This window comes from Brevibacillus sp. SIMBA_040 (genome assembly GCF_046535075.1).
Taxonomy (GTDB): domain Bacteria; phylum Bacillota; class Bacilli; order Brevibacillales; family Brevibacillaceae; genus Brevibacillus.
Window position 1 is genome coordinate 346029 of sequence record NZ_JAWRXI010000003.1, and the last position, 57671, is coordinate 403699.

General features: G+C 48.7%; 58 protein-coding genes and 1 pseudogene (2 of these 59 cut by a window edge). 50 read left to right on the plus strand and 9 right to left on the minus strand.

All coding sequences use genetic code 11. From position 1 onward, the window contains the following. Positions 1 to 225: 225 nt before the first annotated feature. The 8 genes from SB752_RS07295 to SB752_RS07330 all read left to right on the plus strand — a co-directional run bounded on the left by SB752_RS07295 (position 226) and on the right by SB752_RS07330 (position 9803). The gene (locus tag SB752_RS07295; protein WP_410715021.1) at positions 226 to 1200 is read left to right on the plus strand and encodes a sugar-binding transcriptional regulator; all 975 of its coding nucleotides are present in this window, start codon (positions 226 to 228) and stop codon (positions 1198 to 1200) included. Then, positions 1197 to 2234: a galactitol-1-phosphate 5-dehydrogenase gene (locus SB752_RS07300; protein ID WP_410715022.1), complete on the plus strand. Its 1038-nt coding sequence runs from the start codon at positions 1197 to 1199 to the stop codon at positions 2232 to 2234. Before SB752_RS07295 ends, SB752_RS07300 begins: the two co-directional genes overlap by 4 nt. Positions 2235 to 2251: 17 nt before the next feature. After that, entirely contained in the window at positions 2252 to 3778 is a 1527-nt protein-coding gene (locus SB752_RS07305) for an FGGY-family carbohydrate kinase (RefSeq protein ID WP_410715023.1), read from the plus strand. 20 nt (positions 3779 to 3798) lie between these two features. Next, the gene (locus SB752_RS07310) at positions 3799 to 5301 is read left to right on the plus strand and encodes a sugar ABC transporter ATP-binding protein (RefSeq protein WP_410715024.1); all 1503 of its coding nucleotides are present in this window, start codon (positions 3799 to 3801) and stop codon (positions 5299 to 5301) included. Then, the gene (locus SB752_RS07315; protein ID WP_410715025.1) at positions 5289 to 6278 is read left to right on the plus strand and encodes an ABC transporter permease; all 990 of its coding nucleotides are present in this window, start codon (positions 5289 to 5291) and stop codon (positions 6276 to 6278) included. The genes SB752_RS07310 and SB752_RS07315 overlap by 13 nt, the downstream gene beginning before the upstream one ends. Before the next feature lie 50 nt (positions 6279 to 6328). Next, on the plus strand, positions 6329 to 7330 hold the full coding sequence (locus SB752_RS07320; protein WP_410715026.1) for a substrate-binding domain-containing protein: 1002 nt from the start codon (positions 6329 to 6331) through the stop codon (positions 7328 to 7330). 13 nt (positions 7331 to 7343) lie between these two features. Next, positions 7344 to 7982, plus strand: coding sequence for a deoxyribose-phosphate aldolase (deoC, locus tag SB752_RS07325; RefSeq protein WP_410715027.1), 639 nt, complete (start codon positions 7344 to 7346; stop codon positions 7980 to 7982). Between the two features lie 90 nt (positions 7983 to 8072). Next, complete coding sequence (locus SB752_RS07330) at positions 8073 to 9803, plus strand: methyl-accepting chemotaxis protein (protein ID WP_410715028.1); 1731 nt, start codon at positions 8073 to 8075, stop codon at positions 9801 to 9803. A gap of 383 nt (positions 9804 to 10186) precedes the next feature. Here SB752_RS07330 and SB752_RS07335 read toward each other — a convergent pair. Continuing rightward, positions 10187 to 11059: pseudogene (locus SB752_RS07335) on the minus strand (LysR family transcriptional regulator); the annotation flags it as partial. A gap of 147 nt (positions 11060 to 11206) precedes the next feature. Between SB752_RS07335 and SB752_RS07340 the strand changes: the two are divergent. Beyond that, positions 11207 to 12433 carry an MFS transporter gene (locus tag SB752_RS07340; protein ID WP_410715029.1) on the plus strand — a complete coding sequence of 409 codons (1227 nt, stop codon included), beginning with the start codon at positions 11207 to 11209 and terminating at the stop codon, positions 12431 to 12433. A 58-nt stretch (positions 12434 to 12491) separates the two neighbouring features. Here the strand turns inward: SB752_RS07340 and SB752_RS07345 are convergent, their stop codons facing one another. Continuing rightward, on the minus strand, positions 12492 to 12992 hold the full coding sequence (locus SB752_RS07345) for a DinB family protein (RefSeq protein WP_410715030.1): 501 nt from the start codon (positions 12990 to 12992) through the stop codon (positions 12492 to 12494). Positions 12993 to 13135: 143 nt separating this feature from the next. On the opposite strand from SB752_RS07345, the gene SB752_RS07350 reads away from it, so the two are divergent. The 4 genes from SB752_RS07350 to SB752_RS07365 are packed head-to-tail and all read left to right on the plus strand — an operon-like array spanning position 13136 to position 14997. Further along, the gene (locus tag SB752_RS07350) at positions 13136 to 13606 is read left to right on the plus strand and encodes a hypothetical protein (protein ID WP_410715031.1); all 471 of its coding nucleotides are present in this window, start codon (positions 13136 to 13138) and stop codon (positions 13604 to 13606) included. Beyond that, on the plus strand, positions 13581 to 13877 hold the full coding sequence (locus SB752_RS07355) for a zinc ribbon domain-containing protein (protein ID WP_410715032.1): 297 nt from the start codon (positions 13581 to 13583) through the stop codon (positions 13875 to 13877). Before SB752_RS07350 ends, SB752_RS07355 begins: the two co-directional genes overlap by 26 nt. Before the next feature lie 14 nt (positions 13878 to 13891). Then, entirely contained in the window at positions 13892 to 14110 is a 219-nt protein-coding gene (locus tag SB752_RS07360; protein WP_410715033.1) for a hypothetical protein, read from the plus strand. A 59-nt stretch (positions 14111 to 14169) separates the two neighbouring features. Next, the gene (locus SB752_RS07365; protein ID WP_410715034.1) at positions 14170 to 14997 is read left to right on the plus strand and encodes a prohibitin family protein; all 828 of its coding nucleotides are present in this window, start codon (positions 14170 to 14172) and stop codon (positions 14995 to 14997) included. Positions 14998 to 15113: 116 nt separating this feature from the next. Here SB752_RS07365 and SB752_RS07370 read toward each other — a convergent pair whose 3' ends face one another. Next, complete coding sequence (locus SB752_RS07370) at positions 15114 to 15503, minus strand: VOC family protein (RefSeq protein WP_410715035.1); 390 nt, start codon at positions 15501 to 15503, stop codon at positions 15114 to 15116. Between the two features lie 151 nt (positions 15504 to 15654). Between SB752_RS07370 and SB752_RS07375 the strand changes: the two genes are divergently transcribed. Continuing rightward, positions 15655 to 16365, plus strand: coding sequence for a DUF421 domain-containing protein (locus SB752_RS07375; RefSeq protein WP_410715036.1), 711 nt, complete (start codon positions 15655 to 15657; stop codon positions 16363 to 16365). Between the two features lie 56 nt (positions 16366 to 16421). Here the strand turns inward: SB752_RS07375 and SB752_RS07380 are convergent, their stop codons facing one another. Continuing rightward, positions 16422 to 17237 carry an MBL fold metallo-hydrolase gene (locus SB752_RS07380; protein WP_410715037.1) on the minus strand — a complete coding sequence of 272 codons (816 nt, stop codon included), beginning with the start codon at positions 17235 to 17237 and terminating at the stop codon, positions 16422 to 16424. 141 nt (positions 17238 to 17378) lie between these two features. Between SB752_RS07380 and hrpB the strand changes: the two genes are divergently transcribed. Continuing rightward, the gene (gene hrpB / locus SB752_RS07385; RefSeq protein ID WP_410715038.1) at positions 17379 to 19895 is read left to right on the plus strand and encodes an ATP-dependent helicase HrpB; all 2517 of its coding nucleotides are present in this window, start codon (positions 17379 to 17381) and stop codon (positions 19893 to 19895) included. Between the two features lie 206 nt (positions 19896 to 20101). Here the strand turns inward: hrpB and bluB are convergent, their stop codons facing one another. After that, positions 20102 to 20767 (minus strand): 5,6-dimethylbenzimidazole synthase, encoded by a 666-nt coding sequence (gene bluB, locus SB752_RS07390; protein WP_410715039.1) that lies wholly within the window; start codon positions 20765 to 20767, stop codon positions 20102 to 20104. A gap of 140 nt (positions 20768 to 20907) precedes the next feature. Between bluB and SB752_RS07395 the strand changes: the two genes are divergently transcribed. From SB752_RS07395 to SB752_RS07420, 6 genes are all read left to right on the plus strand, one after another. Continuing rightward, a complete protein-coding gene (locus tag SB752_RS07395) occupies positions 20908 to 21591 on the plus strand; it encodes a response regulator transcription factor (protein ID WP_410715040.1) in 684 nt (227 codons plus the stop codon). After that, entirely contained in the window at positions 21584 to 22990 is a 1407-nt protein-coding gene (locus SB752_RS07400) for a HAMP domain-containing sensor histidine kinase (RefSeq protein WP_410715041.1), read from the plus strand. Before SB752_RS07395 ends, SB752_RS07400 begins: the two co-directional genes overlap by 8 nt. Before the next feature lie 151 nt (positions 22991 to 23141). Further along, positions 23142 to 24770, plus strand: a complete 1629-nt coding sequence (locus tag SB752_RS07405; RefSeq protein WP_410715042.1) for an efflux RND transporter periplasmic adaptor subunit — start codon at positions 23142 to 23144, stop codon at positions 24768 to 24770. A gap of 4 nt (positions 24771 to 24774) precedes the next feature. After that, positions 24775 to 25497, plus strand: coding sequence for an ABC transporter ATP-binding protein (locus tag SB752_RS07410; protein WP_410715043.1), 723 nt, complete (start codon positions 24775 to 24777; stop codon positions 25495 to 25497). Next, entirely contained in the window at positions 25494 to 26711 is a 1218-nt protein-coding gene (locus SB752_RS07415) for an ABC transporter permease (protein WP_410715044.1), read from the plus strand. Before SB752_RS07410 ends, SB752_RS07415 begins: the two co-directional genes overlap by 4 nt. Positions 26712 to 26770: 59 nt before the next feature. After that, a complete protein-coding gene (locus SB752_RS07420; protein WP_103105607.1) occupies positions 26771 to 26986 on the plus strand; it encodes a hypothetical protein in 216 nt (71 codons plus the stop codon). Positions 26987 to 27315: 329 nt separating this feature from the next. Here SB752_RS07420 and SB752_RS07425 read toward each other — a convergent pair whose 3' ends face one another. Together SB752_RS07425 and SB752_RS07430 are read right to left on the minus strand one after the other, a co-directional pair. Beyond that, entirely contained in the window at positions 27316 to 27975 is a 660-nt protein-coding gene (locus tag SB752_RS07425) for a metallophosphoesterase family protein (RefSeq protein WP_410715045.1), read from the minus strand. Between the two features lie 159 nt (positions 27976 to 28134). Next, on the minus strand, positions 28135 to 28467 hold the full coding sequence (locus SB752_RS07430) for a hypothetical protein (RefSeq protein WP_410715046.1): 333 nt from the start codon (positions 28465 to 28467) through the stop codon (positions 28135 to 28137). A 230-nt stretch (positions 28468 to 28697) separates the two neighbouring features. On the opposite strand from SB752_RS07430, the gene SB752_RS07435 reads away from it, so the two are divergent. From SB752_RS07435 to SB752_RS07460, 6 genes are all read left to right on the plus strand, one after another. Then, positions 28698 to 29585, plus strand: a complete 888-nt coding sequence (locus tag SB752_RS07435) for a nucleoside hydrolase (protein WP_410715047.1) — start codon at positions 28698 to 28700, stop codon at positions 29583 to 29585. Beyond that, a complete protein-coding gene (locus SB752_RS07440) occupies positions 29582 to 30511 on the plus strand; it encodes a nucleoside hydrolase (RefSeq protein ID WP_410715048.1) in 930 nt (309 codons plus the stop codon). The genes SB752_RS07435 and SB752_RS07440 overlap by 4 nt, the downstream gene beginning before the upstream one ends. Positions 30512 to 30526: 15 nt before the next feature. Continuing rightward, positions 30527 to 30991 (plus strand): large conductance mechanosensitive channel protein MscL, encoded by a 465-nt coding sequence (gene mscL, locus SB752_RS07445; RefSeq protein WP_410715049.1) that lies wholly within the window; start codon positions 30527 to 30529, stop codon positions 30989 to 30991. A gap of 203 nt (positions 30992 to 31194) precedes the next feature. Further along, positions 31195 to 31659 carry a MarR family winged helix-turn-helix transcriptional regulator gene (locus SB752_RS07450; RefSeq protein WP_410715050.1) on the plus strand — a complete coding sequence of 155 codons (465 nt, stop codon included), beginning with the start codon at positions 31195 to 31197 and terminating at the stop codon, positions 31657 to 31659. Positions 31660 to 31675: 16 nt separating this feature from the next. Next, positions 31676 to 32422: a CPBP family intramembrane glutamic endopeptidase gene (locus SB752_RS07455; protein WP_410715051.1), complete on the plus strand. Its 747-nt coding sequence runs from the start codon at positions 31676 to 31678 to the stop codon at positions 32420 to 32422. A 3-nt stretch (positions 32423 to 32425) separates the two neighbouring features. Continuing rightward, on the plus strand, positions 32426 to 32704 hold the full coding sequence (locus SB752_RS07460; RefSeq protein ID WP_410715052.1) for a DUF2277 domain-containing protein: 279 nt from the start codon (positions 32426 to 32428) through the stop codon (positions 32702 to 32704). 68 nt (positions 32705 to 32772) lie between these two features. Here SB752_RS07460 and SB752_RS07465 read toward each other — a convergent pair whose 3' ends face one another. Next, positions 32773 to 33543, minus strand: coding sequence for a YheC/YheD family protein (locus SB752_RS07465; RefSeq protein ID WP_410715053.1), 771 nt, complete (start codon positions 33541 to 33543; stop codon positions 32773 to 32775). Positions 33544 to 33674: 131 nt separating this feature from the next. Between SB752_RS07465 and SB752_RS07470 the strand changes: the two genes are divergently transcribed. From SB752_RS07470 to SB752_RS07480, 3 genes are all read left to right on the plus strand, one after another. Next, complete coding sequence (locus SB752_RS07470; RefSeq protein WP_410715054.1) at positions 33675 to 34481, plus strand: DUF6597 domain-containing transcriptional factor; 807 nt, start codon at positions 33675 to 33677, stop codon at positions 34479 to 34481. Positions 34482 to 34576: 95 nt separating this feature from the next. Next, positions 34577 to 34933 carry an MmcQ/YjbR family DNA-binding protein gene (locus tag SB752_RS07475; protein WP_410715055.1) on the plus strand — a complete coding sequence of 119 codons (357 nt, stop codon included), beginning with the start codon at positions 34577 to 34579 and terminating at the stop codon, positions 34931 to 34933. Positions 34934 to 34978: 45 nt separating this feature from the next. Further along, a complete protein-coding gene (locus SB752_RS07480) occupies positions 34979 to 35356 on the plus strand; it encodes a VOC family protein (protein WP_410715056.1) in 378 nt (125 codons plus the stop codon). Positions 35357 to 35451: 95 nt separating this feature from the next. Here the strand turns inward: SB752_RS07480 and SB752_RS07485 are convergent, their stop codons facing one another. Next, entirely contained in the window at positions 35452 to 35823 is a 372-nt protein-coding gene (locus SB752_RS07485; RefSeq protein WP_410715057.1) for a winged helix-turn-helix transcriptional regulator, read from the minus strand. Positions 35824 to 35987: 164 nt separating this feature from the next. Here SB752_RS07485 and SB752_RS07490 point away from each other — a divergent pair, with 164 nt between their 5' ends. After that, entirely contained in the window at positions 35988 to 37175 is a 1188-nt protein-coding gene (locus SB752_RS07490) for an MFS transporter (protein ID WP_410715058.1), read from the plus strand. A 26-nt stretch (positions 37176 to 37201) separates the two neighbouring features. Continuing rightward, positions 37202 to 38044, plus strand: coding sequence for an aldo/keto reductase (locus SB752_RS07495; protein WP_410715059.1), 843 nt, complete (start codon positions 37202 to 37204; stop codon positions 38042 to 38044). 727 nt (positions 38045 to 38771) lie between these two features. Further along, entirely contained in the window at positions 38772 to 39194 is a 423-nt protein-coding gene (locus SB752_RS07500; RefSeq protein ID WP_410715060.1) for a hypothetical protein, read from the plus strand. A gap of 474 nt (positions 39195 to 39668) precedes the next feature. Then, on the plus strand, positions 39669 to 40889 hold the full coding sequence (locus tag SB752_RS07505) for an anhydro-N-acetylmuramic acid kinase (protein WP_410715061.1): 1221 nt from the start codon (positions 39669 to 39671) through the stop codon (positions 40887 to 40889). A 25-nt stretch (positions 40890 to 40914) separates the two neighbouring features. Then, entirely contained in the window at positions 40915 to 42459 is a 1545-nt protein-coding gene (locus SB752_RS07510) for an ABC transporter substrate-binding protein (protein WP_410715062.1), read from the plus strand. Between the two features lie 70 nt (positions 42460 to 42529). Continuing rightward, positions 42530 to 43471: an ABC transporter permease gene (locus SB752_RS07515; protein ID WP_410715063.1), complete on the plus strand. Its 942-nt coding sequence runs from the start codon at positions 42530 to 42532 to the stop codon at positions 43469 to 43471. Between the two features lie 15 nt (positions 43472 to 43486). Beyond that, positions 43487 to 44320 (plus strand): ABC transporter permease, encoded by an 834-nt coding sequence (locus tag SB752_RS07520; RefSeq protein ID WP_410715064.1) that lies wholly within the window; start codon positions 43487 to 43489, stop codon positions 44318 to 44320. Between the two features lie 38 nt (positions 44321 to 44358). After that, complete coding sequence (locus SB752_RS07525; RefSeq protein WP_410715065.1) at positions 44359 to 45579, plus strand: serine hydrolase domain-containing protein; 1221 nt, start codon at positions 44359 to 44361, stop codon at positions 45577 to 45579. Positions 45580 to 45597: 18 nt separating this feature from the next. Next, on the plus strand, positions 45598 to 46572 hold the full coding sequence (locus SB752_RS07530) for an ABC transporter ATP-binding protein (protein ID WP_410715066.1): 975 nt from the start codon (positions 45598 to 45600) through the stop codon (positions 46570 to 46572). Beyond that, positions 46569 to 47537: an ABC transporter ATP-binding protein gene (locus SB752_RS07535; RefSeq protein WP_410715067.1), complete on the plus strand. Its 969-nt coding sequence runs from the start codon at positions 46569 to 46571 to the stop codon at positions 47535 to 47537. Before SB752_RS07530 ends, SB752_RS07535 begins: the two co-directional genes overlap by 4 nt. Before the next feature lie 41 nt (positions 47538 to 47578). Continuing rightward, positions 47579 to 48487 carry an N-acetylmuramic acid 6-phosphate etherase gene (gene murQ / locus SB752_RS07540; protein WP_410715068.1) on the plus strand — a complete coding sequence of 303 codons (909 nt, stop codon included), beginning with the start codon at positions 47579 to 47581 and terminating at the stop codon, positions 48485 to 48487. 48 nt (positions 48488 to 48535) lie between these two features. Then, the gene (locus tag SB752_RS07545) at positions 48536 to 49951 is read left to right on the plus strand and encodes an FAD-binding oxidoreductase (RefSeq protein ID WP_410715069.1); all 1416 of its coding nucleotides are present in this window, start codon (positions 48536 to 48538) and stop codon (positions 49949 to 49951) included. Beyond that, positions 49944 to 51263 (plus strand): (Fe-S)-binding protein, encoded by a 1320-nt coding sequence (locus SB752_RS07550; RefSeq protein WP_410715070.1) that lies wholly within the window; start codon positions 49944 to 49946, stop codon positions 51261 to 51263. Before SB752_RS07545 ends, SB752_RS07550 begins: the two co-directional genes overlap by 8 nt. A gap of 142 nt (positions 51264 to 51405) precedes the next feature. Next, complete coding sequence (locus tag SB752_RS07555) at positions 51406 to 52344, plus strand: hypothetical protein (protein WP_410715071.1); 939 nt, start codon at positions 51406 to 51408, stop codon at positions 52342 to 52344. Between the two features lie 194 nt (positions 52345 to 52538). Further along, a complete protein-coding gene (locus SB752_RS07560) occupies positions 52539 to 53855 on the plus strand; it encodes a helix-turn-helix domain-containing protein (protein WP_410715072.1) in 1317 nt (438 codons plus the stop codon). 28 nt (positions 53856 to 53883) lie between these two features. Then, a complete protein-coding gene (locus SB752_RS07565) occupies positions 53884 to 54834 on the plus strand; it encodes an ABC transporter permease (protein ID WP_410715073.1) in 951 nt (316 codons plus the stop codon). A gap of 14 nt (positions 54835 to 54848) precedes the next feature. Beyond that, a complete protein-coding gene (locus tag SB752_RS07570; protein ID WP_410715074.1) occupies positions 54849 to 55745 on the plus strand; it encodes an ABC transporter permease in 897 nt (298 codons plus the stop codon). A gap of 21 nt (positions 55746 to 55766) precedes the next feature. Next, positions 55767 to 56786, plus strand: a complete 1020-nt coding sequence (locus SB752_RS07575) for an ABC transporter ATP-binding protein (RefSeq protein WP_410715075.1) — start codon at positions 55767 to 55769, stop codon at positions 56784 to 56786. Beyond that, positions 56734 to 57671 carry the 5' portion of an ABC transporter ATP-binding protein gene (locus SB752_RS07580; protein WP_410715076.1) on the plus strand. 82 nt of this gene lie beyond the right edge of the window, so 938 of the gene's 1020 nt are visible here — the first part of the coding sequence; it begins with the start codon at positions 56734 to 56736; its stop codon lies off the right edge, out of view. Before SB752_RS07575 ends, SB752_RS07580 begins: the two co-directional genes overlap by 53 nt. Then, positions 57663 to 57671: the 5' end (the start) of an N-acyl-D-amino-acid deacylase family protein gene (locus SB752_RS07585; RefSeq protein ID WP_410715077.1), read on the plus strand. It continues 1719 nt past the right edge of the window; the window shows 9 of its 1728 coding nt (coding positions 1–9); its start codon is at positions 57663 to 57665; its stop codon lies beyond the right edge, outside the window. Before SB752_RS07580 ends, SB752_RS07585 begins: the two co-directional genes overlap by 91 nt.

Genomic DNA, 57671 nt, shown 5'->3' on the forward strand with positions numbered 1-57671 from the left:
GTGACCCTTGTTTGCTAAAGGGTCTTTTTCGCATGTAAACCAATCTCTACAAAATGTCCAAAGCGAGTAAAATCAAAAAGTTGCTCATAGGCAAAATTGAAATTTTGTGCAATATTTTAACGATTAGTAAAATTCTGTAGCGCGACGTATACCTACTGGCTATAATCAAGGTGTGAAATGAAACAAAGTGCAAGGTCGTGAACAAAATTTCACGAAAGGAGGGGCATGATGTACTCCCAAAGAGAAATGATTCGGGTAGCCAAGCTCTACTACGAAAAAGGGATGACCCAACAAGAAATTGCGGTGCTGGAAAATATATCGCGTCCAACCGTCAGCCGTATTTTGGATGCGGCGATTCAGGAAGGGATTATCACCTTTACGATCCAATATCCGCTGGAGTCAGTTGATGATCTGGAAGACGAATTGAAAAAACGATTCGGGCTCATGAAGGTTTGTGTCGCTCCAGTCATTATTCCCGAGCCCTCCTTTATCCTGACAGATGTGGGCAAGCTACTCAGCGATTACTTAAACGAGCTCGTATCGGACGGTGATACGATCGGCATTTCCTGGGGGAACAGTCTCACGTATGCAGCTAAACAGCTGCTATCCGTGAAGCGCAAGAATGTTCGTGTGGTGCAGTTGAACGGTGGAGTCAGCACGACTGCTTTCTCGACAGGTGCGACAAACATTCTTGATCAGTTTGCAAAAGCATTTGAAGCGCAGCCGCATGCCTTGTCTGTACCGACCATTTTGGATTCACGTGAAATTGCGTCTGCTCTTTTGAGTGACTCAAGCATCCGTGACATCATGGCGGTCGGGCGTGAAGCGAATATTGCGGTATTTGGAATCGGTCGTACCTCTTATGAGTCTGTGCTGAATCTGGCGGGATACTTTAAACAGGACGAATACGACAAGCTGCTGCAAAAAGGGGCAGTCGGAGATATTTGCTCCCGTTTTTATTCCATAGACGGAACGATAAGTGACGAGCAGCTCAACGATCGGACTATCGGCTTACAGCTGGAGGATCTGCGCCGTAAAAAGCATACGATTGCCATCGCTTGCGGAGAGGAAAAGGTTCCGGCTGTGCTTGGCGCAGTGCGAGGCAAATACTTCAATACATTGTTTACCGATGAAACTACGGCTAGAGAATTAATCAAACAGCATGATCTTGTGCAAACAGCGGAGGTGCAGCAAAAATGAAAGCGGTTAAACTGTATGAGCCTGGAAATTTGCAAGTAGAAGAGATTGACGTCCCGGAAATCGGAGCACGTGAAGTACTGGTAGAGGTAAAAGCGGTTGGCGTATGCGGATCAGACATTCCACGCGCGTTGTATAAAGGTGCTTATTACCAAGGCTTGACGCTTGGACATGAGTTTGCAGGACAGATCACCAAGTGTGGTTCAGAGGTAACAGGATGGCAAGTAGGAGATCGTGTCTCCGTAGCTCCCTTGATCCCTTGCAATGAGTGCAAATATTGCAGACAAGGCGACTATTCACTATGCGAGGACTACAATTACTACGGCTCGCGAACAGATGGCGCCATGGCTCATTACATCAAGGTAACGCAAGAAAATCTGGTGCGCCTCGGCGATTCGGTTTCCTACGAATCCGGAGCCATGATCGATCCGGCAGCCAATGCGATTCACGGCTTGTGGCGCGGAAACTGCAAAGAAGGCGATACAGTAGCGGTCTTTGGTCTTGGAGCGATCGGGCTGTTCGCAATTCAGTTTGCCAAAGTGCTTGGGGCAAAGCAGGTAATTGCAGTGGACATTCACGATGAAAAGCTGGAGCTGGCAAAGGAACTCGGTGCAGACATTGTGGTGAATTCCTTGAAAGTCGATCCGGCTAGCGAAATCGCAGCTCAAACAGGCGGGGCAGACTTCATTCTGGATACATCGGGATCGCCTATTGCGCAAAATCAAGCCGTAAGTTCAGCAGCCAAGCAAGGACGCATCGTATTCCTGGGCATTTCCAATAGTGAGCTGACCTTGAGTAAAGAAGCGATGAACAACGTTCTGCGTTACGAGCTGGCTTTGTTCGGTTCCTGGAACTCGTTTTCCAATCCGTTCCCAGGTCGCGAGTGGTCGTATACAGCTGAGTTGATGGCGGAAGGAAAGCTGAAGGCAGAGCCGTTGATCTCGCATCGCTACCAGCTCGATCAAGCTCCTGAGGTGTTTCAAAAGATTAAGAATAAAGAGCTGATCTTCAATAAAATAATGTTTCTGCCCAATTAAGCAAAGGGGGAGAAAACATGACTGATAATCATAGCATCGTAGCTGGCTTTGACTTTGGTACACAAGCACTGAAGGTCAGCATGTATACACGAGAAGGAAAACTCGTCTGGCGAGGGGAGAGCTCTTATCCGACCGCTTTTCCTCTCACAGGAAGAGCTGAGCAGCAGCCCGAGCATTGGTGGCAAGCTTTGGAACGGGTGCTGGCAGAAGCGGCGAAATCTGTTTCACTATCCCGCATCGAGGGGATCGGAGTATGCGCGACATCGTCTACAGTGCTAGTAACGGATGAGGCGGGTGTACCGCAAACACCAGCTCTCATGTGGATGGATAAACGAGCTGTTTCCCAAACAATCGCCATCAATGAAAACCCGGCCCCGATCGTAAAAGAGGTTCTGCGGTATTCAGGTGGCAAGGTATCAGAAGAATGGATGGTCGCCAAAGCGCTGTATCTAAAGGAAAACGGCTTTTTGACCCCTGGGACAAAAGTGGTGGAGCAGCTGGACTGGATGAATTTCAGACTGACGAGTCGGTGGGTAGCGTCTCAGTGCAATGCCGTTTGCAAATGGAACTACCTGGGAGGCGAAGGCTTTTCTCCAGCCTTTTATGAAGCGATCGGTCTTCCTGACTATCATGAGCTATGGCCAGACGAAGTCATTCCGGTCGGCAGTCAGGTAGGCGAAATAACCGAGCAAGCAGCAGCCGAGCTTGGCCTCACAGCAGGAATTCCCGTTTTTCAGGGCGGGATTGATGCCCATATTGGCATGCTGGGTGCCGGTGCAGTCGAACCCGGGATCATGAGCCTGGTAATGGGAACGAGCTTTGTCCATTTGGTTCATACAGAAGAACCAGTCTTTCACGAAGGGCTATGGGGGCCATATGAAAATGCCATCCTTCCTGATAAATGGTTGATCGAGGGCGGACAGCTCTCCTGCGGTTCCTTGACGACCTGGTTTTTGCAGCAGTTTTACCCGCATGTTCCGGCTGAAGAGCTGGGAGCTGTATATGAAGAAGTCGTTGCGGAAGCAGAGAAAATTGCTCCTGGTAGCGATGGGCTGGTCATGATGGATAGCTGGCAAGGAAATCGTACCCCTTACCGAAATCCGCATGCGACTGGCTCTATGGTTGGCTTCACCTTGGCGCACACACGCTTTCATATTTTCCGTGCGATTCTGGAAGCGACAGCCTACGGTACACGGAATATCATCTCAACGTTTGCAGATTCCAATGTGCCGATCACACGAATCATTGCGTGTGGAGGCGGTACGAAAAATGCGCTGTGGATGCAAATTTTAAGCGATGTGACCGGACTCGTCATTGAGACGCTGGAGGAGACCGAAGCAGGCAGCAAAGGGGCGGCGATTCTGGCAGCGTATGGATTGGGGCATTACCCGAGCCTTGCTGATGCTGCGAGGACCAATGCGGAAAAAGCGCATATCTATACGCCGCAGCAGGATGCCCACGAGCAGTACAATCGATATTTTGCCGCCTATTTGGATTTGCATAAAGCACTCTTTCCCATCATGAAGGAGCTTGGCGCCACCTGAGAAAGGGGACTTAAGATGTGATGAGCGAGATACTCAAGATGCAGAATATTTCCAAGTCATTTCCCGGTGTAAAAGCGCTGCAAAACGTGAATTTCTCTGTAAATAAGGGGGAAGTTCACTGCTTGATCGGCGCCAACGGGGCAGGAAAATCCACACTGATGAAAATTCTTGCCGGCGTCTATCCAAAGGACGAGGGAGAGATTTATCTGCAAGGGGAGAAGATTCAAATCTCTAGCCCGGCAGATAGTAAACAGCTCGGTGTGATTACCATTCACCAGGAGCTGTCATTGGTCGAGCATTTGACCGTGGCAGAAAACATCTATTTGGGTTCGTACGCACAGCCGCGATTTGGCTTTGTTTCATGGAAGCGCTTGCGCAAACAGGCGCAGGAGCTGATTAATCGTCTGGGAATTGCCATTGATGTCGATACGCCAGTGTCAGAGCTTAGTATGGGTCATAAGCAGATTGTAGAGCTGGCCAAGGCGCTGGAGAGCAATGCCAAAGTCATCATTATGGATGAGCCATCCACAACATTGTCAGAAAACGAGATCCGCACGCTCTTTACCATTATCGAAGAGCTGATCAAGCAAGGGATCACGATCATCTATATTTCGCACAAGCTGGAGGAATTGTTCGCGATCGGGGACAGAGTGACGGTATTGCGCGATGGCAAATGGGTCGCGACCCGAGAGCTTGGCGAGCTGGATCAGACGAGCCTGACGGAGCTGATCATTGGCTACAAAATGGAAAAGCAGGAGCGCAGCAGAGAGCAGCTTCACTTCCCGGAGCTGCTGAGAGCCGAGTCACTGCAAACCCGGCAAATTTCGAATGCTTCCTTTTCGCTTGGAAAGGGAGAGATCCTCGGCTTGTACGGGCTGGTTGGTGCGGGGCGGACAGAGCTGCTGAAGGCTTTGTACGGAGTCGATCCCTTGTCCTCCGGAGTTATCTATCTCGAAGGCAATCAGGTGAAGATCGATAGTCCGAGCAAAGCGATTCGCTTGGGTATGGGACTAGTGCCGGAAAATCGCAAGACAGAAGGGGCAATTCTCGGTCTTTCTGTTGAGGAAAATGCTGTTTTACCAGCCTACGACCGTTTTGCCAGCGGTGGGATCATTAGTCCAGGACGTATTCGCAGCGAGATTGCGGACAAAATTCGCGAGTTAAACGTGAAAACCCCGGATGCGGCGACCCTGATGGGCAATTTGAGTGGAGGAAATCAGCAAAAGGTCATCATCTCCAAATGGCTGATCCGCCAGTCCCAAATCATCTTGTTTGATGAACCGACCCAAGGCGTAGATATCGGAGCCAAGCAAGAAATTTACAAGATTATTCAGCGGCTTGTGGCGGATGGAGCAAGTGTCATCGTCGCATCGTCAGAGATCAATGAGCTGCAGGAAATATGCAATCGCATTCTCGTCATGTTCCGTGGCAGCATCGTCGGGGAGTTCCTTGATCCGCTAAGTCAGAAGGAAGAGATTCTAAAATCTGCAGTGACAGGGGGGACAACGTTATGGAACACGTAAAGGAAGTCAGCAACGTGAAAAAGAAAGCGCCCTCATTTGAGTTTGGAAAGTTTTTGCGCAAGTACAATCTTTTTTTCTTGCTGGTTGTTTTCATCGCGATCGGCTCTGCGCTGTCGCCTAAATTTTTTACCGTTCAAAACTTCTTGAACTTGCTGCAGCAATCCGCTGTGGTCGGAATCATCAGTATTGGAATGACGTTTGTCATCATCGTTGCCGGTATTGACTTGTCAGTCGGTTCGGTTCTCGCTTTGGCGGGTATGGTTATGGCACTCTCTATCCCGTATGTGGGGGTTTTTGGAGCCATTGTGCTTGGAATTATCGCTGGTGCTGCTATGGGATTAATCAATGGCATGGTGACAACCAAACTCAAGGTACCAGCTTTTATCGCCACGATGGCCATGATGGTAGCGGCACGCGGTCTGGCTCTGCTCTTTACAGACGGAAAGCCTGTTTACAACCTGCCTGAATCGATTCGCTTTTTCGGGGCAAATCTGTTTGACCGCATTCCGGTCTCGGGAATTATCTGGATTGTTCTCACGATTCTGGCGGTGCTGGTTCTGCGCTACACGACATTTGGACGAAAGCTCTATGCCATTGGCGGCAACCCGCAGTCCGCGCATTTGTCAGGTATCAATGTGAACAGATATATCACCTATACGTACATCATCTGCGGTGCCCTTTCTGCCTTGGCGGGAATTGTTCTTGCCTCCTGGCTCACTGTAGGGCAGCCAACCGCAGGTAAGAGCATCGAGCTTGATGCGATTGCAGCCGTTGTTCTTGGAGGGACGAGCCTGTTTGGAGGCGTGGGCAGCGTAGGAGGAACCTTCGTTGGAGTTTTGTTGATGAGCATCATCACGAATATTTTCAACCTGCTGGGGCTGTCCTCTTACTATCAATCCATTTTCATGGGCGTCATTATCGTTCTGGCGCTGGTGCTCAACCGCTTTGTTATCTCCAAGCAAAGCAAGAATGGGTAACACCTGAACTAGGTTTCAAATTCTCTAAAAAATAGTAAGGGGGATTTTATATGAAGAAGGGAAACAAACTGTTCGTTGTTTCAGCACTGTTAACTAGCCTTGTATTTGCTGGCTGCTCCTCTCAACAGCCTACAACTGAGGGTGGAGGCGCAAATGCTGGTGGGGGAGACAAAAAAATCGTTATTGGCTTCTCTCAGGTAACATCTGAATCACCGTTTTACACAGCATTAGTTGATGGCGCGAAGGCAGAGGCTCAGAAGCAAGGCGCAGAATTGGTTGTCATGGATGCACAAAACGACATCGAGAAGCAAAACGCTGATGTGCAGGATCTCATCACCAAAGGAATTGACGTGCTGATCCTGAACCCAACCAACCCGACAGCCGTAGTACCAGCGCTGAACGCAGCGAAGCAGGCAAACATCCAGGTAGTTACTGTCGACCGTCCAACCGAGGAAAAAGTAGCAGCATTCGTAGGACGTGACAACAAGGAAATGGGCCGTATCGCAGGTAAACAAGCCGTTGCTATCCTCGGTGGAGAAGGTAAAGCAACAGGGAAAGTCATCGAGCTGCAAGGTGACGCGGGCGGTAAAGTAATGATGGATCGACATGATGGCTTTCATGAGATCGTAGGCAAGGAATCTGGTGTGAAAATCGTGGAAGGTCCATACGCAGACTACGTTCGCGCCAAAGCTGTAAAAGCATTCCAGGACCTTTTGCAAGCAAACCCGGATGTAAACCTGGTCTATGCGCACAACGATGACATGGCACTTGGCGCCCTTCAGGTTCTGGAGCAAGCCAAAATGCTCGACAAAGTAAAAATCGTAGGTATCGACGGCCTGTCTGAAGCGGTAAAAGCGATCGTGGATGGAAAATACAGCGCAACGGTGTTCAATGATCCTACCAAGCTTGGCTCCATCGTAGTAGATACAGCACTCAAAGTAGCAAAAGGCGAACAGGTTCCAGAATACGTGGATGGCGGCACTGGCTTGATCGATGCTTCCAATGCAAAAGATGTGTACAACGAAAAAGACGTATTTGCCCAAATGAAATAAGGAGGCTACAACGATGATTGCAAGCTACATTGACCATACCCTTTTGAAACCAGAGGCAACAAAAGAACAAGTTATGAAGCTGTGCGTAGAAGCGCGCGAGTACAGTTTTGCATCGGTTTGCATCAACCCTGCATTTGTTGAGCTGGCTAGCTCTATGCTCAAGGATACAGAAGTAAAAGTGTGCACGGTCGTGGGCTTCCCGCTGGGCGCAAACACCACAGCACTAAAAGTGGAGGAAACCAAGCAGGCTATCCGTGGGGGTGCACAGGAGATCGATATGGTCATCAACATCGGCGCTCTAAAAGCAGGAGACGCCAAGCTTGTGGAGGATGAAATCCGTGCGGTGGTGGAAGCGGCAGAGGGGCAGCTGGTAAAGGTGATCATCGAGGCGTGCCTTTTGACTCGAGAAGAGAAGATTCTCGCATGCCAATTGTCTGAGAAGGCAGGGGCACACTACGTCAAAACCTCTACTGGCTTTTCTACCGGAGGAGCTACTGCTGAGGATGTCGCTCTGATGAGAGAAGTAGTGGGAGATCGCTTGGGCGTGAAAGCCTCGGGTGGTGTTCGTGATTTGATAACGGCGCAAAACATGATCGAAGCGGGCGCTTCTCGCATCGGTTCGAGTAACAGTACAGTCATCGTGAACAGCTAAAGACTTCTTGTGCTAACAGCGGATGGGGGAGATTGCTCCCCATCCGTTTTTTTCGCTCACTTTTTTAGTCATACATCAGGAGGAAAAATTGTGAAGAGGCTCTATCAATTGCGGATTTTTCCACGAATCATGATCATGCTGGCCATCTTGCTGATCACGATGACGGGAATTTGGTTCTCCGGCTTTTACTATTTGGACAAGGCAAATGACAGTATGCATCACGTGCATGAAGACAATCTGGTGCCGATTCTGGAAATTGGCAAGGTACGAACCAATCTGCGCACGCTGGAAACCCATTTCTATCAATTGACACTGGAAACGGACACTGCCAAGCATAATTCCATTATCGGACAGATGATGGCGCTGATCAGTGAAAATAACCAGCTGATTGCTTCGTTCGCCGAGAAGGTGAAGGAGCCCGCTGAAAAGCAAAAGCTGGATGAGCTAATGGTCATGCTGAAGGAATACCAGGCAAAGCGCTCCGAGCTGATTCAGCTGGTGCTTCATCAGGAGGGAAGTGCTGCAGCGAGTCAGTATCAAGCGCTATCGCCCTTGCTGCAGAAAATCAACAACGGCTTCCAGGAGCTGATGACAGTTAAGGAAACTGAGGCATTCGAGAACTATCGCCAAACAGCAGAGAACGGCGGGGATGCGAACAAGATCATGATTGCGATTCTCATAGGAGCGGGGTTGCTGTCCGTACTCTTTGGAATCGGGATTACCCGCACCGTTTCACAGCCTGTGCTAAAGGTAACCAAGTGGATTACCGCATTCGCCGAGAAAACAGCGACTGGTGAGTCGGACTTGTCCGAGCGTATTCAGGTGAAGGCATCCGGAGAGATCGGTACGCTCATCACTTCTTTTAATCTGTTTATCGAAAAGGTACAGGAGATCGTCCATACAACACAGGAGAGTGTCGACGAGCTGCTTCAATCAGCTGAGCACTTGCAGCAAAGTGCTACGCAGTCCCATGCAGCATCGACAGGAGCCAGGACCTCGATGCATGAAGTCTCGGCCTTGACGGCAGAGCAGCTTTGCAGCACAGAGGAGGTGGCGGCTGTTGTCGTGCAGGTGAGTACGGGCGTGCAGGTAATTGCGGACAGGACGACAGCAATCGCAGATGCGTCCTCCGTGATGACAGGAAAAGCCCAGCAAGGGGATGGCTTGCTGCGAGCTGTTGTGGAGCAAATCCGGTTTATGGATGAAAGGGTAAAAGAAACAGCTGTCACGATACGAGACCTGGGAGAGAAATCACAGCAGATCGTCCATGCCCTGAACGTCATTTCGGGAATATCCAAGCAAACCTCGTTGCTTGCGCTCAATGCAGCGATTGAGGCAGCACGTGCAAACGAGCATGGACGCGGATTTGCCGTGGTCGCTGACGAAGTAAGAAAGCTGTCCGAGGAATCGCAGCATTCCGCTGCCCAGATCGAACAATTGATAGCGGAGATCAAGAGCGGCTCGCAAAATGCCGTCAGTGCGATGGAGGGTATGGTGCTTGGGGTAGAATCTGGACTAGACTCAGCCAATCAAACGGGACAAGCCTTTGAACGAATCATGATCTTGATCGAAGAGGTGACCGCACAGCTGCAGGAAATATCGGCCACCTCCTTGCAGGTAAGCGCCGGTGCACAGGAAACCTCTGCTTCCGTGCAGCAGCTCACCTCCGCTGCACAAACCGTATCGACCCATAGCCAGGAGGTTGTCACGCATGCAACAGAGCAGCTCACCGCCTCCCAGCAGGTCAGCCAGATGGCACAGACGATTCGTGCCCGAGCAGAGCACTTGAAATCGATTGTTGCCGGGTTTCATACGAAGTAGCCTTCCGCCGCACTCTCAGATCTGTAGATCAACCAGGTGGGGTAAAAAAGTGAAGCATATAATGTTGAACAAAGGGGAGCCACGAAGAGTGGTTCCCCTATTTGTTTGAATGACTTTCGGATAAATCACAACGCTAGTGAGAGGAAAACGGAGAAAAAGCGAAGGTCTTTGGGGCACAGCTCAGGTGGAATGAAAAAAATCGAAACAAGCTTTTAGCGTCCACCCCTGTGAAGCATCCTGAGCCCACCACTTTGGACGCGGGTTTCGCTTTTTTCCATGTAGCCGGACAGTCAATCCTCCAGGCGAGTGACCCAAGAACCTGGAGCATTTTCTCCGTTTTTCTCTCCTCCACCACAGCTCGAATTACCGTACCGCGAATCCGAAAAATGGTTCAATACAAACTCCTTGAACCGTCTAGCCGCCGGAGAAAGATACCCTCCCTGCACGAGAGCCATCCCAATCACCCGCTGACATTTGGGCTCACGAATGCGGATTTGTGCAATTTTGCTCATATTAATCCCGTGCAGGTCAGGCAAAAGCGATACCCCAAGACCTGCTGCGACAAGCCCCGAAACCGTAGCCGCCTCCTCACCTTCAAACGTAATTTGCGGAGTGACCCCGATTTGCTGGAACAACTGATCGGTTGTACGCCGCAGAGCATAGCCCTTTTTCAAAAAGATAAAAGACTCGCTTGCGATTTCCTGAAGCAAAATACTTTCCCGAACAGCCAATGGATGACCGAGCGGGACTACCGCAAAAAGCTCCTCGGTCCACAGCGGTGTCCAGTGGATCGGCAGTTTGGTTTCAGTAGGCTCTGCAAGCAGGCAGAGGTCGAGCTCACCGGCACTCAAATGCTCTAGCAGCGAATAGCTGTGATTTTGTATAAGCGTGAAGCTGATGGAAGGGGAGAGCAGGCGAAAGGCCCCGATCAAATCAGGAATCAGATTGGTTCCTAAAGTGTGCAGAAAGCCCAAGGCAACCTCGCCATGCTCAGGATGCACCAAATCATGCAGCTCTTGCTTCCCGTCGTTAAACTCCTTGAGAATGCGATTAACCCGCTTCAAAAAAAGCTGACCATAGCGATTCAGTATGATGTTTCTGCCTTGCCGCTCAAACAATTGAACACCCAGCTCCTCTTCTAGCCGAGCGATAGATCGACTGAGTGCTGGCTGAGACAGCGACATATGTTCGGCGGCACGAGTGACGTGTTGAATCCGTGCCAAGGTTTGAAAGTATTCAAGCTGCTGCCATTCCATCAAGCAACCCTCCAGACTGTATCAAAAAAGCTGTATATAAATCATTACCTGTATGCATGAAAATCATGATTACAATAAATTATACATTATGAATTGGGGGTGATAGTATAACGGTGAGACGGAAAGGATTCAGGGAGGTTCATCATCATGGGCTACATCGAGCAAGGAACTATTGCTTTTCGGAAGTCCAATCTAGCCTTTTTTGCAGCAGGGTTTAATACGTTTGCGATTTTGTACAGCACGCAGCCGCTCATGCCCGAATTCACCAAAGAATTTCACATCTCCCCTACGATGGCAAGCCTGTCACTGTCCATGACGACGATCTCACTTGCGATCAGCATGCTGCTATTTGGGACCATGTCAGAGGTGTGGGGACGAAAACCTGTCATGATAAGCTCCATGCTCGTGGCATCCGTTTTATCGATTTTGACTGCTTTTAGCTCGACTTTTGAATCATTATTACTATTTCGCATCATTCAGGGAATTGCTTTAGGGGGCCTGCCGTCTATTGCCATGGCATATTTGGGAGAGGAAATGGAGCCCAGAAGCCTTGGTGTCGCGATGGGGCTCTACATAAGCGGAAATTCACTTGGGGCGGTCTGCGGACGCATCATATCGGGAACGCTGACTGATCTGTTCAACTGGCATGTGGCGATGGGCTCAATCAGCTTTATCAGCTTGGTGGCAAGTCTCATTTTCTGGATTTGCTTGCCAAAATCACAAAATTTTCATGCGCGTACACCTGAATTTAAAAAGCTGATGGCATCGATGGGCAGTCATTTGAAGGACCCTGGGCTCCTATGCCTGTTCGGAATCGGCTTTCTTATTTTAGGGAGCAATGTCGCAATGTATAACTACATGGGCTATGTGCTGACGAGGGAGCCTTATTCGCTTTCCCAGACACTAGTCGGCTGGATTTTCATCGTGTTTTTGGTAGGGATGTTCAGCTCTGTTTGGATGGCAAAAATGGCGGATAAATACGGGCGGCAAAAAGTGCTGATGATTTCTCTTTTGTTGACGCTCATCGGGGCTTGTCTGACATTGGATGAATGGCTGTGGATCAAAATACTCGGACTGCCGATCCTCACATTTGGCTTTTTCGGTAGCCATTCCATCGCGAGCGGCTGGGTAGGGCGTCGCGCGCTGCACGACAAAGCACAGGCATCCTCACTCTATTTGTTCTTTTACTATGCAGGCTCAAGTATTGGAGGAACGATGGGGGGCGTCTTCTGGTCCTCCTTTGGCTGGAGCGGAGTCGTAGGGATGATTGTCGTCTTTATGCTGATCGGATTTGTCCTCGTTCAGCGGTTAGCCAAAGTCGTTCCTGTAAGCAGTACGGCTTCGATAGATAACAATGTACCTGTAAAAAGCTGACGTTAATCCAGAATTTATCATGAAAACCGCGGAGGCCATATCCCGCGGTTTTTTTACGTTATAAGCTCAGTTTCTGTTCTAATTCCTGCTTCTGGTTCAGATGATGGCGAAAATGCATATCGACAAGATCGTACCACTCCCGCGCATTCATCCATCCAAAGCCTTCATGTAATGCTTTATGGTTTGGATTTACGAGGTCTACTTTTTCTTCCCATTCCCGCATTCTCTTCTGGACGAGATCGAGACCTGCAAATAGGTCTTCTTTTTCTTCCGAATTGCTGGGGGTATTTTCGGGCAAGTCCGGCAGCTTGATTTTAATGGGCAAAAATCCGCCCCTCGCGTATAAATTTTCACCAGCGGTCGTTTTTCCTAGCGGTTGCTCCGATACGGCTTCTGCACAAGCTTCCACATTGTCCAGGTACTCCAGCGCCACGAGAATCAAGTGGCTGTACATTTGACCAAGAGACCAGGTTCCTCGCTCAGGGATATGTCTTAGCTGCTCTAATGAGTATGCTTGCAAGTTGCTTTTGTACGCATCAATCAACTTCAGATCGCTCATTTGAAAAGCCCCTTTTCCCGTTTAGGTCGCATATTTTCACTGCTTTTTTCAAGCTACAAGGGGAAGTTTTCTTTCCCCACTGCCAAATAAAGGTTATCATTATGGGGGGAGTTTGGTAAATAGGATGAGAGGTGGAAAGGTTTATGATTCGCAAAATTGTGGTCGCGCTACTTTCAGCGATCATCTTTTGTATGGGACTCGCCTGGTTAAATTACACGCCGCTAGATGAGCAACAAGCAAATACATATCATTGGTCATACGCTTCCTTGGTAATGGTGTATCTGATTTACGCAGCCCCTGTTTATTTGGTAGGAGGAGTACCATTGTCCCTCCTGATCGAATTTATCACAGAAAAAATTGGCTGGGTTAACCCTGTTGTCAATTATGTATTTCGCTTGCTTGCGTATAGCTTGGCTGGATTGGTTGCGATGATGCTGTTTATGCTCGTTATGTCAGGAGGCAAATCTCTTACCTCTTCCTCACTTGCAAATGGGGACTTCCTCTTTGAGGTCGTGGCGTCGCTGCTTTATCTGCATCTGTGGCTGTTCAGCTTTCTTATTGTAAACCCAAAAAAGGGAGGATATAGCCATGCCGGATATATGCGGCATTTGTAAAGAGCCGCTCGACTATCGCTTCCAATGCAGCTGTACGAGAAAAACAATGCGCGCCGTAGATGAGGCAAATGCCAGAAAAGGCTGCCTAAAATGCGGCTGCACTTCCGCCACGATAACGGAAATGTCGGCAACGGGCGGTGTTTTGTCGAGGATGTTCAACCTACAGTATCAGCGGTTTGATGTCGTTAGTTGTGTCGCGTGTGGATACAGTGAGATGTATAAACGAGACCCGTCTGCCACACGTGATATTCTTGATTTGTTTTTTGGATAAAGGATGGTGCTATAATGTCTATCGGAGGATTTCAAAGCGGATTTCATGCACGTAAAGTACCTCGCGCCCAAGTAAAATGGGAGCAGTTTCTCATTTGCAGCCATGGGTGCGAGGAAGTCATCCAGCTTATTTCGCATGTATCAGGCGAGGTCGAGTTTGAGCTGTGCAGGCTCGAGGCAGAGCGGATGGGAAGGGTGTTATTAGAAGCTGCTGCGAATACAGAAAGTTTTTGAAACTAATTGTTTTCTGAAGCGTATGCATAAATGATGATATATAAAGGGGGAGGCGGAACATGAGCGACAACAATGTAGTAAAGATGAGTCCCTTTCAAACAGGGGGCAAGCTGATTGCGACAATCCTGGTTCTTGCGGTATTGGTACTAATCGGAAGTCAATCCTTTACGATTATATCGGCTGGACACAGCGGAATTGTGTTGCAACTCGGAGCAGTACAGCCAAAGGTAATGCAAGAAGGCATGCACTTCAAAATTCCGTTTATTCAAACCGTAATACCAATGGAGGTGCGAGTACAGAAGTCGGAGATGAGTCAAACCTCTGCTTCTCGTGACCTGCAAACCGTATCGACTACGATCGCAGTTAACCACCATCTGAACGCTGAAAATGTAAACAAACTGTATCAGCAGGTTGGCCTGGAATATAACAGCCGAATTGTTGATCCCGCCATCGCAGAAGCGTTGAAAGCGGTTACTGCTCAATATACAGCAGAAGAACTTATTTCCAAGCGTTCTGAAGTAAGCGCCAAGGTAAAAGAAGTGTTACGCGAAAAGCTGTCCACTTATAACATTATTTTGGATGAAATCAATATTCGCGAGTTTACGTTTAGCGATGAATTCAACCGTGCCATCGAATCCAAGCAGGTAGCCGAGCAGCAGGCGCTCAAATCCAAGCTGGACCTGGAGCGGATTAAGATAGAAAAGGAACAGGAAATTACGAGAGCACAAGCACAGGCAGAAGCATTGCGTTTACAAAAACAGGAAGTAACGCCGGAGCTGATCCAGCTCAGACAAATCGAAGCACAGCTGGAAGCGATCCGCAAATGGGATGGAAAATTGCCAAACGTGACAGGTGGAGCGACTCCGTTTATCAGCGTGGATAAATAAAATAGCAAGCGGTCACATCCATTTTTAAGAAAAACGTCGAGACAAACGTTTTACACAGAACAAGACCATCCTAGGGCTTGAGTGCCTGGATGGTCTTTGTCATGATAAAAGTCAATTTAGCGTGTGCTCTCGAACAACTCCAGCCATTCTCCATCCGGACCCTTGAAGAATATGTAGCGTGAGCCGTTTGGTAAAGTCGTAATTTCAGCGTCAATGAAAGCTACATCCATCTGCTTGAGACGCTCGATTTCGTCTTCCAGATTGTCTGCGGCAAAAGCGAGATGATGGACCTTGCCTTCTTCGGGTAGTGAATCGTTGTAGCCCTGGACTAATTCGAGCTCGGTTTCCTTGCTGCCAGCGAAGCCGAGAAAAGCAAGGGTAATGGCAGAATTGGTATGCACCAGCTTGCCCAAGCACTCCATTCCGATCACTTTGGTATAAAAGTCGATGGAAGTATCCAGGTCTTTTACCATCAACCCGACGTGCTCTACTTTTTTGATCGCCATTGATTTCACTCCTCGCCACGTATGAGATTACTATTTATTGTAGAAGATTTTTCTGCAAAAGTCTGTATTCAGCTGAGACCATTGATTTGGAGTGTGAAATACTGGATATAACTATAGCGAGACTAACATATCGACTATATGGCGGTGCATGATGGACACGATTATCGAAACGATCGGAAGAGCAATTCTCGCTTTTACCATTATGATGATCATTACACGGCTACTGGGCAAGCAGACAATCGCCCAAATGACGTATCATGATTTTGTTGCAGCGATTACATTGGGAGCGCTTACGGCGAACCTCGCTTTTAACCTCCAAATCAAAATGGGGCAGCTAATTGCGGCATTACTTACGTTTAGTGCGATTGCCTATTTGTTAATGATTTTGTCACTTAAAAACCGTTCTTTACGTAAATGGTTCTCCGGCCAGCCAACAATTATTATTCAGAACGGAAAAATATTGGAAGATAACATGCGAAAGCTAAAGTTTTCGCTCGATACGCTGAATCAGGAGCTACGGGAGAGAAACATTTACAACATCGAGGAAGTTCAGTTCGCAGTGCTGGAGCTGAACGGTGAATTGTCTGTTTTACGCAAGTCGGAGTACCTTCCTGTCACACGTAAGGATCTCAAGCTAAAATATAATAAACGCCAATGGTTTCCCATCGAGTTGATCATGGATGGAAAGATCATCCATCACAATTTAAAGCAGAATCAGCTCCAGCTCGATTGGCTGATGGGGCTTTTGAACAAAAAAGGGTTACGTCCTGATCAGGTGAACTATGCGGTGAAAAACTCTAATGGGAAAGTGATTTTCGATATGTACGATGACCAGATGTCCAATCCGATAGATAAAGAATAGAGACCGACAAATCAGTCGGTCTCTTCGTATTGTATGCAGTTTCTAATGACATACCCCTAGCAGCTTTTTTCTTCATTTCGCTTGTCTGCAAGCACGGATCGAACGATATGAAGTGAATCAAACTCCCCTTCGGATATTTCGACGATCAGCGGATTTGCTGTAAACAGGCGTGCTTGGATTTCGTTTTCCGCAAGCCCCAGGGAGTGGAGATGACAAATCTCTCCCGACAAATTTTCCAGATAGTCCAGCTTTTGTTGCAATACAGCGGGTCCATCTGCGATGTATCCAGCATGGGCGCAATACATGGCACCGAAGTCTTGGGAAAGAACTAGACGGATGGATTCAATCTGAAGCGGGATGGATTCTTCCCGCAAAATCACTTTTGTCTTGATTCCTAAAAACAAATCGCCCGAGAACAAACGTCCTGTTCCCTCGTGAATGAGGGCGATGTGGTCGTGAGCATGGCCCGGTGTATAAAGCACCTTCCAGTCAAGGGTACGGGAATGAAAGGTAGCTCGTATCGGAAAAGCTGTGAATGGCTCGCGAATACCCCACGTGAGTTGGCGGTATTTGGGATAGCTTGCTTTTGCAGCGCAAGTGTCTACACCGTTTTCGTGAATGTAAATCGGTACCTGTGTGTGCTGTTCAATCCAAGCTGCGGTTCCTACATGGTCTTCGTGACTGTGAGTGAGCACGACAGAATCAAATGACGCATCCTGAAGAAAAGGAATCAGGTCGTCCGCGATAATCTGGGGACCCGTGTCGATCATCATTCCATCGGTAATAAATACATAAATCGAAGAATCACGGCCTGCTTTTTGCACGATTCCTTCTGCGCAGGTGACAGCCTCATGCTGGTGGATGCGGAGCACATCGCACACCTCCTTCTAGTTACGGGCAACAAATTGATTATACTATTGAATGATTATTCAGTCATTTTTGGAGTGCTTTTTGAATGAGGTCAATTGTGTGTATGATGAACAAATCAGGTTACGCAAGCGAGAGGTGAAAAAATGAATCAGCTACCAATCGATGAGGTTCTACCGCAAGTAAAGGCAGTACTACAGGAACAAACAAGCGCCGTCCTCGTCGCCGCACCTGGCGCAGGAAAAACGACCAGAGTTCCACTGGCGCTCATCGACGAGCCGTGGCTTTCAGGACGGCGAATATTGATGCTGACACCGCGTCGTTTGGCCGCACGCGCATCCGCCAGCTACATGGCAGCTTTGCTGGGTGAAAAGGTAGGAGAAACAGTAGGTTACCGCGTCAAAATGGATGCCAAGGTAGGGCCGCAAACTCGCATCGAGGTCATTACAGAAGGAGTGCTTACTCGTATGCTCCAGGCTGACCCGGCACTAGAGGATGTGGGGCTCATCATTTTCGATGAATTTCATGAGCGGAATCTTCACGCAGATTTGGGACTTGCCCTCAGCTTGCAGGCACGCAGCCTGTTTTGTGAAGACGTTCGGATTCTTGTCATGTCAGCGACGCTGGATGCAGAGCCGGTAGCGGCGCTTCTCGGCGATGCTCCCGTAATTAAGAGTGAAGGACGTCAATATCCGGTAGAGACGCGGTTTTTGGCTCGGCCACTGGACGGGCGCATGGAGCCGGAAATAGCGAGGGTGATTCAACAGGTCCTGGTGGCTGAAGCTGGAGACATGCTCGTATTTTTACCAGGTGCTGGTGAGATTCGCCGGGTAGAAGCCTTGCTCCGGGAGGCGGGTATGAGTCCCGGTGTACAAATTGCCCCATTGTATGGAGCACTTCCGCAAGAAGCACAAGATAAAGCGCTCAGTCGGGGAAAGTCAGGGGAGAGAAAGATTGTGCTGTCGACCTCTATCGCTGAAACAAGCTTAACAGTAGAGGGTGTGCGCATCGTAATTGATAGCGGCTTTATGCGCGTGCCGAGGTTCTCCCCGCGGACAGGCATGACGCGACTGGAGACGATCCAAGTATCCAAAGCCTCAGCTGATCAGCGACGAGGCCGAGCGGGACGACTTGCGCCCGGCATCTGCTACCGGATGTGGACAGAGTCGGAGGACAGAATGCTCGTAGCGCATCAGCCACCAGAAATCAAAGAAGCTGATTTAGCGCCGCTTGCACTGGAACTTTCTGCGTGGGGAGTCGCGGATGCAGATGAGCTGTCGTGGCTGGATTCGCCTCCAAAAGCAGCGATGGCACAGGCCAGCGACTTACTGATTCAGCTCGGTGCGATGGACGAGAGCAACCGGATTACCCAGCATGGCAGACAACTGGCACAAATGGGACTTCATCCAAGACTGGGACACATGATCTGGAAAGCGGAGGAGCTGGGGCTTCGCTCGCTTGCCTGTGAGCTTGCCGTGCTCATAAACGAGCGTGATATCATCCGAGGCAGGGGGGCGAGCCAGGATGCAGACTTGCAGCTGCGCGTCGAATTGCTCAGAATGATCGGTCGCCACAAGAAGTTAGAGCGAGCGCATCTTGGCGAGCTACAGGTTGATGAAGGCACGATCCGGCGCATTTGGGAAGAAGCGGCTCAATTAAAGCGGCAGTGGAGTGTGCTTGAAAATGCTGAGGCAACAGACATAGCAGCAACGGGAAGGCTGCTTGCTTACGCCTATCCTGATCGCATCGCCCAGCGCAGAGGAGATGGGCGATATTTGCTCCGCAATGGACGTGGCGCCACATTTATGATTAATCAGCGACTCGCCTATGAAAAGTATGTCGTAGCTGCCATGCTCGACGACCAAGGCGTGGATAGTCGTATCACACTGGCAGCACGACTCGATGAAAGCGATCTGGAGAGGGACTTTACAGATGAGATACAGGAAGAAGTGAAGGTATGGTGGGAGCGGTCATCCCAATCTGTCCGTGCGAGGGCTCGCAAGCGTTTGGGGGCGTTGACGATTCGCGAAGCGCCAGATGCAGCTCCTGATCCGGTGGCAGTGCTCACCGCCTTGCTCGGTGGAATTGCCGAAGAGGGACTGAACATACTGCCTTGGAATCGGCATGCACGATCGCTCCAGGAACGGCTGCTTTTCATGCACAGGCTAGATGCAAATTGGCCGGATGTATCGGAAGAAGCAATGGCTGGCTCGCTTGCAGAGTGGCTCGGGCCGCATCTGTATGGTTGTAAAAAGCTGGCGGAGCTGCAGCACTTATCCTTGTCGTCGATCCTCGAAGCTATGCTTAGCTGGGAGCAGCGACGGGAGCTGGACGTGAGCGCACCTACACATATCGTCGTACCGAGCGGCTCGCGTATTCCTGTCGATTACAGCAATCCCGATGCGCCTGTTCTTTCCGTCCGATTACAGGAGTTGTTCGGCTGGCAGGATACGCCAAGAGTTGGACGAGGGCGGGTGCCACTGACCCTTCATTTATTGTCGCCAGCCCATCGCCCTGTGCAGGTGACGCAAGATTTATCCAGTTTTTGGAAAAGTGCATACTTTGATATAAAGAAAGACTTGAAGGGACGATATCCGAAGCATTATTGGCCGGATGATCCCCTGCAGGCCATGCCTACGAACAGGACTCGCCCCCGCACATAGACCCAAATCGAGTCCTCGTTGGCTTGTACCATCTACCCTCAGCCTGGGTGAACGTTCCCATTTTGCTAGTTCAATGTTCGTGAGTAGGCTGTTTTTTGAAACCTATAAGGAAACAATCACGTCTGGAGGGTACTGTTTTATTCACGTACTACCCCTCCATTACATCTAGGTTGCTCAAACAAGTGGGCAACCCTTTTTTTGTGCAGCTACTTTTTGTCGGGTGGATTGATCCCCCAACGATCCCGGTAAATCAACTCCTGTAAATCTTCTCGCTCTCTCCATTTATGCAGCTCCAGTAGCGGTCGATCAGGGTAGTGGTCGGTATAGCCAATAGACAACAGTGCGACTGGATCGATATGTGGCGGAATATCCAAAATACGGCGAACATCCGACTTTTTGTAAAAGCTGACCCACCCCATCGCCAAGTCCTCTGCATATGCGGCCAGCCACATGTTTTGTATCGCGCAGCTGACTGACATAATATCGGTTTCGGGGATGGAGTTGCGCCCCAGTACGTGATCACCGCCGCGAGTGGGATCACAGGTGACACAGATCGTGACGGGAGCTTCTTTGATGCCCTGAATTTTCAAATCGAGAAAGGTCGATTCTCTTCCTGTTCCTTCATAATGAATAGCCAGTGCACGTCGTTCTTTATCCGCACAAACCGCTAGCTCCTGCTTCAGCGCATCGTCTTGGACGAGAATAAAATTCCATGGCTGCATAAACCCGACGGAGGGTGCGTGATGGGCGGCAGCGAGAATCATCGCTAATTTTTCGGACGGAACCGGATCTTTGCGAAACGTGCGTATATCTCTGCGATTGCTTATGGCCTTGTACAGCCCGTTTTTTTCTTCCTCAGTCAAGCGATTCATCTTTGAAACCTCCTGAACTTCTTCGTATACTCTTTCTCATTCTAATAGGAAAGATAGGGCTATTCCAGACTTCCGCTTGACATATTCCTGATTTACTCTTAGGTAAGAGTCTGTCCTAGCGAAAGAGGAGGGAATCGGGAATGAAAAACATCCTGATTGTGGAAGACGAGTTACCCATCTCCCGTGTATTGAAGGCGTATTTGGAGAAGCATCAGTTTCAAGTGGAACAAGCATTTACCGGAGATGAGGCAGAGCGTAAATTTGACGCGGTCAACCCGGCTCTCGTCCTCTTAGACGTTATGCTGCCTGGTCGGAGTGGATGGAGTATTTTAGAATACATACGAGGGAAAAGCTCTTGCCCCGTTATTATGCTGACTGCACTTGGTCAGATTGAAAATAAGCTGGCAGGTCTCGGCCAGGGAGCAGATGATTACATAACCAAGCCTTTTATAGCTGACGAGGTGGTGGCACGTGTTCAGGCCGTGCTGCGCCGTTCTACACAAATTATCGAGGGTGATCGGGTAAAGCAGTTTGGCAGCCTCAAGATCGATTTCAAAGCGTATTCGGTCACCCTGCACGGAGTCGAGCTCACGTTTACTCCAAAAGACCTCTCGCTGTTTCTGTTTCTTGCTCAGTATAAGAATCAGACCTTTACCCGCGATCAGCTTATTGAGCAAGTATGGGGCCTGGATTATGAAGGGAGTGATCGAGCCGTGGACCTGTCAATCAAGCGCATCAGAAGATCGTTGGAAAACTGGCCCGTTACCGAAGGAGAAATAAAAACCTTTAGAGGTTTGGGATACAAGTTGTGTGTGTATGAGTAAACAAAAAAGGATATCGCTCTTTCGTTATTGGACAACACGTTACGTCATTACGCTTTGCATCGGGCTCCTCGTCATCGGGGTTCTTTCCAGTTTGTGGATTACTTACAGTGAAACCCAGAAGCGACTGGATATTATGCGCTTGATGGCAGCAGAGATTTCGGATCGAATGGTCGATGCAGATGGGAAGCTGAAGACAGACCCGTTCTTGTTTCGGATTTTAGACAGGCGGCAAGAATCGCTTCGTCTCAATATCAAACCGTTTTTTCTCATTCTGAATGAAGAGAAGCGCCCGCTTTTCAATGCACCAGGTCCTTTTTCCGCGGAGCTTACCAGTTTGGCTGAGCAACTGGTAAATGTAAATGATAATTCGACACAGGTCAAGCTGGCTCGAGGTGATGAGCTGCTTTTCGTAAAAAGAAGCATACAGGTCAATCAGAAGCACGTCGGCTGGGTCGTTCTGTTTACGCATAAAAAGGACATAACGAGAAGCAGCACCGAATTCGAGCTGCTGTTTATTATGCTGGGTGGCCTCGGACTGCTTGGCTGGCTCGTTATTTATTTGCTGACGAGAAAGCTGGCACAGCCGATCAAGAATGTAGCTGACGCAGCCAAGCAGATTGTCATGGGCAATTATGAGATTCATTTGGACAAGGACAGTCGGGAAAATGAAATGTATGACCTGATTCACTCGTTTAAGGAAATGGCTGATCGGTTAAAGCAACTGGAATTGATGCGAACGGAGCTGCTGGCAGGCGTGACGCATGAGCTGAAAACACCGGTCACCTCGATCAGTGGTCTCGTCCAAGCCGTCAAGGACGACATCGTTACAGGTGAGGAAGCCAAAGAGTTTTTGGATATATGCACGAAAGAAACGACCCGCCTGCAAAAGATGGTGGAGGATTTGCTCGATTTCAATACGTTTGCCGTTGGAGATATTCGCATCCGCCGAGAGAGTCAAAATCTGGGTGATCTGGTGCAAGAAATTACGCATCAGTGGCAGATCGGACGAGAAGAGGACGGGCTGGAGCTGCAAATCAACAAGCCGTCAAATGAGATTACGATTACGACAGACCCACTGCGGATACAGCAGATCATCTACAATCTGTTAAATAATGCGGCGCAAGCCATACAAGGGGAAGGTCGGATCGAGGTTACTTTATCGGAGACGCCGCAGGAGATTATGATCGAAGTTAAAGATAACGGGAAGGGAATTCCTGTGGAGGAGCAGTCCTTCATTTTCGACCGGTTTTACCGTGGTGAGGAGAAAAAACAACTCGTGCGGGGGCTTGGGCTAGGCTTGTCTTTTAGCCGTATGATTGCACAGGCGATGGGCGGTAATCTCGTGCTCACAACGAGCTCGCCGCAGGGCAGTGCATTTACTTTGATCTTGCGGAAATAATGATTGTGGATTGGCATGCGACTTTGCGATTGGGCAAGGTCGTTTTTTCTTTTTATACGGGACAATCTGACTTTTCCCTGACGTATTCGTTCCGTATATTGATCCCATCAGTTGCGGGCACGTACAACCGCAGGGGTAGGAGGGTCTTTTTGTGGCGGAAACAGAAAAGAAGCAATCATTTCTTTCAAAATCAAAAAGCAAAAAAAAGAAAATCATTTTGGCATGCCTGGCTGTTGTACTGATTGGCGGGGGTGGCGTGTTTGGATATAAGACCTTGATGACCCCGCAAAGCGCACAGGCTGCTTTTTTGACGGAAACGGTAAAACGGGGAGACATCTCGGAAACAGTGCTAGCGTCGGGTACTGTTCAAGCGTCCAAGCGAACCTCCCTTTCCTTTTCTGACGCAGAAGACGCCAAGGATGCGATCTCAACTATTGAAGTCAAAATAGGCGATCATGTAAAAGCAGGTCAGGTACTAGCGATGATGGATGACTCGGTAGCCAAAATCCAGGTAACAAATGCAGAGGCGAGCCTGCTCTCTGCACAGGCCAAGCTGGAGGATGCGCAAAAGCGTAAATCGGCTGCGGAAATCAGCACCCTGCAAGCAAACGTCAATCAGGCTAAAGCCGAGCTGGACTTGGCAAAACAGAGCATTGATACCCAAAAGGCAGCCAATGACGAAGCAAAGACGAAAGCGAATTTGGAAACTGCGCAAAAAAACTTCGCCTCACAAAAGGCGTTGTTTGAGGCAGGAGCGATTTCCAAAACAGAATATGACAGTGCACAAAACTCACTCGATCAAGCACAGAGGGACTACAATACAGCGGTGCTCTCGGCTGGTCAAACAAAAGGCCAGTCGTCAGCAAAGGTGGAGCAAGCCCAGGCAGCGTACCAAACTGCGCTGGAGGCATTAAGCGATGCGAATGAAGGGCCAGAAGCTGCAACGGTTCTCGCTGCCAAAGCTGCCGTGGAACAGGCAAAAGCACAACTGCAGCAAGCCCAAAAGGCGTTGAAGGCAGTGACGCTAAAAGCACCGATGGATGGTGTGATTGTACAGCTGAATGGAAACGTAGGGGAAATTCCGGCGAATGACTTCATCATCATGGACAACTCGAATTCCGGTGACCTGGAAGTATTGGCGGAAATCAGCCAGAGCGACATCGGAAAAGTAATGGAAGGCTTGGATGTTTCGTTCACGACAAGCTCCTATACGGATCAGAAATTCAGCGGGAAGGTTAAGCTCGTCTATCCTGAAGCGAAAACAACTTCCGGTGTTACGACGTATGACGTGCTGCTTTCGGTAGCGAACAAGGATAGTATGCTGAAAATCGGGATGACGATGAACGTGACGATTGAGATTGGCACACACCAAAATGTACTGCTTGTTCCTGCTCAAGCTCTGCAAACGCGTAACGGCCAAGATGGGGTTTATTTGCTGGCGGGCAATGCTGATGGTGCAGCACAGGCAACAGAGCCGGCTGCGAACGAAACACAGCAGCAGCGCGGGAAAAATCGGGAAGGTGCAAGAACAGGAGCGAGTGAAGGCAGAGCAAACATGCCGTATCGTTTCCAACCGGTAAAGATTGGTTACTTCGCTTCTGACAGAGTAGAAATCACCGAAGGTTTACAAGAAGGGGATCGTATTGCCATCCTCATGAATACAGCGACGTCTAGCTCAAACCAAAACTCTGGCCGCACGGGTGGTATGCCAGGGATGGGCGGTTTTGGAGGCGGTGGAGGCTTCGGTGGCGGAGGCGTCGTCCAAATGAGAGGACGATGATGAGATGAAACCCGTTATTCAAATCGAATCGTTGAAAAAACAGTATCAGATCGGTGATCAGGAAATCCAGGCGCTGCGCGGAGTAAGCCTCACGATCGAGGAAGGGGACTTCGTTGCGATCATGGGTCCCTCGGGCTCAGGCAAATCGTCGATGATGAATGTGATTGGCTGTTTGGATAAGCCTACCTCTGGTGAGTTTTACTTAGATGGCTTTCCTGTCTCAGAAGCACATGATGATGAGCTGGCGGAGATCCGCAATCAAAAAATCGGATTCGTGTTTCAAAACTTCAATTTGCTCCCGCGGACGACAGCTGTTGAAAATGTAGAGCTTCCCTTGCTTTATGGAGGCATCTCGGCAAAGGAGCGTAGACAGCGGGCAGTTCAGGCACTCATCAGTGTTGGTCTGGCGGAGCGATTGAACAATAAACCGAACGAGCTGTCGGGGGGTCAGCAGCAGCGTGTTTCCATTGCACGCGCTCTGGTGAATGATCCGGTCATTCTACTTGCGGATGAGCCAACAGGAGCCTTGGACACCAAAACGAGCGAAGAGATCATGGGGATTTTCCAGCAGCTAAACGATGCAGGGAAAACCGTCATTCTGGTTACGCATGAGCCGGATATCGCGGAGTACGCCAAACGGATCGTCCGTTTTCGTGATGGTCAGATCATTGCGAATGAACTGGTGGCAGAGCGTAGAAGAGTGTTGTCAGAGGAAGTGAAACGATGAGCTTTCTGGAATGTGTACGCATTTCGTTTCGAAGTATAAAAGCAAATGGTCTGCGCTCCATACTCACGATGCTGGGAATCATTATCGGGGTCGCAGCGGTTATCGCCATGGTTGCGATTGGGGAAGGGACATCATCTAGCGTTGCTTCCCAGATCAACGGGCTGGGCAGTAACCTCTTGATTGTAGCGCCGGGACAGGCGACGCAAGGACGAGTGAGCTTGGGAGCTGGCTCCTTGAACACCTTGACGCTGGCTGATGCAGAAGCCATTGCACAAAAGGAGTCGGTCGCTGGTGTCGCCCCTAGCGTGAATGGACGTGGTCAGATCGTTTGGGGCAGCAATAACTATTCAAGCTCGCTGGAAGGCACGACGGCTGCCTTTCCTGATGTGCGCAATGTCGAGGTAGCGCAGGGACGCTTTTTTACAAACTTTGAGGTAAAGCAGCAATTTAATGTGGCAGTAGTTGGTACCGAAGTAGTGAACAATCTGTTTGCGAACTCAAGCACAAGCCCGATCGGACAAACGGTTCAGATCAACCGAATTCCATTTACCATTATCGGGGTACTCAAAAGTCAGGGTAGCTCCGGCATGACAAACAATGACGACCGGATTCTCATCCCGATTACAACTGCGATGAGCCGCTTGACCGGTGGGAAAAATGTCGGAACGATTTATGTTTCTGCCGCTTCATCGGATCAGATGGACCAAGCCAAGCTGGACATCACGTCTACGATCCGCGCGCAGCATAATCTCAGACCAACAGCAGCAGATGATTTTCGGATCACCTCTCAATCAGACATTTTGAGTACAGCCCAGCAGGTATCCAGCTCGATGACTGCACTTCTTTCGGGTATTGCTGCGATTTCACTGATCGTAGGGGGAATCGGCGTAATGAACATCATGCTCGTATCTGTTACGGAACGCACACGAGAGATTGGGATTCGCAAGGCGATTGGGGCAAAGCGCAGTGATATTCTTCGTCAGTTTTTGATTGAGGCGGTAACGCTCAGTCTGATTGGCGGTGTTGTCGGAATATTGTTTGGGATAGGCGCTGCGCTCGTGATCAGTAAGCTCGGTGGGATGGCTACCTCGATCAGCTTGTCGCCGATCCTGTATGCATTTTTGACGTCATCGCTGGTAGGTGTGGTCTTTGGCGTATATCCAGCGCGAAAAGCCGCACAGCTAAAGCCAATTGATGCGCTCCGCTATGAATAACGAGGGATGTGTTACTTTTTTCCAATCCGGGCATACTAGCCGGGTGAGGTGTTTGTACAATGGAAAAAAACGTTCAGTTTTCCGTACCGTGGCGAGAAGCAACACGTATTATCAAAAAGATCAAATCAAGTAAATTGAGGTATTTTGTCAAACAGATGGAGGGGAAAACGAACATTGCTTTCGTTTTTCCACGAGTTAGCGTCAGTCAATACGTCTATTTGTACATCATCTTTGGGCCTAGAGCGGCTGATGTGGTAGGCAATGATAGCAAGTAATAAGCGCCCTGATTCACCGAGGTGGGTCAGGGATTTTCGATTTTTTTCCGAAATCTACATATAAATTCCCATAATTTCGCTATAAAACAAAACCTGACACTTTTCGATAAGAGAGTTTCATAGTACAATTTCTGTATGAACGAACTTGGGGAAGTTCGGGATGGCGGCACCCAAACTGTGCAGGAGGGCCGCCTCTTTTTTTTACACGGATCGAATTTGTTGACGTTCTATCCAGCATAAGTACAATTGCGACTTCGCCAAAAGGCAGAGTGACCTGCATATATAGAACAAAGAAAACCCAGAAGTGTGACTCTGGGTTTTCTTTGTATTTACTTGGGAATGTCTTTTGCATCAACCATTTGTTGCACGATCTCGAGTACGTGGCCGGTTGGGGTCAGTCGAAGCGCACTTAAAGCGATGCTCTGATAGGCACCCGTATCAATATTCCAGGAATGCGAGACTTCATCGTACTCGGGTTGCCCTGATTTACACGGGGTATGACCGATTACCTGTAGCTTTTGGATGTTGGCAAGCGGGGAGCGGTTCCAAAGCACTCCCAGAGGGTTCTCTTCACGTAGAGGGGTATCTGTCTGCGCTGAAATACCGGCATGACTAATCAGGATATGCTCATTCTCCCAGACAAGAGGAAGCGACTTTATCCAGGTTGCCACCTCTAGTACGTTCATTTTGGCGTCTCGTAGCTGTTCGAGCGTTTCGTAGCCACATTGGGGAAGCCAATACTGGTTGGGACCATTTTCGAGATGCTGCGTAAACTCATATTCATGATTGCCTTTGAGAAAAACGACATGTGGACCATACCGCTGCCTAAGCTCCGCAGCAAACCGGAGAGTGCCGGGGGTATCACTACCTCTATCGATCAAATCTCCGAGCTGAATCAGGACTTCTGTTTCGGGATTCCAATACCGATCCAATAGTTCTTGAAAGGTGTTCAGACAAGCGTGTACATCACCAACGACGAAAAGGTTCATAGCGCCACATCCTCTTGTTTCCTTGCTTTTTCTCGGGGATGTATATTTGGGAGGGAAAGTAGTAGCCATATTATACCAGCTATTGGCTGAGATGGTTGGGTGAGAGAAAAGAAAAAAGCCGCTTCCAGATGCGATCTTGCACATAGGGCGGCCACTTGGTTATTTGCGTACAAGCGATGGAGCAAAGCTTCCTTTCATCAAAGCATCAATCAGCTGTTCGTCGGAAAGCGAGATTGTGATAGAGTGATCGGGCAGGTCAGCGAGAAACTGATTCTCCTGATAACGATACCAGAGAGTGCCCGACGGCTCGATGTGATAGACTGCTATATTTTCCTGACGTCGTCGTCCGAGCTTGGCGATTTCACGCAGAGCGTGGAAGAGCTCCCCCCAGATCGGCAAATAAGGTTTCTTTTTATAGAGAGTCAGCACGTAAATAAGCTGATTGGTTGCAAGAGAGATTGATTCAGTAGCTTGCTGAGTCTGAGAAAGCATGTTCCATGCTCCTTTGCTCTTTTATGTAGAGGCTTCTGCATCAGTCAGAGTGTTAGTGGAATCTGACGGATTTTGTCGAATTCACGATTAAGTGTAAAATAGTTGCTGGCAGGAAGCAAGAGAGAATCGCAGTATACGTATAGGTGAATAGTCATTTGACGGCTACTGCTGATTTGGATAGCATAAAGAACAGCGATTTTTTACTAGAAGCCTAACTGAAAGAGGGAGAGGTGAGAGATTTGGCTCAAAAACAGCAGTTGCTCATTGACTTTTGTGGGGGAATCGATCATGCTATCGCCTTGGCGTATGCACTACAAGCTCCAGATACCAAGATCGTTGGGGTCATTTGCAGTGACAGCGATGCAAGGCGAGGGATCAGCCTGGCGCAGAAAGTAATCGATTGGGCAAAGCCTGGATACGAGATTGATATAGTAGCAGGAGAGCAGCGCCCTTTGTTCGCCTCACCGTCTGGCAATACGGCTAGAGTGGACGAGTCCTCAGCGGGTGTACGTCTCTTGCTGGAAAAAGCGCAGGAAGCAGAGGGGGAGCTGACGCTTGTTACCCTCGGAAGTTTGACGACGTTGGCAAAAGCAGCAGCAGCTGAACCGATGCTCGCAAAACAGTTGAAGCACGTCGTCATACAGGGAGGGGCGATTCGTGTACCTGGTGATGTAACCGCAATTGCTGAGGCAAATATGCATGCGGACCCGGAGGCAGCTTCTTTTGTACTGGCAGCTGGCTTGCCGATCCTCTTGGTGCCATTGGATGCTACCCATGCTGTGACTTTGACAAATGAGCAAGCGCAGGGAGTTGTTACGATTGCCAGAAATACCGGTCTGATCCGTGCAGAGTATGCAGACTGGCAGCCAGATGCGGCTGATTTGCGCTTGTCTGCGTGGGGAGCGATGGTTGCAGCTCTCGATCCGTCCGTCATAACTACTCAGCAAATGAAGCTGACGATCGATTGCACCAGTACGCTGTCCCGAGGAGCGGTTTTGGCTGACCTGCGAGCGAAACCGAGTGTAGGGCGCGATACTGATGTTTGTGTACGCATCGAGGCAGAAAAGCAGTATCAATGGCTGCAATCTGCTTTGGAACAGGAGGGGAACAGACGATGAAAAAGGTCATCATAGACGTGGATACTGGTATTGATGATGCGATGGCGATTTCGTATGCTGTTCATTCACCTGATCTTCTCGTTGTCGGTGTCACTACGACATTTGGCAATATTACCGTGGAGGAAGCGACGCGCAATACGCTGCAAGTGCTTGAGCTGATCGGGGCTGCGGATATTCCGGTTTATCCGGGTGCCGCCAAGCCGCTTGTACGTGAAGTCACAGCAAAAGCGAGACTGTTTCATGGTGAGAATGGATTGGGTAATGTAGTATTGCCTGCACCTGCTGCATCAGCCCAGTCTCAGAGTGCCGTACAGTTTCTGATTTCTACGATCAAGGAAAATCCGCACGAAATCACTCTCGTTACCGTTGGCAGCATGACAAATCTGGCCTTGGCCATCATGGCTGCGCCAGAAATCGTTTCCTTGGTGGAGAGAGTCGTTGTGATGGGCGGAGCCGTTACGGTGCCGGGCAATCGCACACCAGTAGCAGAGGCGAATATTTGTGCCGACCCGGAAGCAGCTTCGTTTATTTTTCAATCAGGCATACCACTCACCCTCGTCGGATTGGATGTAACGATGCAAACACTGCTTACGCGTGAGCATTTGGCACAGTGGAGAGCCCGTGATACAAAGCGCAGCCATTTTTTTGCCGACATGTGCGATGTGTATATGGATGCGTACGTTACAGTCGGAAATGTTCGCGGATGCGGGCTGCATGATCCGCTGGCAGTCGGTGTCGTGATCGATCCTACATTTGTGCGTACCGTCCCGATGCATGTGGAGGTAGATACATCAGGTGGACCAAGCGATGCCCGCACGATTGGAGACAGACGTGCCCAGCCTGAGAAGGCACCGAATGTAGAGGTGTGTTTGGAAGTAGATGCGGAGAGGTTTGTCAGTCACTTTTTGCAACATGTTATGGATTAACAGGAGGGATTCGCTGTGTTAAAAGAATTTAAAGAGTTTGCGTTAAAAGGGAATGTAATGGACCTCGCAGTCGGGGTTGTCATCGGGGCTGCTTTTGGTAAGATCGTGACGTCCTTGGTCAACGACATTATTACGCCTCTCATTGGGCTATTATTAGGAAAAGTGGATTTTACTAATCTGTTTATTAGTCTTACTGGCAAACATTTTAATACGCTAAAAGAAGCAAAAGAAGCAGGGGCAGCTACCTTGAATTACGGGCTGTTCATCAATACAGTAATCGATTTTATCATCATCGCCTTCTCGATTTTTATCGTCATCAAGCAATTGAATCGTTTCAAACGCAAGCAAGAAGTGGTCAAGGCTCCTGAGACAACCAAGGAGTGCCCTCACTGCATTACCTCGATTCCAATCAAGGCGACTCGTTGCCCGAATTGCACGTCGATGCTCGAGGCAAAAGGGACAGAGGCTGCGCACGGCTAGGAGTAGCTTTTTTGATGCTACCTATATGTGAGTGATTACCTGGAGAGTGGATACTACGGTGAGCAAACGTAGTCATCCACTTTTTTATTTGTGAAGACATACGTTTGACCAAATAGGAAACCTTGACATTTCCTTTCGTTTAATATTAAATGTATATAAATAGTTTAAGTTATTTAAGTGTTGTGTTGATGAGGTGATCTCCGATGAAGTTAGATACGATAAAAGAAACGCTTAAAGTGATGGATAAGATCAATGCTCTGTTAGCCGAAGATTTCCAAGCCCTCTACCATTTTGAAATTACTCCCAAGCAATCCATTCTCCTGCAGCAATTAGTTGAACATGAACAGATGACCATCGGTGAGCTGGCAAAGAACTTGAATATGTCCCTGAGCTCTACAAGTCAACTGGTAGCCAAGCTTGAGCAGGAAAGCTATGTAAAGCGAGAAGTAAATGCATCAAACCGACGTGAGACCTTCGTCAAACTTGCAGAAAAAGCGAGAGGGATGTTTGCAGAAATTGAAGCGGTCGACGGTGAAATCATCGAAAAATATTTTTCCAAGCTGGAAGAAGAAGAAATCCTGCAATTTCAGAGCTTTACGAACAGACTACATGACCTGATCGTTGCCGAAAAAGCGAAATCTAAATCAAAAGAGCTTGACCAGCGGTAAGACAGGGGGATGAGCCATGGATTGGTTGTTGGCGGTGCTTTTACTCGCTCTATCGTTACCCGGAATCCTAACGATGGTAAAAGTAGAACCGAGGCTTATAAAAAAAGTCGGCGGTGAAGAGATTCCGTTTTTAGCACGGCTGGTAAGTCACTTGTTACTCGTTGTGCCAAGTGTCCTGATAGGGACGTGGTTATACAAGGATGCTGGATTTTTGGCGCCATCTCTATCTGACCTGGGTGGAATAACCTTCTTCATTTCAATCGTATGCGCTGTTTTGCATCTGGTTTATTACTATGGCTATCTGGTAAAAATCACGGAAGAGCATGTGATTGAAAAAATTGACAGCGTGAGACGATCTGTAGGACTTGCTACAAGGGTATTATATGGCGGGATTGTTGAAGAGCTCATTTTTCGCTGGGGGCTCATGAGCTTTCTTGTTTGGGGTGTGAATACGTGGTTCAGAGTAAATGATTCTGATCTTGTATACTGGTTTGCGATCCTCGTATCTTCCCTGTTGTTTGCGCTGATTCATCTGCCTGGTGCCAAACAAACAATAAACAAGCTGACGCCAGCGCTTCTTATCTACGTGATTGGTGCCAATGTCTTTATTGGGATTTGCTGCGGGTGGTTGTTCTGGAAAAGTGGCTTACTATCCGCTATCATTTGTCACATGCTATTCCACATCATCTGGTTTGGCTTTGAAAAAACAAAATGGGCTCGCACGCAGAAGGAAGCAAACGTGACGGGTAGCCGAAAGGAGTAAGCCATGTGCCGAAATATCAAGACATTATTTAATTTTGATCCGCCCGCAACAGAAGATGAGGTTCAGGCCGCAGCGCTTCAATTTGTGAGAAAGCTATCTGGCTTCCAAAAGCCATCGAAAGCAAACGAGGAGGCGTTTCAAATCGCTGTGGATGAGGTGACGGCTGCTGCGCAAAAGCTGCTCGAATCCCTCGTTTCCAATGCAGAGCCCAAAAATCGTGAAGTCGAGATGGAGCGTGCTCGTGCCAGAAATGCAAAAAGATTTGGGACACAAACCCCATAAAGAAGCCACCCAAAAAGGATAGAGGCACAGATGACAACTGGCGCCCTATCCTTTTTTTGTATAAGCAATCACACTTTCTTCTTTTTTGCCTTCACCCGGTTGCGATATTGGAAGTGCAGGCGCTTGATCGTACGGAAATACGTTTTGTCTTTGAGCTTGGCAAACAAGGCATGGGAGGGAAAATCGTAATTGACCTCGATGATTGAAGTATTCCCTTGCTTATCGATAGCAAAATCAACCCCGATCTGGGAGGTGTGCCGATACTTTCTGAAATGGGTGCAGACACGATGACTGATTTGAACTAACTGGGAGACGACACTTTTGATAGCAGAGGCATCCACTGCTTGTGATTTCAAAAGGGCATGAGGAACAGTGACCGCATAGCCACCTCCGCGCGCTACGTTTGTAATGACACTGTCTGAACCAGCCACCTTGGCAAGCATCCCGGTATATTGCCATCTGCCCTGACCGTTGCGCATCATCATGACCCGGATGTCAAAGGGGCGCCCATCAATTTGTGCCAAATCCAGTCCTTTCTGGATGATGTAGTTTTTTTCGCCGCACTGCTTTGCGATTTTTTTCTGCAAGTCCTCCAGGGAGCTAGCGTGTTCAGGCTCGCCTCGCTCCTTTACAAATTGATAGCCACCCTCCGTTTTCCAGACCCGCAGGATTCCTTTTCCCATATGAGTCCGGGTCGGCTTGATATAGACAGTGGAGTATTTCGCGAGATAGGTTCCCAAAAGGGCAGGCTGATATAGGGAGGTAGGGGGTAAAAATGGACGGATGTACGCGTTCTTGGAAAAGAACTGATGCAGGCTCCATTTGGAAGAAGAGATCAACTCATGCACCTCGCTTCAAAAAATCCATTCCTACCCATGATATACGCAAAAATGGCAAAGAGTGAGCAGGAGTCAGACGGTTTATGGAAAATAGAAAGGAGTAAGAATAAGTGAAAAGGATGCGACATCAGATGCGATCTTTTCGTCCTGTACAACCGCCTGTTTTGCAACATAGTCAGATGTCGGCCTACTATCGTGAATACGCTCCTGACAAAAGGCTGGAACATTATGTGGCCTGCTATTGGACCTCGGTTACGGGGGAAGTCGATGGGGACCAATGGAATCGGGTCATACCAGATGGCTGTGTGGACATCATTTTTGACTTGAAGACCACCTCTGCTTCAAAGGGGGCGTTTGTTTCAGGCTTGATGAGAACCTTTGAGCTTATGCCGATCATGGGGCATCAATCGTTATTGGGGATTCGCTTCTATTCAGAAACGGCACATCTTTTTTTGCGCAATCCAATATCCATGATCAATGGCAACCGGGTGTATCTGGAGGATTTATGGGGGCTTGACGCCCGCAGGATTGTGGAGGGCTTGTGCGAAGCGACTGAAATTGCTGATAGAATCGCACTGATTGAAGAGAGCCTGCTACAGCTTTTCTCGATGAGACCCATTCGTGCAGGCGGTCTGCTTGAGACAAGCATGCAATACATATACGAATGCCGAGGCAGCATGACGGTTGGCTCTTTGGCAGAAAAGGTGAACTATAGTGAAAGAAATCTGCGCAGAATCTTTCAAAACGAGCTGGGAGTCAGTCCTAAGGAGCTGATCCGAATTATTCAATTTCAAAGCTTGCTACAGGAGCTGTTCAGAGGTACCGAGGCGACTTTTACGGATGTGGCCCTCAAATACGGTTATTATGATCAATCACATGTCATCAAAAATTTTAAGGCGTATTACGGCGTGTCACCTCGGCACATTTTTTCAGATTAACTAGGGAGTGACTGCTTGGCAATAAGAACATGTCCGTTTTTTACAATTCTGGAATGAGGAACGCTGGTACCCTAAAGATCGGAAGGAGAATGACTGTGGACAAACAAACAGTAGATGCATTATGCCGAAAACAAAAGGAAGCGACTCATGATTATCAGGTGGATTGGGAAGCGGACCGTTACCATATTGGCGGCAAGATGTTTGCGATGCTCGGAGCAGATAGCAATGGCGTACCGATCCTCACATTAAAATGCGACCCGGCTCGTGCAGATGAGCTGCGAGAAATCTACGAGGGGATTGTTCCCGGGTACCATATGAACAAAACACATTGGAATTCTCTCTATTTCGATACGGATATCCCCGAGGAGCTGTGGGAGAAGTTGATAGAGCATTCTTATACGCTGGTTTTGCAAAAGCTCCCCAAGCGTGTGCAGCAGGAAATTGTTTCGTAAGTGATCAATCAGCCTTGTAAAAATAGGGAACAGGAGTGAGAAGCTATGGGTTTAAAGCTGGATATGGTCGGTATCGTTGTGGCAGACATGAAAAAAGCATTGGATTTTTATCGACTGCTTGGTCTGGAAATCCCAGAGAGTGCAAATGAGGAGCACCACGTAGAAGTTGCCGGAGACGGTGTTCGTTTGGCGTTTGATACGATTGAAATTGCGAAAAGCGTGTATGGAGGCTGGGAGAAAGCAACCGGTCACCGGATCGAGCTTGCTTTTGCCTGTGATGACACCAACTCATTGAACGAATTGTATGCAAAGCTCACTTCATATGGCTATGAAGGCCACCGAGAGCCATGGGATGCAGTTTGGGGGCAGCGCTACGCAATTGTTAAAGACCCGGACGGTAATCTCATCAGTCTTTTTGTGTAAGCGTATTTTCTCCATTCATGAGATGGTGTAAGAAAAGCCGACGCCCGTTCATTATAGGGAATCGGCTTTTTTTCATGTTTAAAAGGGAAAGCTCGTTATGTGGTCTTCTGATTTAAGATGCTGTCCTCGAGCATATCTGTTATGTCGCCGTGCACGCGAATAATATGCTTTTCTCCCCAGGCACACAGTGTGTCTAATATGCCCTTGAGGCTCCAGCCATACTCACTTAGCTCGTACACCACTTTTGGCGGCACCTGATGGTGAACGATCCGATTAATGATTCCGTCATCCTCTAACTCCCGAAGCTGCTGTGTCAGCATTTTTTGCGTGATTCCAGGCATGAGCCGCTTTAATTCGCTCGTGCGTTTTTCTCCGTAGGTCAGATGACACAATATCACGCATTTCCACTTCCCGCCGATGACCTCGAGTGTGGCTTCCACGGAAATATTGTATTTCTTTTTTTGCATGATCGCTCCTTCTTTCCATAGGCACTAAAAAGTGCCTACCATACTTTTTGGTATCTATAGCACTTGAAAGTGTGTACTTTTCAATATCCACCCTATCATCCATAATAGCATTTGCCAGCTGGTAAACACCATACACAATTTGATGAAGGGGGAGGAGATACCTCGTGAAGGAAACAAATCGAAGCACATTGGCGCTGCTCGCTTTGGCAGTAAGTGCTTTCGCTATCGGAACAACAGAATTTATCAGCGTGGGTCTGCTGCCACTGATCGCCAATGATTTGCAGATTCCGGTCACTACAGCAGCATTGACCGTTACTTTATATGCATTGGGAGTTACATTTGGAGCACCGGTTCTTACCGCAGTAACGTCCAGAGTATCACGCAAGCATTTGCTGTTCTGGATCATGATTGTTTTCATTATCGGAAACAGTATCGCTGCAGCTTCGACAAGTATCGGCGTGCTGCTTGTGGGTAGGATCGTGTCGGCGCTGTCCCATGGGATTTTCATGTCGATCGGCTCCACGATTGCAGCGGATTTGGTGCCCGAGAATCGACGAGCCAGTGCCATTTCCATGATGTTTACAGGACTGACAGTTGCCACAGTAACAGGTGTGCCGCTGGGAACGTATTTGGGTCAGCAGGTTGGCTGGCGGTTCGCTTTTGTCGCCATTGCCGTTGTTGGTTTGATTGCCCTTTTTGCCAATAGCATACTCATTCCTAGCCGTTTGCAAAAAGGTGTACGAACTACACTCCGCGATCAGCTGAAGCTGGTGACAAATGGCCGTCTTGTCCTCATGTTTTTGATCACTGCGCTGGGATATGGTGGGACGTTTGTCGTCTTTACTTATTTGTCCCCAATGCTTGAGAGTATCACCGGCTTTTCTGGTGGAGCAATCGCAGTCATTCTGCTTGTGTACGGGATCGCAATTGCAATCGGTAATGTGATTGGAGGGAAGGTCGCCAATAAAAATCCATTGTCTGCCTTGTTTCTTATGTTTATCGTGCACGCTCTCGTCCTGTTCATCCTATATTTTACAGCGCCATTCCCGATTGCCGGCTTGATCACAATTATGTTCATGGGGCTTATGGCTTTTATGAACGTGCCTGGTTTGCAGGTTTACGTTGTAATCTTGGCTGAACGCTACGTACCAAGCGCGAAGGATGTGGCTTCAGCCATAAACATCGCCGCTTTCAACGCTGGTATTGCAATCGGTGCTTATCTGGGTGGAATCATCACAGATTCGATTGGTCTGATCCATACAACATGGATTGGAGGATTAATGGTGACGGGAGCGGTTATCCTTACAGGGTGGAGTAAAATGCTGGAGCGAAAAGGCTTAAAGCAAGCTTAAAACAATAAACAGGAGGTACAACTATCATGACAACACATTTGCGAGCAACAACTACATTGAATAACGGTGTAAAAATGCCGTGGTTTGGACTTGGCGTATTTAAAGTAGAAGAAGGACCAGAGCTGGTTAATGCTGTACAGGCAGCGATCAGAAATGGTTACAGAAGCATTGATACAGCGGCTATTTACGGAAACGAAGAGGGAGTGGGCCAAGGAATTGCCCAAGGTCTGAAGGAAACGGGAATCAGCAGAGAAGAGCTGTTTGTAACTTCAAAAGTGTGGAATGCCGACCTCGGCTATGAGTCCACACTGGCTGCTTTTGATCTCAGTCTGAAAAAGCTTGGCCTCGACTACTTGGACCTGTACCTGATTCACTGGCCAGTAGCTGGCAAATACAAGGATGCTTGGCGTGCTCTGGAGCAGCTATATAAAGAAGGCAAAGTAAAAGCAATCGGCGTTAGCAACTTCCAGATCCATCACCTGCAAGACTTGATGCAGGATGCCGAAATCAAGCCGATGATCAATCAGGTCGAACTTCACCCACGCCTGACGCAAAAAGAGATTCGCGATTTTTGTAAGCAAGAAGGTATTCAAGTTGAGGCATGGTCTCCACTAATGCAAGGGCAGCTTTTGGACAACCCGGTGCTCCAAGAAATCGCAGAGCGTCATGGAAAATCGATCGCCCAGGTCATCCTGCGCTGGGACCTGCAGCACGGTATCGTAACCATTCCAAAGTCAACCAAGGAACACCGAATCCAGGAAAACGCCGATGTATTTAACTTCGAGCTAACAGCTGAAGATATGGAGAAAATCGATGCCTTGAACGAAAATCACGGCGTAGGTCCGGACCCGGATAATTTTGACTTCTAAAGGTTCTTTTTTGTCCATCAATACACTGAAGGGTCATGGAATAGTTCCTAGTGAGTGGGCTTCTGAACAATCCACCATCTGAACTAAGACTCGTATTATTAAAGCTGTCTCAAAGGTCGAAATGACTATTGAGTCAGTTTTTTAAGTTAACACGCTACTGTCTCTGTATGATCTATTTGAATGCAATTGCTTTACAGCAGGAACAGAGGTTTTAACCGACGAAGGGGAGATGAATATCGAAGACGTTGAGGGCAGAGATCGTGTTCTGTAACAGAATTGATACAAATTTTTGTAATAATACGAATGGTGCCCGCAATATCACCCGCTGTTGTTGAAGTATTTGACTTAATAGTCGGTGAAACAGTATTTGTTTATCAGGATGAAGACGAATGGAAAGGCATAGTTAGATTTGATCCCTTTACAGGGGATAGATAAACAGTGGTTTATTGAAATAGTAAACGATTCGCATCAAGAAATATCATCTGAGAGACAAAAGGGACAAAGGGAAGGTTTTATGAATGGAAGATGGACTGGAGATAATGCGAAAACGCGATATATAAGGATCTGTGTTGCAATAGAGCTAACAATAGGCACGAATAAACTCGATTTGCGCAAAGGCTTCATCCGCTCAATTTGGATGAAGCCTTATTGCAGATGCTTCGCTAGGACATAATAAAGATGGTGAATCAGTCGAAATCTTTTTACATAGGACTTAGGAGAGGATGACATGATCGACGTTAACACCCTGAAAATGCTATTCCTAAATAGAAGAGAAGATCTAGTTATCAAATTAGATGAGATTGGTGATGAACTTGAATATGGAGAACTTAATCGGATTGACGTAATTAAATTTTCAGAATATGTTTTAGACCTTGCAATTGAAGAAGGAAACATGGCTGTAAAAGAAAGTTTGTTTCGAATACTTCTGAATGCAGTGGTATATCAAAATATAGCAAAGAATATGGAATGGGATAAATTGGCAAATGTTCTACCGATACTTCATGACAGTATTCTAGATTTTGCGTTAACTATACTTGGTTTTTCAAAAAACAGAAAATTTATTAATATCATTGAGACATACTTAGATTCTCCGACTGATTATATTAAGCAGACTGCTGCTGAAGCATTGATGGAAATCAATCATAGCTAGAAGGATAATGAAGTTGGGAACGGATTTCTACAAGCTCATCTTTCTTGCATAAATGAGGTCTGATGTATTATCACATTAACAGTTGACTTTAAAGGACTTGTATCGCAATATAGCTAACAAAACGAACGAATAACCGGATTGCCCAAAGGCTTCATCCAATCAATTTGGATGAAGCCTTATTTTATTTCTGTGAAAACAAAGTTTTCTTAGTTCATAAACCTGCGAGCAAAAGACTACATGCTAGGTTCTAAGGCGTTTTTTCATTTGAGAGATGTGAGTAGTATTCTGTTGCTTGCATGTGTGATGCGCCTTGTTTCCTCTATTCCCTCTCGTTTATGAGACAATAATTCTTGCCAAAAAAGAAATAAAGTTTACTATTATTAAGTTGACTGACGTAATTTTATTACATATAATGAAAACGGAAACACAATGAATATTTCTACTATTCTCGAATCCCAAATGGGGGGCGATGACTTGAATCAACCAGCAAATTTACTGGATTATCGCACAAAGAGTGAACATCTGCTCATTGGCCTTATGTCTGGCACATCCTTGGATGGAGTTGACGCAGCATTGGTTGCGATTCGCACAGATGAGCAAGGAGAGATTGCTGACGTTACACTCCGCGATTTTTTCTATATGCCATACTCCGAGGATCTGCGTGAATGGGTGATGAATCTGTGCAGCGTCGAGACTGCCAAACTGGATCAACTCACCGCGGTTCATTACGGATTATCCGAGTGGTATGCATATGCCGTAGAGCAATTGGTAAAAAAAGCGAATGTAACAGCTGAAGACGTCGATGCGGTCTGCATGCACGGTCAAACGATTTGGCATATTGCCGGACGTACTCCGTTTCCGGGACCTACAGGCATGACAGAGGTCAGGGCATCCCTGCAAATCGGTGAGCTGTCGACGCTGGCAGAACGCACAGGTATTCCTGTTGTAGGAAACTTCCGTGCGCGAGATCTGGCGGCGGATGGCGAAGGCGCACCGCTTGTACCGTATGCAGATTACATCTTGTTCCGTGATCCTCAAAAAGGACGACTTTTGCAAAATATCGGCGGGATTGCCAATGTCACGGTACTTCCTGCTGGAGCGAGTATTGAAAAAGTGGTTGCATTTGACACGGGTCCTGGCAACATGATTATGGATCAGATCGTTCAGGTCATGACAGATGGACGATTGCGCTACGATGCGGGTGGAGAAGTCGCAGCGAGTGGCACTGTATCCCAAGAGCTTTTGGATCGTCTGCTAGAAGACCCGTATTACCATATACAACCACCAAAAAGTACAGGTCGGGAAGTATACGGCAAAGCTTTTGCACAGGAGCTGCTGACACAAGCGACGCAGCTGGGCATCAGTCAAGCTGATTTGCTAGCTACCGTTACCGCCCTGACTGCTACTTCTATCGCTAATGCTTACAAGCAATTCGTTTTACCAACCACCAAAGTGGAGGAAGTGATCGTCTCTGGTGGAGGCGCTCATAACCAAACTCTTCTTCGCATGCTGCAAGATCAATTGCCAGCAGACATAACCGTCACGACGACACAGCAATTCGGCATGCCGGATGACGCGAAGGAAGCAGTTGCGTTTGCCATTTTGGGCCATGAGACACTAATGGGACGACCTTCCAATGTTCCTTCAGTAACGGGAGCAAATAGGGCCGTACCGTTAGGAAATATATGCTTCTAACTAGAAAAACGTAGGGGGTACCATCGTGAAAAAACGAGTGTTGGCAGGCTTTTTCCTATCTTTATCCCTCATGCTTTCCGCCTGTTCCGGTGGAGGAACTGCTCCGGCTGACCAAGCCAAGCCAAAAGACGGTCAAGCTGCTGCGGCGAAAACGGAGCTGATCGTTGCAGCTGAGCAAGAGCCAGTGGGCTATGACCCGCACAAGGTTCCAGCGGCATCCAGCGTGCGTGTGTATGCACTGATTTATGACAGCTTGACCAAGCTGGATGAAAACATGGACATCGTTCCGAACCTTGCAGAAAAATGGGAGATTGCACCAGATGGCAAAACCATCACCATGTTCCTGCATGCTGGTGTGAAATTCCACAACGGCAAAGACATGACAGCTGAAGACGTAAAATACAGCTTCGAGCGCATTCTGAACCCGGATACGGGAGCGATTGCGAAATCGTACTTTTCTTCCGTAGAGTCGATTGAAGCAAAAGATGCGACGACAGTCGTATTCAAGCTGAAAAATGCAGACGCAGCGTTCATTGCAAATACGGCAAGTGCGTATGCTTCTATCGTTCCAGCAGGTTCTACTGACCTGACCAAGGAAGCAATCGGTACAGGGCCATTCAAATTGGAAAAGGCTGAGTCTGGCCAGTATGTTCTCCTGAAGAAAAATGCGGACTACTTCAATAAAGACTTGCCTAAAGTAGAAACTATCAAATTCCAAATCATGAAGGATGAAGCAGAGCGTCTGGCAGCTATGCGCTCCGGCAAAATCGACATCAGTGTGATTTCTGCTGACTCCGCGAAGCTTTTGGAAGGCAAGCCTGGCGTACAAGTGAAAAACTATCAATCGCTTGAGTACAGCTACCTGGGTATCAACGTGAACAAAAAGCCGTTTGACAACCCGAAAGTACGTGAAGCGATCAGCTATGCGGTTGACCGTAACCAAATCGTTCAAACTGTATGGAAAGGCGAAGCGGCTCTGACTGGTCCAATCGCTCCTGCGCTCACAAACTGGGCTGTAGATACAGCTTCTTACCCTAGCTACAAGACGGATGTAGAAAAAGCAAAAGCATTGCTGGCTGAAGCAGGCTTCCCGAATGGCTTCGAAACCCAGATTGAAACAGCAGCTACTTACCCAGACATGGTAGAAACTGCGCAAGTGATCCAGCAACAACTAAAAGCGATCGGTATCAATGCGAAAATCAACCAGCTCGAGTGGGGTAACTACATTGATACTTGGAAATCGAAAGATATGAACTTGATGGTTGGACGCAACACTTCCGGTGTAGATGCTGACCGTTCCATGCGCTTCTTCTTCGCTTCTACTGGCTCTGCTAACGTTTGGAACTACGCCAACCCGGCATACGATGCGCTGGTAGAGAAAGCACTGTCCACAGTAGACCAAGCAGAACGCAAAAAGCTGTACGAAGAAGCACAAATGATGCTGGTTCAAGACGCACCGAACCTGTTCCTCGCTTCTCCGAAAAACTACTATGCTGTTCGTGACAATATCGACTTCACACCTACAGCAGCAGGTGAAGTATACTCGCTGATCAAAACATCTATCAAGTAATAGCACGTGTCATTTACGGCTCCGCCAGTTGCTAGGCGGAGCCAAGTTTCTAAATATGGAGGGAAAAAAAGTGGGGTCTTATCTACTTAAACGCGTCGCCAGCTTGATTCCCATCCTGTTTGGCATTTCCGTATTGGTCTTCACGATCCTGCACTTGGTGCCAGGTGATCCAGCCTCCATCATGCTGGGGACCAATGCCACACCGGAAGCGATTGCGGCTCTTAATAAAAGCATGGGTCTGGACCAACCATTGCTGAGTCAATACATGAGTTGGATTTCAGGAATGCTGCAAGGGAATTTTGGGGTATCTGTTCATACGGGCGAGGATATCCTGCCACAAATTCTCAAGCGTTTTGCGATCACGCTGCAATTGACGGTACTTGGGGTGCTGATCGGTTGGCTACTTGCAATCCCGTTTGGCATTTTGTCAGCAATTCGCGCCCATTCCAAAACAGATATCGTTGTGCGTGTTGCGACACTATTAGGGATTTCTGTACCGAATTTTGCGATTGGAACACTGCTCTTGCTTGGCTTTTCCCTCTACTTCGGCTGGTTCCCACCGATTGATGTCGTCAGCTTCTGGGAAGATCCAGTCGAGGCGTTCAAGGTATTTATTTTGCCAGCGACAACGATGGGAATTGTAGTGGCGGCAGGTGTTATGCGGATGACGCGTTCTGCCTTTTTGGAAACGATGGACAAAGATTTTATTCGTACGGCGCGGGCTAAAGGAAACAGCCAATGGACCATCGTCCTGGGCCATGCGTTCCGCAACTCGTCGATTCCGATTGTCACGATTGCGGGTATGCAGATTGGATACCTGCTTGGCGGTTCAGTCATCGTGGAGCAGCTGTTTTCGATTCCTGGCCTTGGCCAGTACATTCTGGAGGGTATTTATCAGCGTGATTATCCGGTAGTTCAGGGAGGCGTGCTTTTCGTCGCTCTGGTGTTTGTCCTGGTCAATCTGCTCATCGACCTGATTTATACCTGGATTGATCCGCGTATCAAGTATTGACAAGGGGAATGCGACATGAGCACTTTTCGTAAGCGTTTTTTGACGAATAAAACAGCCGTCTTCTGCTCCATATTGCTGGCGCTTTTATGCTTGACAGCAGTGCTGGCACCGGTCTTGGCTCCGCATGACCCTACTGAAATGTTTCAGGACCACCGGATGGAAGGAAGCTCTGCTGATTATTTACTAGGAACTGACCAGTTTGGGCGCGATCTTTTGAGTCGCATCATTTATGGAGCGCGGGTATCGCTGGTAGTCGGAATTTCTGCCGTGCTAGTTAGCGTGGCATTTGGTACATTGTTTGGCCTTATTGCAGGGTACTTCGGTCGCTGGATCGACGGCTTTATCATGCGTGTCATGGACGTTCTTTTTGCCTTCCCGGAAATTTTGCTGGCCTTGGCAATTGTGGCTGCATTGGGACCAGGGACGTTCAACACGATAATGGCGATCGGCATTGTGAATATCCCGATCTTTACGCGTACAGTGAGGGGCGCGGTCTTATCGATTAAAAACCTCGAATACGTGGAAAGCGCCAGAGCCATTGGCGCGAGCACAAAGCGAATTTTGTTTTTGGAAATTTTCCCGAACGTAACAGCACCGCTGCTGGTTCAATCTTCGCTGGCAATCTCAGGTGCCATTCTGACCGAATCGGCGCTCAGCTTTTTGGGACTGGGTATCCAGCCGCCTGACCCTTCGTGGGGTGGCATGATTTCCGAAGCACGCCGTTACATGGAGCTGGCTCCAGGTATGATTATTTGGCCATGTATCGCCATGACGGTGACTATTCTTGCATGTAATATGTTCGGGGATGCGATTCGCGACATCCTGGACCCACGTCATCGGAGTAAGTAAGGTAGCCAAGACAGGATTTATAGCGTGGAGGAGAAGCAATGAATACAGAGCAAATCAGGGAACGTATAGAACGTAGCTTGGATAGCGGCATTCACCAGGAAATATTTCCAGGGGGCGCAGTCAGTGTTCTGCGAGGGGGCAAGTCAGCCCTGACCGTTTGCAAGGGCATGACAGGAAACGGTCCCGATGCTCAGCCTGTAGATATTCATACGGTGTACGACATGGCTTCTTTGACAAAAGTGATGGTTACGCTGCCGCTGATCCTCATCAGTGTCCAGGAAGGCAAGCTCTCACTGACGGATCCGGTTACAAAATACTTGCCTGAACTATCAGAAGGCGAGGACAAAGAAAGCAAAGAGAAGATCAAGGTGATCCATCTCTTGACCCATACATCTGGATTGCCTGCATGGCGGCCGCTCTTTTTGCTCGGAGCTGGCAAGAGTGAGTATCTGCGTCTCATCGCTCGTGAACAGATGGCAGACGCTGTAGGACGCGAAGTGATCTACAGTGATTTAGGCTTTATGCTGCTCGGTTTTTTATTGGAAAGGATTTGGGATGAGGAGCTGGATGCACTTGCCAAACGGCTGATTTTTCAGCCGAGCGGGATGATTCATACGAGTTATTTGCCGCTCAATCAGGCAGGAAGATCAGCTTGGACCATCGCCCCAACAGAAAACGGCAATTCCTTTGAAAGAAACATGGCAGCGAGCTATATGGCTGAACTGTCAGTAGGACAGCCACTTTTTGCAAAAGAATGGAAGCAGATGCTGGCCACCTACACATGGCGCAAAGGCATCATCTGTGGAACCGTTCACGATTGCAATGCTTACTATGGTCTCGGAGGAGTCAGTGGGCATGCCGGATTGTTCTCCACACTGGCTGATGCAGAGCGCTACATGCAGATATGGACAACAAAGGATGCTCCGGTGAGCATTGATCCTACGTTATTTTCACTGTCCACTCGCTCGCTAACAGATCAGTCTGTACACCGCAGAGGGCTTGGCTGGATCGTTTCCTCTACCGGTGGGTCGCTTGAGCAAATCGCAGCGGGCTGTACCGGAGGAGATTTGGTATCGGCAAGCGGTTTTGGGCACACAGGCTTTACAGGCACGTCCATCTGGTCAGACCCGGCCAGAGAAGTGACAATCATTACGCTGACTAATCGCGTGCATCCAGAAGTAAGTCCATTGATTGGGTCCTGGAGGCTCGCTCACCATAACCAGATTTTTTCAAGCTTCAAAATTGTCGGCACATCCTAATGAAAAGGGGGAGTACCCATGGCAGCAATGCTTACGATCAAAGATTTGCGAACATCTTTTAAACAAGCAGGCAAAAAGCTGACCGTGATCGAGGGCGTCAGCCTGAGTGTCGAACCGGGAGAAACCGTCGGGGTGGTCGGCGAATCAGGATGCGGTAAAAGCGTGACCAGCATGTCGATCATGCAGCTATTGGGACGAAATGTAGAGATGACAGGCAGCATCCGTTTTCAGGAGCAAGAGCTGCTTTCACTTTCAGATAAACAAATGCAAGCAATTCGCGGTAATCAGATTGCGATGATTTTTCAGGAGCCGATGACCTCCCTCAATCCTTTGCATCCGATCGGCAAACAGATTAGTGAGCCGTTGCGGCGCCATCAGGGCTTGTCCAGACAGGAAGCGAAGGAGCGGACGATCCAGCTCCTCAAGCAAGTAGGGATTCCGCGCGCGGAGGAAATTATCTCAGACTACCCGCACCAGCTGTCCGGGGGTATGCGTCAGCGTGTGATGATTGCGATGGCGATGTCTTGTTCGCCCAAGCTGTTGATTGCCGACGAGCCAACAACAGCATTGGACGTTACGATTCAGGCACAGATTTTGGAATTGATGAAAAAGGTGCGTACCGAACAAGGCACTTCGATCCTGCTTATCACACATGACCTCGGTGTCGTCGCTGAAATGTGTCATCGCGTCATTGTGATGTACGCTGGACAAATTGTGGAGGAAGCCGCAGTCGGGAAGTTGTTCGACGATCCGAAGCATCCGTACACCAGAGGACTCCTCAAGTCCATGCCGAGTGTCAATGTCAATCAGGAGCGTCTGGATGCGATCCCGGGAGCCGTTCCGCTGCTCAGTGAAATGCCCGCAGGCTGCCGTTTTGCACCGCGCTGTTCTCAGGTTATGGATATTTGCCGTGAGAAAAATCCCGAGCTGCTGCCTGTCTCAGACACGCAAAAGTGCCGGTGCTGGCTGTATCGTGAGGGGGAAGAACAATGACAAAACCACTGCTCGAAGTCAGATCGCTGACCAAACATTTTAAAAGCAAGCAAGGCTTTTTCAGTCCGGAAAAGGTAGTGCGCGCTGTCGATGGTGTCAATCTGACCGTTTATCCTGGCGAAACCGTAAGCATTGTGGGCGAATCCGGCTGTGGAAAATCGACGACGGGACGCTGCATCTTGCGCTTGATTGAGCCGACGGACGGAGAAATCTTGTTTGAGGGTCAGGATGTTCGCAAATTGAACGAAGCCGAGCTGCGCCGTGCCAGACGAAATATGCAGCTGGTGTTTCAAGACCCGTTTGCATCGCTCAATCCACGTAAAACGATCGGTCAGCTGCTGGAGGACCCGCTCATTATCCACGGAATCGGTACTCCGGCAGAGCGTCGCAAGCAGGTCGAAGAGATGATTGGCATCGTCGGATTGTCCAAGCAGCAGCTGGACAGATTCCCGCATGAATTTTCGGGAGGACAGCGGCAGCGGATCGGAATTGCACGGGCACTGATTTTGCGCCCGAAGCTGATTATTGCCGATGAGCCAGTATCAGCGCTGGACGTATCCATTCAGGCGCAAATTCTGAATCTGATGCAAGATTTGCAAAAGGAATTCAAGCTCACCTATTTGTTTATTTCCCATGACCTCAGTGTCGTTCGCCATATATCCGACAGGGTGGCTGTCATGTATTTGGGCAAGGTGGTTGAGGTGGCTGACAAGCACTCGTTGTATGAGAAGCCAACTCATCCTTATACACAAGCCTTGCTATCGGCTGTTCCCGTTCCCAATCCGCACCTGACAACCGAGCGAATCATTTTAGAGGGAGACCTGCCTAGCCCGGCAAATCCGCCATCTGGCTGCACATTCCATCCACGCTGCCGCCATTGCATGGATATTTGTAAAACGGTTGCTCCTGCAGCTAAAGAAGTGACAGCTGGCCATTTTGTCTCTTGCCATCTGGATCACGCGTAAGCAAAAGGCTGCTAGTACATTAAGAGGAGGTTCGTCAGAGCATGAAGCTGGAGAACTTGCAACAATTAACGACTGAAGGAAAAAACGAAAGCTCCAAGGACCTGGATCGGTTGAGTGCCCGGGGCATCGTACAAATGATGAATGATGAAGATAAAAAAGTTCCGTACGCGGTTGAGCGTGTATTGGATCAGGTAGCCGAAGCGGTAGAAGTAATCACCTACGCACTTGAAAACGGAGGAAGACTCCTGTATTTTGGCGCAGGAACGAGCGGGCGCCTCGGAATATTGGACGCTTCTGAATGCCCTCCTACCTTTGGAACCAATCCAGAGCTGGTTCAGGGGATCATAGCTGGCGGTCCATCTGCGATGATTCGTGCGGTGGAAGGCGCGGAGGATTCCTTCGAGCTGGGACAGGAGGATGTCCGCAAGTACGAAGTGACCAAAGCAGATGTTGTCGTCGGGATCGCGGCAAGCGGCAGAACACCTTATGTACTCGGTGTGCTCGCTTGTGCCCAAGAGATCGGGGCAAAAACGATCGCCGTATCCTGCAATCAACCGTCCTTTATTAACAAGGGCGTAGATGTAGCGATTAATGTCGTAGTAGGTCCTGAGGTTTTGACCGGATCGACGAGACTCAAGGCAGGGTCGGCACAAAAGCTGGTTCTCAACATGCTCACGACCGCGACGATGATCAGGCTGGGCAAGGTGTATGGAAACCTGATGGTTAATGTACAGGCGACCAACCTCAAGCTGAAGGAGCGCGTAAAACGGATTGTCATGGAAGTGACCGGAGCGAGCTACGCCGAAGCAGAGCGCCTGTCTGACCTCGCCGAGGGAGATGCCAAGACAGCCATCCTGATGAAATTGACTGGGGCAAGCAGGGAAGAAGCAATGCGTCTGTTGAATGTAACGAATGGAAGAATCAGAGAAGCGATTCAGCAGTTCAGCTAATCACTTTGTGCCAAACCGCTTCAATTTCAAACGGGAGGAGGGCTTTCCATGTTGTCAGAATCGATACGCTCCGAGCTGGTAGCAATCGTCGGAGAAAAAAACTGTCTCGACCGGCAGGAAGCACTTGTAGCCTATTCGTATGACGCGACACCGATGCAGCAAGCATTGCCTGACGTGGTGGTCTTGCCAAAAAATACCGAAGAGGTGCAGCAGGTGATGCGGGTAGCTGCTCGTCATCAAATTCCGATAGTGACCCGTGGAGCAGGTTCGAATTTGTGCGGAGGGACGATTCCTGTTGGTGGCGGAATCGTGCTTGTACTCTCCCGCATGAACCAGATTGTGGAGATCGACGAGCAAAACCTGACGATTACCGTTCAGCCGGGAGTGCGGACGGTAGATATCCATCAGGCCGTAGAAGCACGTGGCTTGTTTTACCCTCCTGACCCGGGAAGCATGGTCATTTCTACGATTGGCGGCAATATTGCACTTAATTCAGGTGGGCTGCGCGGCCTGAAGTACGGAACGACCAAGGATTATGTGCTCGGGCTGGAGGCGGTCTTGCCAAACGGTGAGATCATCCGCACCGGAGGCAAGCTGATGAAGGATGTGGCCGGATACGACCTGACCAAGCTGCTCGTAGGCAGCGAAGGCACACTGGCGATTATTACACAGGCCATCCTCAAGCTCATTCCAAAACCACTATCGCAACGCGTCATGCTGGCGATGTTTGCCGATATGGATCAGGCAGCACGCTCTGTTTCTGATATTATTGCGAATCGGATCATCCCGGGTACCTTGGAATTTTTGGATCAGGGAACGATACGTGTCGTTGAAGATTTTAAACGAATTGGCTTGCCTACAGATGTAGCTGCCATTCTATTGATCGGACAGGATGGAGAACCACAGACCGTAGACAAGGATATGGAGCGGATCGCAGCCATCTGTGAAAAGAACGAAGCTGTCCAAATCAAAGTCGCAACAACCCCAGAGGAAGCGGATGACGTCATGACGGCGAGACGCAGTGCCCTTGCTGCCTTGTCCCGGATGCGTCCGACAACGATTTTGGAGGATGCGACCGTCCCGCGTGCGCAAATCGCGCCGATGGTTGCAGCGATTCAAGAAATTACGAATCGCTACGGTTTGCAGATTTGTACCTTTGGTCATGCAGGCGACGGCAATTTGCATCCTACTTGTATGACAGATGCGCGCAACGAAAAAGAGATCGAGCGAGTCGAGCATGCGTTTGAAGAAATTTTTGCCGCAGCAATCGATCTCGGTGGAACGATTACCGGAGAGCATGGCGTCGGGATCGTCAAGGCGCCATACTTGGAGTGGAAAGTGGGAGCAGCTGGCATGGAGGTCATGAAGGGCATCAAGCATGCCTTTGACCCTCACAATCTCCTGAATCCCGACAAGATGTTTGCGAAGCAATCGCGGAACAGAGTGGTGGTTAATCGTGCTTAAAGAAGCGCTCATAAACAAATTGGATTACGATGAGCTGTCCAACTGTATGCGCTGCGGCTTTTGCCAGCCAGCGTGTCCGACCTTTCGCGAAACTGGGTATGAGGCGGCCTCGCCGCGCGGTCGCATCGCCCTGATGAAAGCCGTAGCGGATGGCGTGATGGAACCGGATAAAGACTTCATCGACCAAATGGATCTTTGTCTTGGATGCCGTGCCTGTGAGCCGGTTTGTCCTGCGGGGGTACCTTATGGACAATTGATTGAGCAAACGCGCGAGGCGATCGAAGAAGTGCAAGAGCATCCATGGTGGGTAAGCTCGATGCGCAAGGTCGCTTTTACTCATCTGTTCCCCCATCAAAAGCGGATGAATCGGTTGGGCGGGCTGCTGCGTTTTTATCAGCGTTCAGGTCTGCAAAAAACGGTTCGCAGGACGGGTGTCATGCGCATTTTGCCGAAGCAATTACGTGAGATGGAAGCGATCATGCCAGAAGCATCTGGAAAAGGAACACGTGAGCTTCTCGGGGCAACTGTGATACCAGCTGTCGGTGAGAAAGTGATGCGTGTGGGCATGTTCCACGGCTGTATCATGGATGTACTGTTCAGCGAAACCAACCTCAACACCGTGCGTCTTTTGACGGAAGCCGGGTGTGAAGTGGTCATCGCTCCCGATCAGGTATGCTGTGGCGCACTGCATGCACATAGCGGTGAGCGAGAAGGGGCACGTGAGCTGGCAAGGAAAAATATCGCTGCGTTCCGCAAAGCAGATGTAGATATCATCGTCTCCAATGCAGGCGGTTGTGGAGCCTTGCTTCAGGAGTATGATCATCTGCTGGCAGAGGACGATGAGTGGCATGAACAGGCAAAATGGTTCTCTTCACGTGTGAAGGATATTAGTGAAGTATTAAGTGACCTGCTAGAACCGCAGACATGGCAAGCACTGCCGCAACGGGTAACGTATCAATCCTCCTGCCACCTGCGCAATGGGATGAAGGTGACCAAGGAACCAGTGAACCTGCTGCAAAGTATTCCTGGTGCCACCTACGTACAGCTTTGCGAAGGGGATCGCTGCTGCGGCTCAGCAGGTATCTACAATCTCGTACAGCCGGAAATGGCAGGGAATCTGCTGGATGAAAAAATGGAGCATGTCGCCGCGACCCAAGCGGATATTCTTGTGACTTCTAATCCAGGCTGCCTGCTGCAAATGAAAGCAGGTATCCAACGTGCTGGTCTGGAAGGAAAGATGGAGGCAGTCCATTTGGTAGATTTGCTGGCACGCGTGCAAAGTGGAAAAGAAGCACAGATGCAAACAAAATAATCGTGATTGATGAAAAGTCCTGGCTATACCGTGATGAATCCGGAATAGACAGGACTTTTTTCTTCCATTTGGCTCCAAATGCTTGAAACGAAATTGGACTGCCAGACGTATAGAAAAGAAGAGATAGAGGGGAGTGTTATCGATGTTTCAAGAGATAAATGAGCAACTGGCAGCCAAAAAAGTAGAGCTGCGCCAGAAGCTGCACAGAGAGCATAATAGCAAAAAGCTGAGTGAGCAGTATGAGCAAGAAGTGGCCAAGCTCAGAACCTTACATAAAAAGCTGCAGTCTGAGCAGCAGGATGTGGATAAGCTGATGGGAATGTCCTTTGGGGCGTTTTTTTACAGCTTGATTGGAAAAAAGGATGAAAAGCTCACCAAGGAAAAGGAAGAGCTGCTGCAGGCGAAAATTAAATATGAGGCAGCAGCGGCAGCCGTCAAGGATCTGGAAGAAGAAATTCTCGTGATAGAGAAGCAGCTCTCTCGTATGTCAGACGTGGAAAGCGAGTACGCCGAGTTGCTCCTTCAAAAAGAGCGGATGATTCGGGAAAAGCGCCCTGATCTCTTGATGCAGCTAAGGGAATATACCGAGCAGCAATCGCAGCTTCAAGCGAGTCAAAAGGAATTGAATGAAGCCATTGAAGCAGGCAGGGCGACGAAGCGGCACTTGGATAAAGCCATTGAAAAGCTGGAATCGGCAAGCTCTTGGGGCGCATGGGATATGCTTGGCGGTGGTGCGATGTCTACCTATATCAAGCACGGGCGGATCAACGAAGCACGTGATGCCATTCACCTGGCGCAAAAAAGCCTGCGAAGATTTGAGCGGGAGCTGTATGATGTCCAGCGAGAAAGCCGTATTCAGATCGATATTGGTGAAATGCTGACCTTTGCGGACTTTTTCTTTGATAATATCATTACTGACTGGATCGTTCAGGATCGTATTTCCACATCTCTACAGCAAGCGAGGGACAAAAAAGCAAAGGTCGAAATGCTGCTAAGTGATCTCCAGGTGGAAGCGAAAGTCGTGGATGCCGAGCTAGGGAACATTGGCCAGAAATCACTTGATTTGATTGAAAATGCTTGATCCAATAGCTTGAATATCCGGTAAAAGGACGCGGACGCCCCCGCGTTTTTTTTCGTTTTGAAGCAGAATATACGGACAACTAACGGAAATTGCATATAAAGATGTCCGAATGTATGATGATGGAAAGAATTTTTTGAATATTAAGCAAAGTATCTGTGGAGGTAAAAAAATGGGGGAGGAAGTGGCAGGGTACGATGGAAATCAGGGTTGCAGTGATAGGTCCTTATGATTTGCTTGATGAGGTTTTGTGTATTGCAGCAACATATCCAGCCTTAACAGTGCTTCCGCTCGGTTACAAAGACGTTCAAGAGGTAAAACAAATCGTCCCTCAATGCCAAGATGAGATCGATGTTTTTTTATTTGCCGGTCCCATTCCGTACCAAATCGCTCGCGAGCATGTTGGCGATCCAAAGCCCATGGTTTATCTGCCCTACAATGGAACGAGCCTATATCGTGTATTCTTTCAATTACTGAGAGACAGCGGCACCCTTTTTACTGAGAGTCGTCTGCGCTTTAGCATCGACGTTTTGAATTTGCAAGAGGTGGAGCAACGATTGGATGAGCTGTCTATCCATGTTGATCACATGTATGCGATGGAATATCAGCTCAATCAACGTGCAGAAGACATTCTTCGGTTTCATTACGATTTGTGGACAAGCAAAAAGGTAGACGCGATATTTACGTGTGTAGCATCTGTTTATTGGGAGCTGGCCCGACTCGGTATCCCCTGTTACAGAGTTACTCCTACGAAAACAACGATTCAAGATGGTTTACAGCGAGCGCAAATCGAAGGAAGGAACTTTCAGTTAACGGACACCCAAATCGCGATAGGTATCATCAATATCGAAAACATTGTGAAAAAGTGGAGTGCCTCCGAATACGAGCTTCAGCGCAAGAAAATCGCAATTCAAGAAATTTTGATCGATTACGGGGAAGAAATTCAGGCATTAATGAATTGGCCGGATCGAAATGAGGTCATTTTCGTTACGACTCGCGGGGTAATTGAGCGGACGACAAGCATGTTTACCCGCTTTCCCCTTTTGGAGAGAATTGTACACCGCTTAAACATATCCGCTAGTATCGGAATCGGGTTGGGACGTACAGCGAACGAGGCGCAGAGCAAAGCCTCAGAAGCATTGTCAAAAGCGAAACTCGGTGATGGCGGAAGCTGCTTTATCGCTATGCACGACGGAAATGTAGTCGGTCCACTTGGGAAAGAATTTCAGCTGGCTTACTCCCTCCGAAGCAATGATCCACAGCGATTGAATGCTGCTCGAAAATCAGGCCTTAGCATCGGAACAATAAACAAGCTCATCTCGTTTTGTCAAAGCTATGGGAGCTCACAAATTACTGCTGCTGATTTGGCCAGCCGATTTGGTGTTTCATTACGCAGTGCCAGACGCATTCTGAGCAAGCTAGAGCAAAGTCAGCTGGCTGAAATCATTGGAGAAGAGCAGCCGCTCTGTAAAGGAAGGCCTCGTCAGATGTATGAGTTGAAATTGCAAATGTGAGTAACTGAACAAGGAGGGGCAAGCGTATATGGGAGGCTACTTGTTAAAGCGGATCGTTTCATTATTGCCTGTGCTTTTGGTTGTAGCAATTGTGGATTTTATTATCATTCACCTGACACCGGGTGATCCTGCTTCCGTCATGCTCGGGTCACAAGCAACGGAAGAGGAGCTGGCGAAATTACGGGAGCAGCTGGGCTTGACGCTTCCGATATACACCCGATTTTTTCAATGGATAATCGGCATCCTGCAAGGAGATTTAGGGTGGTCTATTTTCATGGATATGCCAGTAACAGAAGCGATTTGGGAGCATTTGGGCCCTACCCTCTCCTTGACGATCCTGGCAGAGATCATTGCGATTTTATTTGCGATACCGTTGGGGGTGATGGCGGCCAATAGACGAGGCTCTTGGATGGACCAATCCTTTATGACATTTGCCATGCTCGGCATTTCGCTCCCAAGCTTCTGGATCGGGTTGAACTTGATTTTGCTTTTCGCCGTCCAGTTTAACTGGCTGCCTGCTGCAGGCTATCAGCCGTTATCCAGCGGGATTTTCAACCATTTGAAATACTTGATCATGCCGGCCATTTCACTTGGCATTATGCAAGGAGCGCTGATCGCTCGCATGACCCGATCTTCGATGCTGGAAGTGCTAAATGAGAACTATATCCGTACAGCCGAAGCAAAAGGTCTGAAGATGTGGATCGTGACGTACAAACACGCGCTGCGCAATGCGTTTATCCCGATCATTACAGTAATTGGTTTATCCTTTGCGACACTCGTTGGTGGAGCTGTTGTAACCGAGACGGTATTCAACATTCCGGGGATTGGCAAATTAATCGTCAACTCTGTATTAAGACGAGATTACGAGGTCATCCAAGGGACCGTCCTAATGATTGCGGCTGCGTATGTTTTCATCAATCTGATTGTTGATATTTTGTACGCGTACATCGATCCGCGTGTTCGATACGACAAAAGCTAAAGGGGGGTGGATGAATGGAAACATCTTCTGTAACGATGGTGGGAACGCAAACGGCTACACCTGCAAAGCATCACACGAAAATAGTGATTAACCGTTTCTTTGCAAACCGTCTGGCGGTATCTGGAAGCATCCTGGTCTTACTCATCACCTTGATTTGTGTCCTCGCTCCTGTACTCACCTCCTATAATCCCATAGAAATGAATGTACAAGATCGGCTGAAGCCGCCGAGCGCAAGTCATTGGTTTGGCACCGACGAATTCGGACGAGACGTATTTACCCGGGTTGTTTACGGAAGCCGGATATCTATGGGAGTCGGATTCTCTGTCGTCATGATTACGTCTATCATCGGGCTGGTTTTCGGCTTGTACTCAGCCTATTACCGTCGGTTGGACAACTTTCTCATGCGGATCAATGACGGCTTAATGGCCTTCCCTGCGATTTTGCTTGCGATTGCGATACTTGCAGCGCTTGGACCCAAAATGAGCAATGTCATTATTGCACTTAGCGTCGTTTATATACCAACCGTCGCCCGTGCGATCAGGTCGGTTGCCATTACCGTGAGAGAACAGACTTACATTGAAGCCATTCGCGCTCTCGGAGGGAAGTCATGGAGAATTATTTGGCTGCACATCGCTCCAAACTGTTTGTCGCCTTTGATTATCCAGGCGACTTTCATCTTCGCGTATGCCGTCATTACTGAGGCATCGCTCAGCTTTTTGGGAGCGGGAACACCGCCACCTGAGCCAAGCTGGGGAAACATTTTGAATGATGGCAGGACAATTATGAAGCAAGCATGGTGGATGACCGTATTTCCTGGCCTCTCCATCATGATGACCGTACTTGGACTCAACCTGCTCGGAGATGGTCTCCGCGATTTATTAGACCCGCATACAAACAAAGCGAAAAAATAAACGCTGCTAGCCGGGAAGGAGATGGTTTATGTGCCGCTCTTGAAAGTAAAAAACTTAAAAACGCGCTTCTCCACAGAGCTCGGGGAGGTAACCGCTGTCGACGGAGTCTCCTTTCATGTGAATGCTGGGGAAACGGTCGGATTGGTTGGGGAGTCGGGATGTGGGAAAAGTGTTACATCCTTATCGATCCTGAGATTGTTTCGAAAGCATAGTGGAACAAAGCTTGGGGGCGAAATCTTTTTTGAGCAAAAAGAGCTGCTCACATCGTCCATGGAAGAGATGCAAGAGATTCGCGGCAACCAAATCTCTATGATATTCCAAGACCCTATGAGCTCTCTCAATCCCGTGTACACAGTAGGCAATCAGATCAGTGAGTCAATTATGCTGCATCAAAAATTGTCCAAGAAAGAGGCGTATGAAAAAACGATTGAAATGCTCTCCTTGGTCGGAATCCCCTCGCCAGAAAAGAGAGTAAACGACTATCCGCATCAGCTGTCAGGAGGGATGAGGCAGCGCGTGATGATTGCGATGGGGCTGTGCTGTCATCCGAAGCTGTTAATTGCAGACGAACCAACGACAGCTCTGGATGTTACGATTCAGGCGCAGATTCTTGATTTGATGAAAGGTTTGCAAGAGCAATTACAGATGGGAATCATGCTCATCACCCACGATCTGGGCGTAGTAGCGGAGGTTTGTGATCGCGTTCTTGTAATGTATCTGGGCCAAATCGTAGAAGAAGCGTCAGTCGAGACATTGTTTGAGAATCCAAAGCATCCGTACACAATCGGTCTGATGAAATCGATCCCGACAATTGACGGAAAACGTGGTGAAAAGCTGCATGTGATTGAAGGGATCGTCCCGTCGCTACACCAAATTCCGGCAGGCTGTCGTTTTGCACCGAGATGCCCTATTGCCGATGAAAAGTGCAGGAGTCATCCACCAGATTTAATTGAGGTGGGTCACAGTCATAAAGCCAGGTGCTGGCACCATGAAAGAATCGGTATGGAGGGAGGAAGCGCCATTGCGATTGGTAACCAATGAGGTCAAGGAAGCGCCACTTTTGCAAGCATCCAATCTCGTCAAGCATTTCCCAATGAAAAGTGGCTACTTCGGAGAAAAAACGTATGTAAAAGCGGTCAGCGACCTTTCCTTGACGATCTATCAAGGGGAAACATATGGACTGGTTGGGGAATCAGGATGCGGCAAAAGCACAACAGGTCGCATGATCCTGCGCTTGCTTGAACCGACGTCAGGCAGTGTACATTACCGAGGTAAAGAAGTGACCCGTTTTTCCGAGGAAGAACTGAGAAACAGCCGAAAAGAGATGCAAATTATTTTTCAAGATCCATATTCGGCTCTCAATCCCCGTAAAAAAATAGGAAAAGCCATTCAGGAGCCAATGAGCATCTACAACATCGGGGATCCGAAACAGCACAAGGAGGCAGTTCTTGAGCTTCTGCGAAAAGTGGGGCTGCAGCCGGAGCATTACGACCGATATCCGCATGAGTTTTCAGGTGGACAAAGGCAACGGATCGTTTTGGCGAGGGCACTGGCGGTGCATCCGGCCTTTATCGTTTGTGATGAACCGGTGTCTGCGCTTGATGTGTCCATCCAGTCGCAAATACTCAATCTATTGGAGCAGCTGCAGGAAGACTTTCAGCTTACCTACTTGTTTATCGCACATGACCTTAGTGTTGTCCGCCACATTTCTGATCGTGTCGGTGTGATGTACTTGGGCCATTTAGTAGAAGAAGCGCCTACCGATGCTCTATTCTCCCAGCCCTTGCACCCATATACCCAGGCATTGCTGTCAGCCGTCCCTGAGCCGAATCCAAAGAAAAGAAGAGAAAGGATCGTCCTTTCCGGCGATGTGCCTTCTCCCATCAATCTACCGAGTGGCTGTGTGTTTCACCCGAGATGTCCACA

Excerpts from the sequence above, each read along its gene's own strand:
- SB752_RS07295 (WP_410715021.1), top strand. The coding sequence starts at position 226 with ATGATGTACTCCCAAAGAGAAATGATTCGGGTAGCCAAGCTCTACTAC.
- SB752_RS07300 (WP_410715022.1), top strand. The coding sequence starts at position 1,197 with ATGAAAGCGGTTAAACTGTATGAGCCTGGAAATTTGCAAGTAGAAGAG.
- SB752_RS07305 (WP_410715023.1), top strand. The coding sequence starts at position 2,252 with ATGACTGATAATCATAGCATCGTAGCTGGCTTTGACTTTGGTACACAA.
- SB752_RS07310 (WP_410715024.1), top strand. The coding sequence starts at position 3,799 with ATGAGCGAGATACTCAAGATGCAGAATATTTCCAAGTCATTTCCCGGT.
- SB752_RS07315 (WP_410715025.1), top strand. The coding sequence starts at position 5,289 with ATGGAACACGTAAAGGAAGTCAGCAACGTGAAAAAGAAAGCGCCCTCA.
- SB752_RS07320 (WP_410715026.1), top strand. The coding sequence starts at position 6,329 with ATGAAGAAGGGAAACAAACTGTTCGTTGTTTCAGCACTGTTAACTAGC.
- deoC (WP_410715027.1), top strand. The coding sequence starts at position 7,344 with ATGATTGCAAGCTACATTGACCATACCCTTTTGAAACCAGAGGCAACA.
- SB752_RS07340 (WP_410715029.1), top strand. The coding sequence starts at position 11,207 with ATGGGCTACATCGAGCAAGGAACTATTGCTTTTCGGAAGTCCAATCTA.
- SB752_RS07345 (WP_410715030.1), bottom strand. The coding sequence starts at position 12,992 with ATGAGCGATCTGAAGTTGATTGATGCGTACAAAAGCAACTTGCAAGCA.
- SB752_RS07350 (WP_410715031.1), top strand. The coding sequence starts at position 13,136 with ATGATTCGCAAAATTGTGGTCGCGCTACTTTCAGCGATCATCTTTTGT.
- SB752_RS07355 (WP_410715032.1), top strand. The coding sequence starts at position 13,581 with ATGCCGGATATATGCGGCATTTGTAAAGAGCCGCTCGACTATCGCTTC.
- SB752_RS07360 (WP_410715033.1), top strand. The coding sequence starts at position 13,892 with ATGTCTATCGGAGGATTTCAAAGCGGATTTCATGCACGTAAAGTACCT.
- SB752_RS07365 (WP_410715034.1), top strand. The coding sequence starts at position 14,170 with ATGAGCGACAACAATGTAGTAAAGATGAGTCCCTTTCAAACAGGGGGC.
- SB752_RS07370 (WP_410715035.1), bottom strand. The coding sequence starts at position 15,503 with ATGGCGATCAAAAAAGTAGAGCACGTCGGGTTGATGGTAAAAGACCTG.
- SB752_RS07375 (WP_410715036.1), top strand. The coding sequence starts at position 15,655 with ATGGACACGATTATCGAAACGATCGGAAGAGCAATTCTCGCTTTTACC.
- hrpB (WP_410715038.1), top strand. The coding sequence starts at position 17,379 with ATGAATCAGCTACCAATCGATGAGGTTCTACCGCAAGTAAAGGCAGTA.
- bluB (WP_410715039.1), bottom strand. The coding sequence starts at position 20,767 with ATGAATCGCTTGACTGAGGAAGAAAAAAACGGGCTGTACAAGGCCATA.
- SB752_RS07395 (WP_410715040.1), top strand. The coding sequence starts at position 20,908 with ATGAAAAACATCCTGATTGTGGAAGACGAGTTACCCATCTCCCGTGTA.
- SB752_RS07400 (WP_410715041.1), top strand. The coding sequence starts at position 21,584 with ATGAGTAAACAAAAAAGGATATCGCTCTTTCGTTATTGGACAACACGT.
- SB752_RS07410 (WP_410715043.1), top strand. The coding sequence starts at position 24,775 with ATGAAACCCGTTATTCAAATCGAATCGTTGAAAAAACAGTATCAGATC.
- SB752_RS07415 (WP_410715044.1), top strand. The coding sequence starts at position 25,494 with ATGAGCTTTCTGGAATGTGTACGCATTTCGTTTCGAAGTATAAAAGCA.
- SB752_RS07420 (WP_103105607.1), top strand. The coding sequence starts at position 26,771 with ATGGAAAAAAACGTTCAGTTTTCCGTACCGTGGCGAGAAGCAACACGT.
- SB752_RS07425 (WP_410715045.1), bottom strand. The coding sequence starts at position 27,975 with ATGAACCTTTTCGTCGTTGGTGATGTACACGCTTGTCTGAACACCTTT.
- SB752_RS07430 (WP_410715046.1), bottom strand. The coding sequence starts at position 28,467 with ATGCTTTCTCAGACTCAGCAAGCTACTGAATCAATCTCTCTTGCAACC.
- SB752_RS07440 (WP_410715048.1), top strand. The coding sequence starts at position 29,582 with ATGAAAAAGGTCATCATAGACGTGGATACTGGTATTGATGATGCGATG.
- SB752_RS07450 (WP_410715050.1), top strand. The coding sequence starts at position 31,195 with ATGAAGTTAGATACGATAAAAGAAACGCTTAAAGTGATGGATAAGATC.
- SB752_RS07455 (WP_410715051.1), top strand. The coding sequence starts at position 31,676 with ATGGATTGGTTGTTGGCGGTGCTTTTACTCGCTCTATCGTTACCCGGA.
- SB752_RS07460 (WP_410715052.1), top strand. The coding sequence starts at position 32,426 with ATGTGCCGAAATATCAAGACATTATTTAATTTTGATCCGCCCGCAACA.
- SB752_RS07470 (WP_410715054.1), top strand. The coding sequence starts at position 33,675 with ATGCGATCTTTTCGTCCTGTACAACCGCCTGTTTTGCAACATAGTCAG.
- SB752_RS07480 (WP_410715056.1), top strand. The coding sequence starts at position 34,979 with ATGGGTTTAAAGCTGGATATGGTCGGTATCGTTGTGGCAGACATGAAA.
- SB752_RS07485 (WP_410715057.1), bottom strand. The coding sequence starts at position 35,823 with ATGCAAAAAAAGAAATACAATATTTCCGTGGAAGCCACACTCGAGGTC.
- SB752_RS07495 (WP_410715059.1), top strand. The coding sequence starts at position 37,202 with ATGACAACACATTTGCGAGCAACAACTACATTGAATAACGGTGTAAAA.
- SB752_RS07500 (WP_410715060.1), top strand. The coding sequence starts at position 38,772 with ATGATCGACGTTAACACCCTGAAAATGCTATTCCTAAATAGAAGAGAA.
- SB752_RS07520 (WP_410715064.1), top strand. The coding sequence starts at position 43,487 with ATGAGCACTTTTCGTAAGCGTTTTTTGACGAATAAAACAGCCGTCTTC.
- SB752_RS07525 (WP_410715065.1), top strand. The coding sequence starts at position 44,359 with ATGAATACAGAGCAAATCAGGGAACGTATAGAACGTAGCTTGGATAGC.
- SB752_RS07530 (WP_410715066.1), top strand. The coding sequence starts at position 45,598 with ATGGCAGCAATGCTTACGATCAAAGATTTGCGAACATCTTTTAAACAA.
- SB752_RS07535 (WP_410715067.1), top strand. The coding sequence starts at position 46,569 with ATGACAAAACCACTGCTCGAAGTCAGATCGCTGACCAAACATTTTAAA.
- murQ (WP_410715068.1), top strand. The coding sequence starts at position 47,579 with ATGAAGCTGGAGAACTTGCAACAATTAACGACTGAAGGAAAAAACGAA.
- SB752_RS07545 (WP_410715069.1), top strand. The coding sequence starts at position 48,536 with ATGTTGTCAGAATCGATACGCTCCGAGCTGGTAGCAATCGTCGGAGAA.
- SB752_RS07555 (WP_410715071.1), top strand. The coding sequence starts at position 51,406 with ATGTTTCAAGAGATAAATGAGCAACTGGCAGCCAAAAAAGTAGAGCTG.
- SB752_RS07560 (WP_410715072.1), top strand. The coding sequence starts at position 52,539 with ATGGAAATCAGGGTTGCAGTGATAGGTCCTTATGATTTGCTTGATGAG.
- SB752_RS07565 (WP_410715073.1), top strand. The coding sequence starts at position 53,884 with ATGGGAGGCTACTTGTTAAAGCGGATCGTTTCATTATTGCCTGTGCTT.
- SB752_RS07570 (WP_410715074.1), top strand. The coding sequence starts at position 54,849 with ATGGAAACATCTTCTGTAACGATGGTGGGAACGCAAACGGCTACACCT.
- SB752_RS07575 (WP_410715075.1), top strand. The coding sequence starts at position 55,767 with ATGGTTTATGTGCCGCTCTTGAAAGTAAAAAACTTAAAAACGCGCTTC.